At 63.4% G+C, this 56,644-nt stretch carries 54 protein-coding genes, 1 tRNA gene and 1 other annotated feature (3 of these 56 only partly in view); of the genes, 32 read left to right on the top strand and 23 right to left on the bottom strand.

Going from position 1 to position 56,644, the window contains the following annotated elements:
* Positions 1-2, top strand: partial view of a fluoride efflux transporter CrcB gene (crcB, locus tag QUV21_RS14990; RefSeq protein WP_300856016.1) — a 2-nt sliver only. It extends 349 nt beyond the left edge of the window; only 2 of the gene's 351 nt are visible here; its start codon lies beyond the left edge, outside the window; the stop codon is cut by the window's left edge — 2 of its three bases fall inside, at positions 1-2.
* Positions 1-1,042, top strand: the 3' portion of a protein-coding gene (locus tag QUV21_RS14985) for an RluA family pseudouridine synthase (RefSeq protein ID WP_300856015.1). It extends 2 nt beyond the left edge of the window; the window shows 1,042 of its 1,044 coding nt (coding positions 3-1,044); its start codon straddles the left edge of the window (only 1 of its three bases is visible, at position 1); it ends in the stop codon at positions 1,040-1,042. The genes crcB and QUV21_RS14985 overlap by 4 nt, the downstream gene beginning before the upstream one ends.
* Positions 1,043-1,052: 10 nt before the next feature.
* Positions 1,053-1,760, top strand: coding sequence for an ATP12 family protein (locus tag QUV21_RS14980; RefSeq protein ID WP_300856013.1), 708 nt, complete (start codon positions 1,053-1,055; stop codon positions 1,758-1,760).
* A gap of 236 nt (positions 1,761-1,996) precedes the next feature.
* Positions 1,997-3,013: an amino acid ABC transporter substrate-binding protein gene (locus QUV21_RS14975; RefSeq protein WP_300856011.1), complete on the top strand. Its 1,017-nt coding sequence runs from the start codon at positions 1,997-1,999 to the stop codon at positions 3,011-3,013.
* A gap of 137 nt (positions 3,014-3,150) precedes the next feature.
* The gene (locus QUV21_RS14970; RefSeq protein ID WP_300856010.1) at positions 3,151-4,428 is read left to right on the top strand and encodes an ABC transporter permease subunit; all 1,278 of its coding nucleotides are present in this window, start codon (positions 3,151-3,153) and stop codon (positions 4,426-4,428) included.
* 1 nt (position 4,429) lies between these two features.
* Positions 4,430-5,869 (top strand): amino acid ABC transporter permease, encoded by a 1,440-nt coding sequence (locus QUV21_RS14965; RefSeq protein WP_300856009.1) that lies wholly within the window; start codon positions 4,430-4,432, stop codon positions 5,867-5,869.
* Positions 5,870-5,878: 9 nt separating this feature from the next.
* The gene (locus QUV21_RS14960) at positions 5,879-6,646 is read left to right on the top strand and encodes an amino acid ABC transporter ATP-binding protein (protein ID WP_300856008.1); all 768 of its coding nucleotides are present in this window, start codon (positions 5,879-5,881) and stop codon (positions 6,644-6,646) included.
* Positions 6,647-6,735: 89 nt separating this feature from the next.
* Here the strand turns inward: QUV21_RS14960 and QUV21_RS14955 are convergent, their stop codons facing one another.
* A complete protein-coding gene (locus tag QUV21_RS14955; RefSeq protein ID WP_300856087.1) occupies positions 6,736-7,380 on the bottom strand; it encodes an arylesterase in 645 nt (214 codons plus the stop codon).
* 52 nt (positions 7,381-7,432) lie between these two features.
* Here QUV21_RS14955 and QUV21_RS14950 point away from each other — a divergent pair, with 52 nt between their 5' ends.
* Positions 7,433-8,128, top strand: a complete 696-nt coding sequence (locus tag QUV21_RS14950; RefSeq protein ID WP_300856007.1) for an ATP-binding cassette domain-containing protein — start codon at positions 7,433-7,435, stop codon at positions 8,126-8,128.
* A complete protein-coding gene (locus QUV21_RS14945) occupies positions 8,125-10,635 on the top strand; it encodes an FtsX-like permease family protein (RefSeq protein WP_300856005.1) in 2,511 nt (836 codons plus the stop codon). The genes QUV21_RS14950 and QUV21_RS14945 overlap by 4 nt, the downstream gene beginning before the upstream one ends.
* Positions 10,636-10,677: 42 nt before the next feature.
* Here the strand turns inward: QUV21_RS14945 and QUV21_RS14940 are convergent, their stop codons facing one another.
* Positions 10,678-11,403, bottom strand: coding sequence for a serine/threonine protein phosphatase (locus QUV21_RS14940; RefSeq protein ID WP_300856004.1), 726 nt, complete (start codon positions 11,401-11,403; stop codon positions 10,678-10,680).
* 90 nt (positions 11,404-11,493) lie between these two features.
* A complete protein-coding gene (gene hemC, locus QUV21_RS14935) occupies positions 11,494-12,432 on the bottom strand; it encodes a hydroxymethylbilane synthase (protein WP_300856003.1) in 939 nt (312 codons plus the stop codon).
* Between the two features lie 92 nt (positions 12,433-12,524).
* Between hemC and hemE the strand changes: the two genes are divergently transcribed.
* The gene (gene hemE / locus QUV21_RS14930) at positions 12,525-13,553 is read left to right on the top strand and encodes a uroporphyrinogen decarboxylase (RefSeq protein ID WP_300856001.1); all 1,029 of its coding nucleotides are present in this window, start codon (positions 12,525-12,527) and stop codon (positions 13,551-13,553) included.
* Complete coding sequence (locus QUV21_RS14925) at positions 13,554-14,456, top strand: DMT family transporter (RefSeq protein WP_300856000.1); 903 nt, start codon at positions 13,554-13,556, stop codon at positions 14,454-14,456.
* 8 nt (positions 14,457-14,464) lie between these two features.
* On the opposite strand, the gene QUV21_RS14920 is transcribed toward QUV21_RS14925, so the two are convergent.
* Positions 14,465-15,613 (bottom strand): acyl-CoA dehydrogenase family protein, encoded by a 1,149-nt coding sequence (locus tag QUV21_RS14920; protein WP_300855998.1) that lies wholly within the window; start codon positions 15,611-15,613, stop codon positions 14,465-14,467.
* A gap of 130 nt (positions 15,614-15,743) precedes the next feature.
* Between QUV21_RS14920 and QUV21_RS14915 the strand changes: the two genes are divergently transcribed.
* A complete protein-coding gene (locus QUV21_RS14915; protein WP_300855996.1) occupies positions 15,744-16,436 on the top strand; it encodes a helix-turn-helix domain-containing protein in 693 nt (230 codons plus the stop codon).
* A 141-nt stretch (positions 16,437-16,577) separates the two neighbouring features.
* Here the strand turns inward: QUV21_RS14915 and QUV21_RS14910 are convergent, their stop codons facing one another.
* The 4 genes from QUV21_RS14910 to argB all read right to left on the bottom strand — a co-directional run bounded on the left by QUV21_RS14910 (position 16,578) and on the right by argB (position 19,514).
* On the bottom strand, positions 16,578-17,081 hold the full coding sequence (locus tag QUV21_RS14910; RefSeq protein ID WP_300855994.1) for a histidine phosphatase family protein: 504 nt from the start codon (positions 17,079-17,081) through the stop codon (positions 16,578-16,580).
* On the bottom strand, positions 17,078-17,728 hold the full coding sequence (locus QUV21_RS14905) for a ferredoxin (RefSeq protein WP_300855992.1): 651 nt from the start codon (positions 17,726-17,728) through the stop codon (positions 17,078-17,080). Before QUV21_RS14905 ends, QUV21_RS14910 begins: the two co-directional genes overlap by 4 nt.
* Complete coding sequence (locus tag QUV21_RS14900; RefSeq protein WP_300855990.1) at positions 17,707-18,498, bottom strand: sterol desaturase family protein; 792 nt, start codon at positions 18,496-18,498, stop codon at positions 17,707-17,709. Before QUV21_RS14900 ends, QUV21_RS14905 begins: the two co-directional genes overlap by 22 nt.
* 116 nt (positions 18,499-18,614) lie before the next feature.
* A complete protein-coding gene (argB, locus tag QUV21_RS14895) occupies positions 18,615-19,514 on the bottom strand; it encodes an acetylglutamate kinase (RefSeq protein ID WP_300855988.1) in 900 nt (299 codons plus the stop codon).
* Positions 19,515-19,640: 126 nt separating this feature from the next.
* Here argB and QUV21_RS14890 point away from each other — a divergent pair, with 126 nt between their 5' ends.
* Positions 19,641-20,372 carry an SDR family oxidoreductase gene (locus QUV21_RS14890; protein WP_300855986.1) on the top strand — a complete coding sequence of 244 codons (732 nt, stop codon included), beginning with the start codon at positions 19,641-19,643 and terminating at the stop codon, positions 20,370-20,372.
* 2 nt (positions 20,373-20,374) lie between these two features.
* Here QUV21_RS14890 and QUV21_RS14885 read toward each other — a convergent pair whose 3' ends face one another.
* Positions 20,375-20,914: a DUF3833 domain-containing protein gene (locus tag QUV21_RS14885; RefSeq protein ID WP_300855984.1), complete on the bottom strand. Its 540-nt coding sequence runs from the start codon at positions 20,912-20,914 to the stop codon at positions 20,375-20,377.
* 115 nt (positions 20,915-21,029) lie between these two features.
* On the opposite strand from QUV21_RS14885, the gene ttcA reads away from it, so the two are divergent.
* The 5 genes from ttcA to yihA all read left to right on the top strand — a co-directional run bounded on the left by ttcA (position 21,030) and on the right by yihA (position 27,051).
* Positions 21,030-21,911, top strand: a complete 882-nt coding sequence (ttcA, locus tag QUV21_RS14880; protein WP_300855982.1) for a tRNA 2-thiocytidine(32) synthetase TtcA — start codon at positions 21,030-21,032, stop codon at positions 21,909-21,911.
* Positions 21,912-22,008: 97 nt separating this feature from the next.
* Positions 22,009-23,472 (top strand): EAL domain-containing protein, encoded by a 1,464-nt coding sequence (locus QUV21_RS14875; protein WP_300855980.1) that lies wholly within the window; start codon positions 22,009-22,011, stop codon positions 23,470-23,472.
* 350 nt (positions 23,473-23,822) lie between these two features.
* Positions 23,823-25,643 (top strand): membrane protein insertase YidC, encoded by a 1,821-nt coding sequence (gene yidC / locus QUV21_RS14870; protein WP_300855979.1) that lies wholly within the window; start codon positions 23,823-23,825, stop codon positions 25,641-25,643.
* Positions 25,640-26,404, top strand: coding sequence for an MOSC domain-containing protein (locus tag QUV21_RS14865; RefSeq protein WP_300855977.1), 765 nt, complete (start codon positions 25,640-25,642; stop codon positions 26,402-26,404). The genes yidC and QUV21_RS14865 overlap by 4 nt, the downstream gene beginning before the upstream one ends.
* The gene (gene yihA / locus QUV21_RS14860; RefSeq protein ID WP_300855975.1) at positions 26,401-27,051 is read left to right on the top strand and encodes a ribosome biogenesis GTP-binding protein YihA/YsxC; all 651 of its coding nucleotides are present in this window, start codon (positions 26,401-26,403) and stop codon (positions 27,049-27,051) included. The genes QUV21_RS14865 and yihA overlap by 4 nt, the downstream gene beginning before the upstream one ends.
* Positions 27,052-27,086: 35 nt before the next feature.
* On the opposite strand, the gene yidD is transcribed toward yihA, so the two are convergent.
* The 3 genes from yidD to rpmH are packed head-to-tail and all read right to left on the bottom strand — an operon-like array spanning position 27,087 to position 27,907.
* A complete protein-coding gene (yidD, locus tag QUV21_RS14855; RefSeq protein ID WP_300855974.1) occupies positions 27,087-27,335 on the bottom strand; it encodes a membrane protein insertion efficiency factor YidD in 249 nt (82 codons plus the stop codon).
* Positions 27,332-27,739, bottom strand: a complete 408-nt coding sequence (rnpA, locus tag QUV21_RS14850; RefSeq protein WP_300855972.1) for a ribonuclease P protein component — start codon at positions 27,737-27,739, stop codon at positions 27,332-27,334. Before rnpA ends, yidD begins: the two co-directional genes overlap by 4 nt.
* Before the next feature lie 33 nt (positions 27,740-27,772).
* Positions 27,773-27,907 carry a 50S ribosomal protein L34 gene (rpmH, locus tag QUV21_RS14845; protein WP_125324946.1) on the bottom strand — a complete coding sequence of 45 codons (135 nt, stop codon included), beginning with the start codon at positions 27,905-27,907 and terminating at the stop codon, positions 27,773-27,775.
* A gap of 250 nt (positions 27,908-28,157) precedes the next feature.
* On the opposite strand from rpmH, the gene QUV21_RS14840 reads away from it, so the two are divergent.
* From QUV21_RS14840 to QUV21_RS14825, 4 genes are all read left to right on the top strand, one after another.
* Positions 28,158-28,892 (top strand): VTT domain-containing protein, encoded by a 735-nt coding sequence (locus tag QUV21_RS14840; RefSeq protein ID WP_300855971.1) that lies wholly within the window; start codon positions 28,158-28,160, stop codon positions 28,890-28,892.
* 1 nt (position 28,893) lies between these two features.
* Positions 28,894-30,309 carry an FAD-dependent oxidoreductase gene (locus QUV21_RS14835; protein ID WP_300855969.1) on the top strand — a complete coding sequence of 472 codons (1,416 nt, stop codon included), beginning with the start codon at positions 28,894-28,896 and terminating at the stop codon, positions 30,307-30,309.
* 93 nt (positions 30,310-30,402) lie between these two features.
* Complete coding sequence (locus tag QUV21_RS14830; protein ID WP_300856085.1) at positions 30,403-31,743, top strand: HAMP domain-containing sensor histidine kinase; 1,341 nt, start codon at positions 30,403-30,405, stop codon at positions 31,741-31,743.
* Positions 31,744-31,792: 49 nt separating this feature from the next.
* Positions 31,793-31,869, top strand: a tRNA-Arg gene (locus tag QUV21_RS14825).
* A gap of 176 nt (positions 31,870-32,045) precedes the next feature.
* Here QUV21_RS14825 and QUV21_RS14820 read toward each other — a convergent pair.
* From QUV21_RS14820 to QUV21_RS14810, 3 genes are all read right to left on the bottom strand, one after another.
* Positions 32,046-32,900, bottom strand: coding sequence for a universal stress protein (locus QUV21_RS14820; protein WP_300855967.1), 855 nt, complete (start codon positions 32,898-32,900; stop codon positions 32,046-32,048).
* 11 nt (positions 32,901-32,911) lie between these two features.
* A complete protein-coding gene (locus QUV21_RS14815) occupies positions 32,912-34,402 on the bottom strand; it encodes a SulP family inorganic anion transporter (protein ID WP_300855965.1) in 1,491 nt (496 codons plus the stop codon).
* Positions 34,403-34,472: 70 nt separating this feature from the next.
* Positions 34,473-34,530 (bottom strand) — a sequence feature (sul1 is cis-regulatory element that is thought to sense ions involved in sulfur or methionine metabolism; They are found in Alphaproteobacteria).
* Between the two features lie 79 nt (positions 34,531-34,609).
* A complete protein-coding gene (locus tag QUV21_RS14810) occupies positions 34,610-35,824 on the bottom strand; it encodes a Xaa-Pro peptidase family protein (RefSeq protein ID WP_300855964.1) in 1,215 nt (404 codons plus the stop codon).
* 50 nt (positions 35,825-35,874) lie between these two features.
* Between QUV21_RS14810 and QUV21_RS14805 the strand changes: the two genes are divergently transcribed.
* Together QUV21_RS14805 and QUV21_RS14800 are read left to right on the top strand one after the other, a co-directional pair.
* Complete coding sequence (locus tag QUV21_RS14805; protein WP_300855963.1) at positions 35,875-39,450, top strand: hydantoinase B/oxoprolinase family protein; 3,576 nt, start codon at positions 35,875-35,877, stop codon at positions 39,448-39,450.
* Positions 39,451-39,514: 64 nt separating this feature from the next.
* Positions 39,515-40,216, top strand: a complete 702-nt coding sequence (locus QUV21_RS14800; protein WP_300855961.1) for a tellurite resistance TerB family protein — start codon at positions 39,515-39,517, stop codon at positions 40,214-40,216.
* Here the strand turns inward: QUV21_RS14800 and bhcR are convergent.
* Complete coding sequence (gene bhcR, locus QUV21_RS14795; protein ID WP_300855959.1) at positions 40,213-41,022, bottom strand: HTH-type transcriptional regulator BhcR; 810 nt, start codon at positions 41,020-41,022, stop codon at positions 40,213-40,215. The two genes, QUV21_RS14800 and bhcR, sit on opposite strands and share 4 nt — an antisense overlap.
* A gap of 150 nt (positions 41,023-41,172) precedes the next feature.
* On the opposite strand from bhcR, the gene bhcA reads away from it, so the two are divergent.
* The 5 genes from bhcA to QUV21_RS14770 all read left to right on the top strand — a co-directional run bounded on the left by bhcA (position 41,173) and on the right by QUV21_RS14770 (position 46,669).
* Entirely contained in the window at positions 41,173-42,363 is a 1,191-nt protein-coding gene (gene bhcA, locus QUV21_RS14790) for an L-aspartate--glyoxylate aminotransferase BhcA (RefSeq protein ID WP_300855958.1), read from the top strand.
* Positions 42,360-43,328, top strand: coding sequence for a beta-hydroxyaspartate dehydratase BhcB (gene bhcB, locus QUV21_RS14785; protein WP_300855956.1), 969 nt, complete (start codon positions 42,360-42,362; stop codon positions 43,326-43,328). Before bhcA ends, bhcB begins: the two co-directional genes overlap by 4 nt.
* Before the next feature lie 4 nt (positions 43,329-43,332).
* A complete protein-coding gene (gene bhcC, locus QUV21_RS14780) occupies positions 43,333-44,496 on the top strand; it encodes a 3-hydroxy-D-aspartate aldolase BhcC (RefSeq protein ID WP_300855954.1) in 1,164 nt (387 codons plus the stop codon).
* A gap of 118 nt (positions 44,497-44,614) precedes the next feature.
* Positions 44,615-45,574: an iminosuccinate reductase BhcD gene (gene bhcD, locus QUV21_RS14775; protein ID WP_300855952.1), complete on the top strand. Its 960-nt coding sequence runs from the start codon at positions 44,615-44,617 to the stop codon at positions 45,572-45,574.
* 126 nt (positions 45,575-45,700) lie between these two features.
* Positions 45,701-46,669 (top strand): glyceraldehyde 3-phosphate dehydrogenase NAD-binding domain-containing protein, encoded by a 969-nt coding sequence (locus QUV21_RS14770; RefSeq protein WP_300855951.1) that lies wholly within the window; start codon positions 45,701-45,703, stop codon positions 46,667-46,669.
* A gap of 48 nt (positions 46,670-46,717) precedes the next feature.
* On the opposite strand, the gene QUV21_RS14765 is transcribed toward QUV21_RS14770, so the two are convergent.
* The 4 genes from QUV21_RS14765 to puuE form a co-directional block, all read right to left on the bottom strand.
* Positions 46,718-48,133, bottom strand: a complete 1,416-nt coding sequence (locus QUV21_RS14765) for a nucleobase:cation symporter-2 family protein (RefSeq protein ID WP_300855950.1) — start codon at positions 48,131-48,133, stop codon at positions 46,718-46,720.
* A gap of 81 nt (positions 48,134-48,214) precedes the next feature.
* Complete coding sequence (locus QUV21_RS14760) at positions 48,215-48,688, bottom strand: ureidoglycolate lyase (protein WP_300855949.1); 474 nt, start codon at positions 48,686-48,688, stop codon at positions 48,215-48,217.
* An 83-nt stretch (positions 48,689-48,771) separates the two neighbouring features.
* On the bottom strand, positions 48,772-49,608 hold the full coding sequence (locus QUV21_RS14755) for a bifunctional allantoicase/(S)-ureidoglycine aminohydrolase (RefSeq protein WP_300855947.1): 837 nt from the start codon (positions 49,606-49,608) through the stop codon (positions 48,772-48,774).
* Positions 49,605-51,020, bottom strand: a complete 1,416-nt coding sequence (gene puuE, locus QUV21_RS14750; protein ID WP_300855946.1) for an allantoinase PuuE — start codon at positions 51,018-51,020, stop codon at positions 49,605-49,607. Before puuE ends, QUV21_RS14755 begins: the two co-directional genes overlap by 4 nt.
* 142 nt (positions 51,021-51,162) lie before the next feature.
* Between puuE and uraH the strand changes: the two genes are divergently transcribed.
* Both uraH and QUV21_RS14740 read left to right on the top strand, forming a co-directional pair.
* Positions 51,163-51,516, top strand: coding sequence for a hydroxyisourate hydrolase (uraH, locus tag QUV21_RS14745; protein ID WP_300855945.1), 354 nt, complete (start codon positions 51,163-51,165; stop codon positions 51,514-51,516).
* A gap of 84 nt (positions 51,517-51,600) precedes the next feature.
* On the top strand, positions 51,601-53,103 hold the full coding sequence (locus tag QUV21_RS14740; protein ID WP_300855943.1) for a DUF2125 domain-containing protein: 1,503 nt from the start codon (positions 51,601-51,603) through the stop codon (positions 53,101-53,103).
* Between the two features lie 76 nt (positions 53,104-53,179).
* Here QUV21_RS14740 and QUV21_RS14735 read toward each other — a convergent pair whose 3' ends face one another.
* A complete protein-coding gene (locus tag QUV21_RS14735) occupies positions 53,180-54,100 on the bottom strand; it encodes a LysR family transcriptional regulator (protein WP_300855942.1) in 921 nt (306 codons plus the stop codon).
* 108 nt (positions 54,101-54,208) lie between these two features.
* On the opposite strand from QUV21_RS14735, the gene QUV21_RS14730 reads away from it, so the two are divergent.
* The gene (locus QUV21_RS14730; protein WP_300855941.1) at positions 54,209-55,441 is read left to right on the top strand and encodes a urate hydroxylase PuuD; all 1,233 of its coding nucleotides are present in this window, start codon (positions 54,209-54,211) and stop codon (positions 55,439-55,441) included.
* 26 nt (positions 55,442-55,467) lie between these two features.
* On the opposite strand, the gene QUV21_RS14725 is transcribed toward QUV21_RS14730, so the two are convergent.
* Both QUV21_RS14725 and QUV21_RS14720 read right to left on the bottom strand, forming a co-directional pair.
* The gene (locus tag QUV21_RS14725; protein ID WP_300856083.1) at positions 55,468-55,857 is read right to left on the bottom strand and encodes a GFA family protein; all 390 of its coding nucleotides are present in this window, start codon (positions 55,855-55,857) and stop codon (positions 55,468-55,470) included.
* Positions 55,858-55,862: 5 nt separating this feature from the next.
* A protein-coding gene (locus QUV21_RS14720) for a sulfotransferase family protein (protein ID WP_300855940.1) crosses the window boundary here: on the bottom strand, positions 55,863-56,644 show its 3' portion. The gene runs 37 nt beyond the window's last position; only the last 782 of its 819 coding nucleotides appear in the window; the start codon falls outside the window, past its right edge; the stop codon is at positions 55,863-55,865.

Here is a 56,644-nt window from a genome sequence, read left to right as displayed (position 1 = left end):
GACCGTCCAGCTTTTGACCGTGACTGAAGATGAGGGCGAACAGCGTCTCGACAAGTGGTTGCGCCGCCGCTTTCCGCATGTCACCCAAGGTGCCGTGGAAAAGCTGTGCCGCACCGGGCAGGTTCGCGTGGACAGCGCGCGGGTCAAGGCGTCTGACCGTGTGGCACCGGGCATGCTGGTCCGTGTGCCGCCCCTGCCGGATGCGGCGGCCCCCGCCGGGCCGCGGCCCAGCGGGATCTCGGCCGCCGATGAAAAGATGATCCAGTCGGCAGTGCTGTGGAAGGATGAGCACATCATCATCCTGAACAAACCGCCGGGTCTGCCGTCGCAAGGTGGGTCGGGTCAGGGTGACCGCCATGTCGATGGCCTGACCGAAGCGCTGAAGTTCGGCTACAAGGACAAGCCAAAACTTGTTCACCGGCTGGACAAGGATACCTCTGGCCTGCTGATGCTGGCCCGCACGGACCGCATCGCCCGCGCGCTGTCCGAAGCGCTGCGCCACCGCGCCGCGCGCAAGATCTACTGGGCCGTTGTCGCTGGCGTTCCGCACCCCCGGCAAGGCTCTATCAAGTTCGGCCTGATGAAGGCGCCGGGCCGGGGTCGGGGCGGCGAAGGTGAAAAGATGCTTTGCGTTCACCCCGCAAAGATGGCCGACCACCCCGAGGCAAAGCGGGCGCAGACCGATTATTTCACCCTTTGGTTCCTTGGTGCCCGCCTGTCATGGATGGCGCTGGAACCGGTGACGGGGCGTACACACCAGCTTCGCGCCCATATGGCGGAAATCGGTCATCCGATCCTGGGGGACGGAAAGTATGGCGGATCCGAACAGGATAACCTTGGCGATGGCTGGGGGGCAGCCGTGGGGGGTGATCTGTCCAGAAAGCTGCATCTGCACGCCCGCAGCCTGACGATCGAACACCCGATCACCAAGAAGCAGATGACCTTTACCGCACCTTTGCCCGAACACATGGCCCGGACGTGGAAGCTGCTTGACTGGAAGGAAACCGACGTTCCCGCCGACCCCTTCGAGGCGATACGGTGAGGCTGGGCTGATGAGCGTCTGGTCTGCACGACGTTTCTGGACGGATGCGACGGTTCACCCCGAGGCGGGGGGCTTTGCCGTCCACCTTGATGCCCGCCCGCTGCGCACGCCCCGTAAGGCGCCGCTTATCCTGCCGACCAAGGCTTTGGCCCAAGCCGTCGCCGCCGAGTGGCAGGCGCAAGAGGGCAAGGTGAACCCCGCGACCATGCCCTTCACGCGCACTGCGAATTCGGCCATCGACAAGGTCGCCCCGCAGTTCGCCGAAGTCGTTGCCATGCTGGCGGAATATGGCGGGTCTGATCTGCTCTGCTACCGTGCCACTGGCCCCGCAAAGCTCATCGACCGTCAGGCTGCCGCATGGGATCCGTTGCTGGATTGGGCTGCACGCGAACTTCAGGCACCACTGATTGCCACTGCGGGTGTCATGCACATTCGCCAGCCCGAAGCCAGCCTCGCCACGCTTCACGGCGCGGTGCAGGCGATGTCGCCCTTCCAGCTTTCCGCCTTTCACGACCTTGTGGCCATGTCCGGCTCTCTGGTTCTGGCGCTTGCCGTCACCCGCGGGCGGCTGACTGTGGAGCAGGCCTGGGAGTTGAGCCGCGTTGACGAGAACTGGCAGATCGAAGCCTGGGGCGCAGACGAAGAAGCGGCCGAAATCACCGCCCTGAAACACGCCGCATTTGTTCAGGCAAACCGATTCTATGCATTGTGTGGGTAACAAGTTTGCCCAAACTCTGTGCAGAAGGGTGCCTAAAAGACGATCATCCTGCCCAAGCTGCCGAAAACAAGCGATTTTCCTGTTTGTGACCAGACTGGCTTGACCTTTCAAACCGCTTTAGTCGAAACTGTCCAACACTGGGAGAGGTAAACCTCCAACAGTTGCGCCGCCGTGAGTGACACGGGGCTCCAAAAAACGCGGTCCGCGAAGGGCCGCTTACTCAGGAAGAGGTAGTAATGAAAAAATCCGTATTCTTCGGCACGCTTGCTGCCACAACGCTCGTCTCGGGTCTGGCAATGGCCGGAACGCTTGACGACGTAAAGGCGCGCGGGGAGCTGATCTGCGGTTCGAACACCGGTCTGACGGGCTTCGGCGCGCCGGATGCAAGCGGCACCTGGGCCGGCTTTGACGTTGACCTGTGCCGTGCCGTCGCGGCCGCGGTCCTGGGTGACGCGACCAAGGTGAAGTTCGTCCCGACCACCGGTGAAACCCGGTTCACCGCACTTCAGTCCGGCGAAGTTGACCTTCTGGTCCGCAACTCGACCTGGACCTTCTCACGCGACAGCGAACTCGCGCTCGATTTCGTGGCCGTCAACTACTACGACGGTCAGGGCTTCATGGTTAAGAAAGACCTCGGCGTTTCGTCCGCCAAGGAACTTGATGGCGCCACTGTCTGCATCCAGACCGGCACCACGACCGAACTGAACCTGGCTGACTTCTTCAAGCAGAACAACATCAACTACCAGCCGGTCACCGTGGCCGACGACAGCGAAGCACAGCGCCAGTATCTGGCCGGTGCCTGCGACACCTACACCACGGATGCTTCGGGTCTGGCCGCCAGCCGCGCGACCATGCCGGATGCCGACAACCATGTGATCCTTCCCGAGATCATCTCGAAGGAGCCGCTTGGCCCGGTTGTCCGCCATGGCGATTCGGCTTGGGGCGATGTGGTCCGCTGGACCTACTACGCGCTTTTGGTCGCTGAAGAAAAAGGCGTGACTTCGGCCAACGTCAGTGAAGTCGCGACGTCGACTGCGGATGAAGAAGTCAAGCGTCTGCTCGGCATTTCGGGCGACATGGGTGCGAAGATCGGCCTCGACAACGAAGCCTTCAAGAATGCCATTGCCGCTGTTGGCAACTATGGCGAGATCTTCTCGCGCAATATCGGCGAAGGCACCTCGATCAACCTCGCCCGCGGCCTGAACGCGCTGTGGACGCAGGGTGGCCTGCAATACGCACCGCCCTTCCGTTGAGGAAGTGATCCCGGGGGGGCGCCACAACGGCGCCCCCCGATTTTGACGTTCACACGATAACCTGACAGTCCAGGGGCATAGACCCCGCCGCCACCGGGCCAACCCGGGGCCGTCTGTCCGGCAAACAGGGGGAAGCCATGGCAATGGCCGCGGACGTGCCGAAAGACAGCTTTCGGCTTTCGATGCTTATCTACGATACGCGCTACCGGTCCTACACGATTCAGATCGTGGTGCTGGTGCTGTTTGCTCTGGCTGTGGCGTGGTTGTTGAACAATACAGTTCAGAACCTTGAAGCGCGCGGCAAGCAGTTCAACTTTGCGTTTCTGTGGCAACGTGCCGGTTACGACATCGGCCAGCAACTTGTCCCCTACACCAACGACAGCACGCATTTCCGCGCCCTGCTGGTCGGGCTGATGAACACGCTTGTCGTGGCCTTCTTCGGTTGTATCCTTGCCACGATCCTTGGTGTGCTGATCGGGGTGCTGCGGCTGTCGAAGAACTGGCTCGTTAGCCGGCTGATGACGGTCTACGTCGAGATGTTTCGTAACGTTCCGCTGCTGCTGTGGATCTTGCTGTCCTATGTTCTGCTGTCCGAGACGACCCCCGCACCCAACGCCTTTCGCATCACCGACGAAATGGCCGCAGCCGGAGAGGCGCCCGCCGCCTCGATGATCCTGTGGGACAGTCTGGCCATCACCAACCGCGGCACGAATATCCCGTCGCCACTGTTTGAGCGGGGCCTTGGGTCGGCCGACCTTGGCTTCATGACGCTGAACCTGACCTTCCTTGCCCTTGTCCTGGTCATTGCCGCTTCGGTCTTCGTCAACCGCCGCATCCTTGTCAGCGCCCGCGCAACACAAGAGGACACCGGCGTACGCCCGGTGACCTGGTGGAAATCGCTGCTGGTGCTGTTCGCCCCCACGATCGCGCTGCTGATCGCGATGGGGTTCCATCTTGAGGTGCCGGAACTGAGGGGCTTCAACTTTCAGGGCGGCATCCTTGTGGCCCACAGCTTCACGGCCCTGCTGCTTGCGCTGACGCTTTACACTGCCGCCTTCATTGCCGAAATCGTTCGCGCCGGGATCCAGGCCATCAGTCGCGGCCAGTCCGAGGCGGCCTTTGCACTCGGGCTGCGGCCGGGCCGCACGATGAACCTGATCATCCTGCCACAAGCGCTGCGGGTGATCATCCCGCCGCTGATCTCGCAGTTCCTGAACCTGACCAAGAACACCTCGCTTGGCATCGCGGTCAGCTACCTTGACCTGCGCGGCACGCTGGGCGGCATCACGCTGAACCAGACCGGGCGGGAACTTGAGTGCATGCTCTTGATGATGCTGATCTATCTTTCGATCAGTCTGATCATCTCGGCGGTGATGAACATGTATAATTCCTCCGTCCAGCTGAAGGCGCGCTAAGATGGATCAGCACTTTGCCCGAACCGACATGCTGCCCCCCATGCCGCCGCCCGTCACCGAACGCGGGGCAATCAAATGGGGGCGAGAGAACCTGTTCTCGACCCCGCTCAACATCGCGCTGACCGTTCTTGGGGTTGGCATCATCTGGTGGGTTATTACCGCATCGCTGCCATGGTGGCTGAACTCGGTCTGGACCGCGTCTTCCCTGGGCGAGTGTCGTGACATTGTTGCGGCAAGCGCTGGGGAAGGGGCGACAGGCGCCTGCTGGGCGATGATCCGGCAATGGTGGGGGGCCTTCATCTTCGGCTTCTACCCGCCGACGGAATGGTGGCGTCCGATCCTTGCTTTCGGCCTGCTGTTCGCAGCCCTTTCGCCGGTGCTGTTCTCGGGGCAGACGCGGAACCTGACGCTCATCCTTGGCGTGGTTCTCGTTTTCCTTGTGGGGACGCTCTGGCTGGCCGAGGCACCGGCTCTGGCCTTTGCGCTGTCCGTGGCACTGGTTGTCGGGCTGCTGGCGCTTGCGCAGGTGCGGCCCGGTCTTACACTGTGGTTCACCGTCGCCTATCCGGCGCTTTGCTTCTGGCTGCTCTGGGGCGGGTCGGTCTGGGGTCCGCTGGTGGCAATGGCCGGTTTTGCGATCCTTTACGGGGTTTTCCGCTTTGGCTCGCCCTTCATCGGTCTCGCTCCGGCTGCGGGGGCGGGCGTGGTCGCGGCGGTTCTTTGGTGGCTTTATCTTGATGTGCCGGTGGTCAACTCGCTGCAATCCATGCTGCCGTTCAGCCTTCGGTCGATCAATTCCGACCAGTTCGGGGGCTTCCTTCTGGCCATCGTGATCGGGGTCACCGGGATCAGCTTTTCCCTGCCGATCGGCATTCTGCTGGCGCTGGGACGTCAATCCGACATGCTGATCGTGAAGTCGCTGTCTGTCGGCTTCATCGAGTTCATCCGGGGCGTGCCGCTGATCACCCTTCTGTTCACCGCATCGCTTCTGCTGCAATACTTCCTGCCGCCGGGGACGAATTTCGACATCATCCTGCGGGTCATCATCCTGGTGACATTCTTCGCCGCCGCCTATCTGGCCGAGGTGATCCGGGGGGGCCTTGCCGCCCTGCCGCGCGGCCAATATGAGGCCGCCGATGCGCTTGGCCTTGACTATTGGCGCGCGCAGCGGCTGATCATCCTGCCGCAAGCGCTGAAGATTTCGATCCCCTCGATCGTCTCCACCTTCATCGGCCTGTTCAAGGATACCACGCTGGTGGCCTTTGTCGGCCTCATGGACCCGCTGAAAGGCGTCACCCAGATCGTCCGTGCCGACATCAACTGGAAGGGCATCTACTGGGAGCCCTACATCTTTGTCGGCGCCATCTTCTTCGTCATCTGCTTCGGGATGTCCCGATACTCCATGTATCTGGAAAAGAAGCTCAAGACCGACCACCGGTAAGGATAAATCATGGCAGAAGCTTCCAAAATGCAGATCTCGGACGAGATCGCCATCCAGATCACTGGCATGAACAAGTGGTATGGTCAGTTCCACGTTCTGCGCGACATCAACATGACGGTGCAGCGCGGCGAAAGGATCGTGATCTGCGGCCCGTCCGGGTCTGGCAAGTCCACCCTGATCCGCTGCATCAACCGGCTGGAGGAACACCAGCAGGGGCATATCATCGTTGATGGCACCGAGCTGACCAACGACCTGAAGAACATCGACAAGGTCCGGTCAGAGGTTGGCATGGTGTTCCAGCACTTCAACCTGTTTCCACACCTGACCATCCTTGAAAATCTGACGCTCGCGCCGATCTGGGTCCGCAAGGTTCCCAAGCGTGAGGCGGAAGAAACCGCGATGTATTTCCTTGAAAAGGTGAAGATCCCGGAACAGGCCCACAAATATCCCGGTCAGCTTTCGGGCGGCCAGCAACAGCGCGTCGCCATCGCGCGCAGCCTTTGCATGCGCCCCCGGATCATGCTGTTTGACGAGCCGACCTCGGCGCTTGACCCCGAAATGATCAAGGAAGTGCTGGATACGATGATCCAGCTTGCCGAAGAAGGCATGACCATGATCTGCGTGACCCACGAGATGGGCTTTGCCCAAGCCGTTGCGAACCGGGTGATCTTCATGGATCAGGGCCAGATCGTCGAGCAGAACGAACCGAAAGAGTTCTTCTCGAACCCGAAATCTGACCGGACCAAACTGTTCCTCAGCCAGATCCTGGGTCACTGACGGCACGGTCACGGGGACCGGAGTTTTCGAAGGCTCTGCGCCGGGGTTCTGAAAGGCTCCGGCGCGATTCATTCGAAGAATTCGCTATGCTAGCTGCCGACCCGCGCGATCAGTTCTTCCACCTTCGGTCCCAGCCCCTCGACGATCAGGCGCACACCCTCCGGGTTGGGGTGGATGCCGTCAGTCTGCATGAAGGCGGCCAAAGACGCCGGGTCCGCAGGGTCTGCGCCGGCCGTTCGCAGGCCCGCAAAGAAATCTTCCGCAAGGACGGCATTGTACTGCGCTGCAAGTTCCACATACATCGCGTCAAAGGCCGCCTTGTATTCCGGTCCGAAATTGGTTGGCGCGGCCATTGCCACCAGCAGAACGGGCAGGCCCCGGGCTGTCGCCTCTTTCAGGATGCCTTCCAGATTGGCTCGGCTGCCCGCAGGATCAAGCCCGCGCAACAGGTCATTGCCCCCCAGCGTCACAATCAGCGCATCAACCTCTGGCCCCAAGGCCCAGGCCAACCTCGACAGGCCCCCCGCAGTCGTATCACCGGAAACGCCGGCGTTCTGAAGCGCGACATCCGCACCCTTGGCCTGCAACCAGCCCTCCAGTTGCGGCACCAACCCGTCAGTCTGATCAGCCAGCCCATAGCCCGCCGTCAGACTGTCGCCCAGTGCCACGATCGTGACCGGCTCGGCCAAAACCGAACTTGACAGTGACAAGACTGCAATTGCAGCATTGCGCATTCGCCGCAGCGCGCCATATCCCCCTAAGGCCACCACCCAAAGGACCATTTGCATGACCGATCCCGTTCTTGCGCTAAGCGATGCGCGCCTGACCCTTGCCGGCAATGCCGGTCCGGTCGAGATCCTGAAGGGCATCTCGCTGGACATCGTAAAGGGCGAAACGGTGGGGCTGGTCGGTCCGTCCGGGTCTGGCAAATCTTCTCTCCTGATGCTCATGGGCGGGTTGGAGCGTGCCACCGGCGGCAAGGTTCTGGCACTGGGCCAGGATCTGACGACGATGGACGAAGACGCGCTTGCACGCTTCCGCAGGGGGAATATGGGGGTTGTGTTCCAATCCTTCCACCTCATTCCGACAATGACCGCGCTGGAGAACGTAGCCTTGCCGATGGAACTGGCTGGGGTGGCCGACGCCTTTGCCCGCGCGCAGGAAGAATTGGCAAGCGTTGGCCTTGGTCACCGCGTCGATCACTACCCCGCGCAATTGTCCGGCGGCGAACAGCAGCGCGTGGCATTGGCCCGCGCCGCCGCCCCACGCCCTGCGATCCTGCTGGCCGATGAACCTACCGGCAACCTTGACGGTGTGAACGGGCAGGCGATCATGGACATGCTTTTTGGCCTGCGTGACCGGCACGGCGCGACGCTTGTTCTTGTGACCCACGCGCCCGAACTTGCCGCGCGCTGCGACCGGGTTGTCCGGCTTGCCGATGGCCGACTTGCCCCCGAAGAACTTGCGAAGGCCGCCGAATGAGCCTGTCACTCACCATCGCCCGCCGGGAACTGCGCGGCGGGTTGCGCGGGTTCCGTGTCTTCCTTGCCTGTCTGGCCCTTGGCGTCGCAGCCATTGCCGCCGTTGGCACGCTCCGCAGCGGCATCCAGCAGGGGCTGACCGATCAGGGCGCTGTGATCCTTGGAGGTGACGCCGAGATGCGGTTCACCTACCGCGCGGCCGACCCCGACGAACGCGCCTGGATGGACAGCATCGCCATCCGCGTCTCCGAGGTTTATGATTTCCGGTCGATGGCCCTGACCGAGGGCGATCAGGCCCTGACGCAAGTCAAGGCGGTTGATGGCGGCTGGCCCCTGATTGGTGCCGCGACGCTAGACCCAGCCATTCCGGTGGCCGAGGCATTGGCCACGCAAGACGGCCTGCCCGGCGCGGTGATGGACCCGGTTCTGATCGACCGCCTTGATCTGAGCCTTGGCGACTCCTTCCGGCTTGGGACACAGGACTTTCGCCTGACGGCGGCGATGGTTCGTGAACCCGACAACGCCTCCACCGGCTTTGCCCTTGGCCCGCGCACCGTGGTGCGGACCGATGCGTTGGAGGATTCCGGCCTTTTGACCGCAGGGTCGCTTTATGAAACCCGCTACCGGCTTACCCTTCCCCCCGGCACGGATATGCAAGCCTTGAAAGCCCGGGCCGAGGCGCAGTTCCGCGACAAGGGCATGCGCTGGACCGATAGCCGCAACGCCGCCCCGGGGATCGAATCCTTCGTGGACCGGATCGGAAGCTTTCTGGTGCTGGTCGGCCTTGCCGGGCTGGCCGTGGGCGGTGTCGGCATATCGGCCGCGATCCGCAGTTATCTTGACGGCAAGACCGAAACCATCGCCACGTTGAAAACCCTTGGGGCCGAAGGTGGGCTGATATTCCGCGTCTACCTGTGGCAAACCGCCCTCCTCTCGGGGCTTGGCATCGCAATCGGCGTTGTCCTCGGGGCGATCATCCCTGTCCTTGCCGCCCCGCTGATCGAGGCGTCGCTCCCGTTCCCCGCCACCATCCGCCTGTCACCCATGGCGCTGGTCGAGGCAGCGTTCTACGGCGCGCTCTCCGCGCTGATCTTCACGCTCTTGCCCTTGGCCCGCACCGAACGCATTCGCCCTGCGGCGCTGTACCGCGGCGGGTCTGGCACGCGTGGTTGGCCTCGTTGGCCCTATCTTGCAGCACTTCTGGTTCTGTCGGTCACCCTGATTGCCAGCGCCACATGGCTTTCCGGCATCCCCGAACTGGCCCTTGGGGCCGCGGGTGGCATCCTTGGCGCGCTTGTGATCCTGTCACTTGCGGCTATCGCCCTGCGCCGCGCCGCCCGCCGCATCGCCCGCACCCCGGCTACCCGGGGCCGTCCGGCCCTTCGAGCGGCCCTTGCCGCCATCGGCGCGCCCCGGTCTGACACCACCTCGGTGATCCTGTCGCTTGGCCTTGGCCTGTCGGTCCTTGCGGCGGTGGGTCAGATCGACTGGAACCTCCGTTCGGCCATCGCCACTGACCTGCCAACCCGCGCGCCCGCCTTCTTCTTCGTGGACATCCAGCCCGACCAGATCCAGCCGTTTCTTGCCCGTATCACGGAGGACCCGGCGGTGACCGATGTGGAAAGCGCCCCGATGCTGCGCGGCGTCGTCAACCAGATCAACGGTCGTCCCGCGCGTGAGGTCGTGGATCACTGGGTCGTGCGGGGTGACCGGGGCATCACGTACGCCGCGACCCCTGGTGAAAAGACCCGCATCACCGCTGGCACCTTCTGGGCCGAAGATTACGCAGGCGAGCCCCAGATCAGCTTTGCGGCAGAAGAAGCCGAGGAGATGGGCCTTTCCCTTGGCGACACCTTGACCGTCAACATCCTGGGCCGGGACATCACCGGCACTATCACCTCGTTCCGCGAGGTAGATTTCTCCAACGCCGGGATCGGCTTCATCATGACGATGAACCCGGCCGCGCTTTCCGGGGCGCCCCATACCCATATCGCCACCGTCTATGCCCCCCCCGAGGCTGAGGCCGCGATCTTGAAGGATGTGACCAAGACCTGGCCGAACATCACCGCAATCCGCATCCGCGAGGCGGTGGACCGCGTGGCCGAAGCCCTTTCGGCCATCGCCACCGCAACCGCATGGGCGGCGGGCGGCACGCTTCTGACCGGCTTCATGGTGCTGATCGGTGCGGCAGCGGCAGGTGAACGCGCCCGGATCTACGAATCCGCGATCCTGAAGACGCTTGGCGCGACGCGGGGCAAGATCCTGTCCAGCTTCGCCCTCCGCTCGGCGTTGATGGGGGCTGCAGCGGGGGCTGTGGCCGTCGCGGCGGGGGGAATTGCGGGATGGGCGGTGATGACCTTCGTTATGGACAGCAGCTACCGTTTTGAACCGCTCTCGGCCCTTGGAATCGTTCTTGGCGGTATTCTGGCAACCTTGCTGGCCGGTCTTGCCTTTGCGCTTCGCCCGCTTGCGGTCCGTCCCGCCCGCACACTGCGCGCGCAGGACTGACCATGAGCTTGTTCATTTCCGCAATGCTCCCCGCTTGCCCGGTCATCCCGCGCGCAGCCGGGCCAAGGTCAGGCCCACGGCCCGCAACTCGCGGCTTTGCGGCTTGGCCCGCGCAAGGCCTGATGCCAGCCAGCCAAGCGGGGTCAGCCAACCTGCCAGCCGCTGCACCTGCGCCATAGCCCGTTCCGGCGCGTTCACGGCGTAAGACGCCAGCGCCGCATCCAGCCAGCGTGGTTCATCGGGCCACAGTGTAAAGGCGGTTTGCGCCAAGATCACCACATCCGCCGCCTGCTGGATGCCGCCGCGACGCCCGTAGCGGAACCGTTCCAGATCAATGAACCGCGCCTGCTTGCCGTCCCAACAGATGTCGCGCACCGCAGGCCGGCCATGCACCATCCCGGCCCAATGGATTTGACCAAGCGCCCGTCCGGCCTGCGCGAAGGGAACGAGTCTTTCGGCTGTTGTAAGGTTCCGATTGGCCACCACCTCTGGCAACACCGGGCCTGCGTCCGGCATGACCACCCAGTCCGGCCCTTCAAGCGCGACAGCGGCAACCGGAAGACCTTCAGCCGCCATGGCCTTCAACCCGGCCCGTTCGGCTTCGAATGCCCGGGCAGGATCGCCCTTTTGCAGCCGCAGCCGCCCGGAGAGCCGCTCCACGCGTTTCAGCCAGAACCGCCGCCCGTCGGTCAGGACCAGCCGCCGCACCCGTTGGGGCGGTTCGGCCAAGGCAGCTTTCACGCTGGCTTCAAGTTCGGTCTCTGGCACCCGCAACGCCCTATCTCGGATCGCTCGGATGTAACCGTTCTGTCCCGGATTTGTAAGAGCGTCAGCCCAATAGTCGGCTCGATGGCCGACCTAGTCAAAGAATCCCGGCCCGGCCCGGCCCAGAAGTTCGGCTGCAAGCGTTCGGCCAAGTTCGGCCCCATCCGCCACTGGTCCGCGCAAATCACCCGTGACCGAGGCTGATCCATCAGGCCGCAGGATCTCGCCCCGGAGCCACAGCGTGTCCGCCTCGATCAGCGCCAGCCCAGCGATCGGGGTTTCGCAAGACCCGTCCAGCCGCGCCAGAAACGCGCGTTCGGCCGCCAGTCGTTCGCCGGTTTCGCGGTGATGGATCGCCGCAAGAAGCCCGGCCATCCGCGCATCGCGTTCCCGCCGTTCGATCCCGATGGCACCTTGGGCGACAGCGGGCAGCATTTCCTCCACCGCGATCGGCCCGCGCGCAACGCTGGCCATGCCCAGCCTGTTCAGGCCCGCCATGGCAAGGAAGGTCGCCTGTGCCACTCCGTCTTCCAGCTTGCGCATCCGGGTCTGCACGTTGCCGCGAAACTCTACCAGCTTCAGGTCTGGCCGCCTTAGCGCAAGTTGCGCCCTGCGCCGTAATGACGAAGACCCCACCACCGCGCCGTGCGGCAGGTCCGCCAGGGATGGCACGCCCGGCGATACGAAAGCATCCCGCACATCTTCGCGCGGCAGATAGCAGTCAAGGATCAGACCCTCGGGCTGAACCGTCGGCATGTCCTTCATCGAATGGACCGCGATGTCGATTCCGCCATCCAGCAGCGCCTCTTCGATCTCGCGGGTGAACAGACCCTTCCCCCCGATCTCGCGCAGCGCCTTGTCCTGAATCTGGTCACCTGTGACCTTGATCACGACGATTTCGAACGCCGCTTCCGGCAGGCTGAACGCCTCGCGCAGACAACGCCGCACTTCATGCGCCTGCCACAGCGCAAGCGGCGAACCACGGGTTCCGATCTTCAGCGGGCGGGCGGGGGAGGGCAGATTATCGCTCATGCCCCAAGCCATAACGCTGTCAATCAAGCCTGACAACTCTTGACAACCACACTCCCCCGTCGGACCCATGGGGAAATGATGATGAGGCTTACATGACCAAGACAATCCTGCGCGCGCTCGGCGGTGAAACGCTTCCCACCCCGCCGATCTGGATGATGCGCCAGGCGGGCCGCTATCTGCCGGAATACCGGGCGACACGGGCCAAGGCGGGGGATTTCCTGTCGCTTTGCTACAATCCCGAACTTGCCGCCGAAGTGACGTTGCAACCGATCCGCCGTTACGGATTTGATGCCGCGATCCTGTTTGCCGACATCTTGCTGCTTCCGCAGGCCCTTGGCCCGAAGCTGTGGTTTGAAACCGGCGAAGGCCCACGGATGGAGACCACCACCACCATGGGCCAGGTGAACGCCCTCAAGCCGACCGAGGCGATCCACGACACCCTCTCGCCTATCTATGAGACCGTCCGCATCCTTGCGCGTGAACTGCCAAGGGAAACCACGCTGATCGGTTTTGCCGGCGCGCCATGGACTGTGGCCACCTACATGGTCGCCGGAAAAGGCTCCAAGGATCAGGCCGCCGCGCATGCGCTGAAAGATACCGATCGCCCCACCTTTCAGGCCCTGATCGACCGGATCACCGAAGCGACGGTGGAATACCTTTCTGCCCAGATCGAAGCAGGTGCCGAGGTGGTAAAGCTCTTCGACAGCTGGGCCGGGTCACTCAAGGGTCAAGACTTCCGCGATTTCGCCGAAGCCCCCACCGCGAAGATCATCGCCGCGCTGAAGGTCCGCCACCCTGCCACCCCGATCATCGCCTTCCCGCGAGAGGCGGGGCAGGGCTACATCGGCTTTGCCCACCGCACCGGGGCCGATTGCGTGGCAATCGACAATTCGGTCAGCCCGGAATGGGCCGCGGCGAATGTGCAGATTGATGGTTGCGTGCAGGGCAACCTTGCGCCCGAACACATGGTCACCGGCGGTCAGGCATTGGTCACGGCGACGCGGCATGTGGTGAAGGCGTTTTCGGGTGGCCCGCACATCTTCAACCTTGGCCATGGCATCACGCCGGACGCCAACCCCGACAACGTGCAACTGATGATCGACACGGTGCGGGGGGCGTAAGTGGCGGGCAGCCTCTGGGTTCTGGCGACGCTGATCGCCGCCGCTGCCCAGACTGCCCGCAATGCCGCGCAGTCCGGCCTGACCGCCCGGATCGGCACCCTTGGCGCCACGCAGGTCCGCTTTGTCTTTGGCCTGCCCTTCGCGGCGGTATTCCTCTGGCTAGCCAGCATTGGCACGGGCGAAGGCATCCCCGGCGTCAATGCCGCAAGCCTCGCCTACACCACGCTTGGCGCCGTAGCCCAGATCGCTGCCACCGCGCTGATGCTGGTCACGATGAAATCGCGCTCCTTCGCCGTCACCACCGCATGGATCAAGACCGAACCCGTCATGGTCGCCCTGATCGCCGCCGCCACCATCGGCGACCCGCTGACATTGCCGGTCCTTGTCGCAGTCGTGGTGGCAACGTCTGGCGTCGTGATTCTGTCAACCAAGCCCGAGACGACGTGCATGATGCTGCGCGACCTTGGCCCGGCCGCCACCGGCCTGATCGCAGGGCTCATGTTCGGCCTCGCCGCCATCGGCTTTCGCGGCGGTATCCTGAGCCTGGTCGAGGGTGGCTTCCTGATCCGCGCCTCCACCATCCTTGTCCTCAGCCTTGCCCTGCAAAGCGCAATGCTGCTGGCCTGGCTTGCGGTCTTCAACCGGGGTGCGCTGATCGCCTCCTTCGGCGTCTGGCGCACCTCGCTGCTGGCAGGTTTCCTTGGCGCCTTCGCCTCGCAGTTCTGGTTCATCGGCTTTTCGCTGACCACCGCCGCAAACGTCCGGACGCTGGCGCTGGTCGAGGTGCTGATGGCGCTGGCCGTCTCACGCTTTGTGTTCGGCCAGCGGCTTGGCGCGCGCCAGTTGCTTGGCATGGCGATCATCACCGCCGGTGTCACCCTTTTGCTGCGCAGTCAGGTCTGAGCGAAGGCTTAAAACACCGTCGCCACCGACTCGCCCAACGCCATCGCGCCGGTGTATTGCGCCTGTGCGCCCCGCTGCATGGCATGGTAGCGCGCGCCCTGTATGTCGCGGAACCGGCGCTCCAGCCCGGCGGCGCGGTAGAACCCGGCCCCGCTGGCCAGCTCCATCGCCAGTTCCACCGCCCGGATCGCATGATCCGCCCCAAGGCTCTTGCCGATCATCACGTCGTTGACGGTCTCGGCCGACGGCGCATTGCGTTCCACCGCCGCCAGCATCGACGCATGCGCCACCTCTGCCCCGCGAAGTTCCGTCATCATCCGCCCGGCCAGCGCCCGCATGTCATGCGTCATCGGCCGCTTCCGCGCCAGATCCAGCGCAATGCGGCAGGCACTGTCAGCAACCCCAAGATAGGCCGCATAGATCAGCGGGAAGGCAATGGTTGATATGGTGTGAAAGAGCGGGTGCCACTCACCCGACTTGCGCTTCAAGGCCACGCTCGCGTCCGGCACGAACAATTCGTCCAGCATCACGTCATGCGACCCGGTCCCCCGCATGCCCAGCGTATGCCAGGTGTCCAGCACCCGCACTTCCGCCGCCTTCATCGGTGCGCCGAAATGCAGCACATGACGCTCGCCGTCCTCCTCCAGGACGGCGCCGGTCATGAACACATCCCCCGCCGCCGCGCCCGAGGTAAAGATCTTGCGCCCCGATACCCGGTAGCCGCCTTCCACCTTGCGCGCCACGCCGGATCCGTTGATCCAGTCTGACCCGCCGCTGGAGAGAAGCACGATCCGCTCTGCCGCTATTCGCTTCAGCAACGGCTCAACCGCCTGAACCTTCTGATGCCGCCAGCGCCATGCCGGAATCGCCACCTGATGCGTGTGCATCGAAAACGCCAGGGCCGTCGATCCGCAGGCCCGGCCCAGAACGCGCAGCATCGTGGCCAGTTCGCGCACGTCCGCCCCGCCGCCGCCCAGTTCGAGTGGAACGCCCGCCTCGATCAGACCTGCGTCCTTCAAGATGGCATAGTTCTCGGCGACAAACCGGTCTTCCTCATCCGCCCGTTCCGCCCCTTCCGCAAAGGTGGGCGCCAGCCTTTCGGCAATCGCCACCACATCGCGGGTCTTGGTGTCCTGTATTTCCTGGATCAAAGTCATGGCTGCACTCCCTTGCATTGAATGCCCCATCCTCACCCTGTCGGCCCGCCCCGGCCAGTCCACGAACTGTACTAGGGGATGGGGCCGCCGGGTGTTACCCTGCACCAAACTGTCACGAGGGAGGAAGCCCATGTCCGAGACAGCCAGCTACGGCCAGTTCTGCCCGGTCTCGATGGCAGCCGAGATCCTCTGTTCACGCTGGACGGTCGTCCTCTTGCGCGAAATGCTGTGTGGCAGCACCCGCTTCAACGACCTGCGCCGCGGCCTGCCGCGCATGTCCCCCACGCTTCTGTCCAAACGCCTGAAGGAACTGGAACTTGCTGGCGTCGTGCGCACCGCCCCCACCGCGTCCGGCGCTTTCGACTATCACCTGACCGAGGCGGGCGAGGAGCTTCGCCCCCTCGTCCTCGGCATCGGCAGCTGGGGTCAGCGCTGGGTCGAATCCCGGCTATCCCTGCGCAATCTCGACCCGTCGCTCTTGATGTGGGACATGCGCCGCAACCTCAACCCTGAACCCCTGCCGCCGCGCCGCTGCACGATCCAGTTCCTGTTCCCCGAACTTGCGCCAACCCAGCGCAACTACTGGCTGGTGGTCGAATCCGACAACGTCGACCTTTGCAGCTTCGATCCGGGGTTTGAGGTTGATCTTCTGGTCACCAGTTCGCTCAAGACCATGACCTCGATCTGGATGGGCCTGACCCGACTTGGGTCCGAGGTGGATGCTGGCCGCGTCCAGCTGGACGGCGATCCAGCCGTCAGCCATTCGATGCAGCTTTGGCTGAAGCTCAGCCCCTTCGCGCCCGTCGCCCGCCGCGTCGCCTGACGACAGGCGTTGGGCGGGATCGGGCGGGCAGGGCTTTCCCACGCCTGAAATGATGCAGGCAAACCTTTACATTTCCCTGATGCCCACAGACAACCCTTTGAAATAACTCAGGGTGATCAGGAGGCCCACTGTGGGAAAGTGTCAGGCAACAATCTCTCGCGGGATGACGAAATCCACCGTCACCCCCGTTCCGTAGCTGACCTTGGACCAGTCATCCACATCGAACTCCGCCACCAGCGTGGCCCCGGTCGGATAGCGGGCGAATTCGGCGTTCGCCGGCGGATGCGCCACCAGCCGTGCCGCAAATTCCGCGATGCCGGGGTTGTGGCCGATCATCATCACCGTGTCCGCCGACGCATGGCGCAGCACCGCCATCATCACATCCGGCCCGGCATGGTAGAGGGCCGGCTTCAACTCCAGAACCGGTGTGCCGGGTAGCGCCGGGGCAATTCCGGAAAAGGTCTTCCGGGTCCGCAGCGCGTCGGAACACAAGACCTCGCCCGGAATATGCCCTCGGCTGGCCAGCCATTGCCCCAGATCCGCCGCCGCGGCCTTGCCGCGGTCGTTCAAGGGGCGGTCATGGTCCGGGGTCAGCGGATCGTCCCATGAAGATTTCGCGTGCCGCGTCAGGATCAACCGCTTCATTTGTGGAACCGCCTCATGTGATAGGCCGACTGTTCAGGCAGTCTTGCATAGCTTTGCGATACCGGGCAAGCGCGGCGAACCAGACAGCCGCCGGTCATGCAGTCCTTCCCCTCGGGCCGGTCAAGGAAGCCGTGGCAGGCGGGAAGGTCGTAGCCCGTGCCGGAAAGGGCGCCAACCGGGCAGGCGGTCAGGCAGGGCGCAGGGCAGTTGTCACAAGGGCGGGAGGCGGGGGCAGGCACCGCAACCGGCTCTTTCAACGCCAATGCGCCGCGAAAGCTGACCATCAGGCCTTGGCGGGCGTGGACCAGAAGCCGGACCGGGCTTTCCCAGACCTGCACGCTGCGCAGCGCCCATCGGTAGAACGGATGATACGGAGGCCCGCCAAAGGGAAACAGCGCCTTGGCCCCAAGGTCGCAGGCCAGCCGCCCGATCACCCGGCGCGACCAGCGGTCAACCGGGTCTGGCGTGCCGTCCCATTCCGGCTGCGAGGTCAGATGCAGCCAGAAGCCGGGTTCAGCCGGGCCGATCAGCAGAAGGGTGCGGGTTCCGGCGGGCAGGCCGTCTTCGTCCTGATTGATGGCGAAACCGCCCAGCACCTCCAGCCATTCCGCCGCCAGCCGCGCCGTCAGCGTCTGAACGGCAACCATAGCGCCCAGCCCAGCTTCATCGGTCGGTCGTCCTGCCATTCCAGCCCCACGGTCATGTCATCGTGTCCTGCCGCAGGTTGCGGCACATAGGTGCGAAAGATGCGGTCCCAGACCGACAATGAAAAGCCGTAGTTGCTGTCATGTTCGTGGCGATGCACCGAATGGTGAACGCGGTGCATGTCCGGGGTGACCAGCACCAGCCGGACCACCCGGTCCAACCCAAGCGGCAGGCGCAGGTTGGCGTGATTGAACATCGCGGTCGCGTTCAGCAGGATCTCGAAGACAATCACCGCAAGCGCCGATGGGCCGATCACATAGACCAGCCCCACTTTCAACAGGGCCGAGGCGGCGATCTCGACCGGATGAAACCGCAAGGCGGTGGTCACGTCGAAATCGCGGTCAGCGTGGTGCACGCAGTGGAACCGCCAGAAGAGTGGCACCTTGTGGGTGATCAGATGCTGAAGCCAGATCGCAAAGTCAAAGATCAGGACGGCAAGAAGCAGTTCCAGCCAGAGCGGCCATTGCAGAGAGTTGAACAGCCCAAGGCCCAGTTGTCCGGCATCCACCGCAGCGGCAACGGCAAGGATCGGCAGGGCGAAGGCCAGCGCGCGGACGGTCAGCGTGTCAATCACCACCAGCGCAAGGTTGGTAAACCAGCGGCGCGCGCGTGGCTGCACCATGGCACGGCGCGGGGCCAGCCGCTCAAGGGCGGCCAGCGCGGCTAGGACGCAGAAGAAGACGGCAACACGAATGAAGATCTCGTTTTCCAAGGGATCAGACCTTTCTGCGCCCTTGCCAACTTAGGGATAGCCGCGCCCGGTTTCCAGCGCGGAAAAATTCTCGAAAAGATATGCATAAGCCTTCAAAGGCTTTTGGCGCGCCGGGGTCAACTGCGGGCGTGGGGCTTGACGCGAGGCGCGGTGGCCCGGATCTGGCTGCCCGCCCCGTGGTCGGTGAACAGTTCCAGCAGGCAGGCATTGGGGATACGGCCATCAAGAATCGTGACCGCCCGGGTTCCCTTTTCAATCGCCATCAGCGCGGTCTCGGTCTTCGGGATCATCCCGCCCGAGATGACGCCGTCTGCCGTCATCTGCCGGATTTCCTCGGGGGTGATCTGGGTCATGACATTGCCATTGGCGTCCTTCACCCCCGGCACGTCGGTCAGCAAGAGCAGACGGTCGGCCTGCAAGGCCCCAGCGATGGCCCCGGCCGCGGTGTCGCCGTTCACGTTGAAGGTTTCGTTATCGGCCATGCCTGTGCCGACCGGGGCGATGACCGGGATGATCCCCGCGCCGTATAGGTCACGCAGAACCTGCACGTTCATCTCTATCGGGCGGCCGACAAAGCCCAGTTCGGGATCGTCTGCCTCACAGACCATCAGGTCATCATCCTTGCCGGAAATGCCAACGGCGCGGCCCCCCGCATCCATGATCGCCTGCACGATGCGCTTGTTCACAAGGCCCGACAGGATCATCTCGACCACCTGGACGGTGGCCTTGTCCGTCACCCGCTTGCCGCGCACGAATTCGGACTTGATGCCCAGCTTGTTCAGCATGTCGTTGATCATCGGCCCGCCGCCGTGAACGACCACCGGGTTCACCCCTACCTGCCGCATCAGCACGATATCGCGGGCGAATTCCGCCATAGCGTCATCATCGCCCATGGCATTGCCGCCAAATTTCACCACCACCACCGCGCCAGTAAAACGCTGAAGGTAGGGCAGGGCCTCGGACAGCATCTTGGCGGTATTCAGGGCGTCTTGCATGGTCAGGGTCTGCTGTTTCATGGGCGGCCTCCGGGACTTGGCCCCCAATAGGACTTTTGGTCGCCCCTGCCAAGCGGCGGATCATGCAAGAGGCAACCTTGCCTTTCCCGACAGGAAGAGTAGGGTTTCGGCAGCAAGTGAGGCCGCATGACCGAACAGAAGACCATCGTCCTGACCGGGGCCAGCCGCGGTATCGGCCATGCCACGGTAAAGCGGTTCTCGGCGGAAGGTTGGCGGGTGCTGACCTGTTCGCGCCAGCCGTTCGACCCGCGTTGCCCTTGGCCGGGGGGCGAAGACAACCATATCCAGCTTGACCTTGCCGATCCGAACAAGACGATTGCCGCCATCGAGACGATCAAATCCAAGGTCGGCGGGCGCATCCATGCGCTGGTCAACAATGCCGGGATCAGCCCGAAAGGGCCTGAGGGTGGCAGGCTGAACACCTTGACGACCGATCTGCGGACATGGGGGCATGTGTTCCATGTGAACTTCTTCGCCCCGGTCATTCTGGCGCGCGGGTTGAAGGACGAATTGGCGGCAACCAAGGGGGCGATCGTCAATGTCACCTCGATCGCGGGGGTCAAGGTGCATCCCTTCGCGGGGGCGGCTTATGCCACGTCAAAGGCTGCCTTGGCGGCGCTTACGCGGGAAATGGCCCATGACTTCGGCCCTTTGGGCGTGCGGGTCAACGCCATCGCGCCGGGAGAGGTGGAAACGACAATCCTGTCACCCGGTACCGACAAGATCGTGGAAAAGCTGCCGATGCAGCGGCTGGGCCAGCCGAAGGAAGTGGCCGATGTGATCTGGTTTCTGTGCTCGGACCAGTCAAGCTACATCTCTGGCGCCGAGATCGAGGTCAACGGCGCCCAGCATGTCTAGGGTCAATCCAGCTTTTCAAAGCTGATCGTGACATCGCCCACATCGACGCCAAACCGCCGCATGTAGGCGCGGTTCAACAGCCGGTCATCCGACAGCAGCCACATCCAGTCATCAAAGGTCACGCGCACGGTATCAAGGCTGCCATCGGCGGCCGGAATCGGCAGGTCGATGGTATAGCGCCAGTTGAATCGGTCACCGTCTTCGGTGCCGGTCGCCTCGCCAATCACTCCCGGAGCGGTGCCGCGCCAACTGTCGGGGCCGGTCTTGACCAGCGTCCAGATGCGCTGTTCGGTCGATCCGTCCTCATAGACGAAATCCTCGACCAGCCGCAGCCGTTCACCGTCCCAGTCGCCCTTGATCGTCACGTCAAACCGGCGGCGGACGGTGCCGAAGATATCCTGAAACTGACCCTTCGCGACCAGATTGCCGTCAAAGAACTCCTCAAGGTTCAGCTTGCGGTCGCTGAGGGCGGGGTCATTGAACGACGGTTTGCCGGTGCAGGCGGCCAGAAGGGCGAGGGCGGAAAGGGCAAGGATGCGCATCTGTATCTCCGTTTCGACTGATACGCGGGCCGAGCGGTTTCGGATGACCGCCCCCGGGGCTTTGCCTTGGCCGACACCTCTGGCATAAGGGCGCATCCCTTGCCCCGGTGCCCGCATGCTTGACGAAACCGACGATATCCACCCGCTGTTCCACGGCGCCCCCAAGGGGCTGGAGTTTCGCAAGATGCGCAAACGGCTGGTCCAGCAGGTACGCGAGGCCGTGGAAACCTATGGCATGGCGCGTGAGGGGGACCGCTGGCTGGTCTGCCTGTCGGGGGGCAAGGACAGCTATACCCTGCTGGCCATCCTGCACGAGCTGAAATGGCGCGGGCTTCTGCCGGTGGACCTTCTGGCCTGCAATCTGGATCAGGGCCAGCCCGGCTTTCCGGCGACCGTTCTGCCAGACTTCCTGACCCGGATGGGTGTGCCGCACCGGATCGAATATCAGGACACTTATTCCATCGTCATGGACAAGATTCCGCAGGGGAAAACCTATTGCAGCCTCTGTTCACGGCTGCGGCGGGGGAACCTTTACCGGATCGCACGGGAAGAAGGCTGCTCGACCGTCATCCTTGGTCATCACCGCGACGATATCCTTGAGACCTTCTTCATGAACCTTTTCCACGGTGGCCGACTTGCCAGCATGCCGCCGCGCCTGTTGAACGAGGAAGGTGACCTTTACCTTGCCCGCCCCCTTGCCTTTGTGGCCGAGGCGGATTGCGAGAAGTTCGCGCGGGGAATGGGGTATCCTATCATTCCTTGCGATCTTTGCGGCAGTCAGGAGGGCTTGCAACGGATGCAGGTCAAGAAACTGCTCGACGAGTGGGAGGCGCGCACCCCCGGCCGCCGTCAGATCATGTTTCGCGCGCTGATGAACGTTCGTCCGTCGCACCTTGCCGATCCCGGACTGTTCGACTTTGCAGGGCTTGCTGCCGCACTTGGCACGAACGCTCTGGCAGATAGCGACAATTCTCTGCAACTTTCGGATGTGCGTTAAGGAACTGATCAGGAACATCCGCCTAGCCTGACCGCGATCCATCGGGCCTTTTGGCCCATCAGTCGCGGGGTGTCTAATGTTGTCGGGTTCCTGGCATATGGCTGTGCTGCTGCGGCGACAGGAGCTTGCCGTTTTTCTTCCTTGTGCTGTGCTGCTGGCCTTCTGGGTCGGCGGCGAGGCTGGGCTTCTGGCGCTGACGGTAGGGCTGCCGCTTGCGGTGGTTCTGGCGCGACAACTCTTGCCACTACCACAAACGGCGGCGGTGTCTGATCAGGTGATCGACCGGCTGGATGCGGTCTTGCGTGACCCTTCGCAACAGACGGGCTGCCTTGTGCTGCAATTTGATGATCCGTCGTGGCTTTGTGACCGGCATGGGCGCGCGCGCCAGTCGGAAATCCTGGCTGGCTGCATCGCGCGGATTCGGGGATCGTTGCGGCCGGGCGACATGCTTTTCCCGCTGGAGGATGGCAGTCTGGTCGTGGTTCTGGGGCCGACGCAGCGACTTGATCTGGAAGCCATTGTCCGCATCGCAGGCCGGTTGCAACTTGTCGCGCAGCAACCGATGCTGCTGGGTGACACCCCGGTTCAGGCGACCTGCTGCATCGGGTTCTGCCTTGCGCGGCAACTGGAAAGCAGGGCCGGAAAGGCGCTACTGGAGGCAGCCCAGGTCGCCGTCGATGAGGCGATGCGCCACCGGCCCGGGGCAATCCGGGCCTATTCCACTGATCTGGCACTGGCGCGTGCCGCACGCGACAGCCTGCGTGCGGGCTTTGCAACGGCCGTCGCGGCCGGGCAGATCCGTGCGCATTTTCAGCCGCAGCTTTCTACTGACAGCGGTGCGGTGTCGGGCATGGAAGCACTGGCGCGGTGGCATCACCCCGATCGAGGCTGTCTGACACCGGGGGAGTTCCTGCCCGCGATCGAAGGCACCGACCTGATGGAAATCCTTGGCCAGGAAATGCTGTCCCAATCCCTCGCCGCACTGGCTGATTGGGATCGTGCCGGGTTCAGGGTGCCGACAGTGGCCGTAAACTTCTCGGCACAGGATCTGCGCGATCCGCACCTGCCCGAACGGGTTGGCTGGGCTCTCGATCGGCAAGACATGGCGCCGGAGCGGTTGACGGTCGAAGTGCTGGAAACGGTCGTGGCCCTTCAGGCGGATGACATCATCGCCCGCAATATCGCCCGACTGTCCGACATGGGCTGTGGCGTCGATCTTGATGACTTCGGCACCGGCAATGCGTCCATCACCTCGATCCGCAACTTTGCGCTGCGCCGCCTGAAGATTGACCGCAGCTTTGTGCGGGCGGTAGACCGTGACCGACAAAAGCAGAAACTGGTGACGGCCATCCTGTCTCTGGCCGAAGATCTGGGTCTTGAAACGCTTGCAGAAGGGGTCGAAACGCAGGGCGAGCATGCGATGCTGGCACAGCTTGGCTGTGGTCATGTACAAGGTTATGTGATTGCCCGACCCTTGCCGCCAGAAGAGGTGGTGCAGTGGTTGTCCGGGTATCGTGACCAGTTGGCAAAAGCGCTGCGCATCAATGTGAAGGCGCGTTGAGGCCGACCGGATATCTTGCCGAATGGATCGTGCTTTCAGCGGGTATCCGTCAGAACGACGACAGGTTGATCAGAAGGCACTGGATTGGGTTGCAGCGAAAGCGGCAGCAGTGGACTGAAGATGACAGGTCTTTGATCGCGGCAAGCGCTCGTGCGGCACGATGAGGTCTTCTTGTGGCACAAGGCCAGACCGAACACCTCCTCCGGGCCGTGGATAGCCTGCTTGAAACCCGCCGACCCGACGGAATTTGACGGGTCGAGCCAGCGATGAAAGGGCGAAAGCCCTTGACCTTTGCCCGCCCCTGTCGTTGAAGCACCGCTGATCCCGACAAGCGGCATGGTGGTTGGCCTATGGAAGAGCAGAACAACAAGAACCTAATCCTCGCGATGGTGTTGAGCGCCGCGGTGATGATCGTCTGGTTTGTGCTGTTTCCCCCGCCTGAGCCGACGGTTGACCTGGCAGCCCCGACTGCGACTGACTTGGGTGTCCCGGTGGCCTCGACCGCCGATCCGGCCGCGGGTGCCGCAACCGATACCGCACCCGCCGTCCCCGAAGCGCCGCGCCTTGCGATTGACACCGCCAAGCTGTCAGGGACGATCTCGCTTCTGGGTGGCCGGATTGATGATCTGTCGCTGAAAACCTACCGCGAGACGATCGAACCGGGTTCGGACACGGTGCGCCTTCTTGCACCTGTCGGGGAGAATCTTGCGTATTATTCGGTCTTTGGCTGGCTGCCCGGCACTGGCCTTGCAGCGGGCGATGTGCCTGATGCCATGACGGAATGGACCATCGCAGGGGGTGGCACCCTTGCCCCCGGCAATCCGGTTTCGCTTCGCTGGGAAAATGGCAAGGGCCTGACCTTCCAGCGGGAAATCGTGATTGACGAAGACTTCATGTTTACCGTGACTGACCGGGTGGACAACAGCTCTGCCGCTGCCGTTACCTTGCAGCCCTATGGCATCATCGCCCGTCACGGCCTCCCGCAACTGCAAAACATCTTTGTGGTCCATGAAGGGGCCGTGCAGCGCAACGACGGCGAACTTCTGGAGACGGACTATTCCGACATCGTCGATCTCGCGGTCGATCCGCGCGAAGGTCTGCCGGCCGAAGTGACCGAGTCGGCCGTGGATGGCTGGATCGGCTTTACCGACCACTACTGGATGACATCGCTGATTCCCGAACAGGGCAAACCGTACAAGTCGGTGCTGAAATATGTCCCCGCCTCGGGGATCTATCAGGCCGAAGTGCGCCCGGCCGCTGTAAGCCTTGCGGCTGGTGCCAGCACAACATCCACCGTCCGCTTCTTTGCCGGCGCAAAGGAATGGGCCACGATCCGCGAATATGAGCGCGAGGGCGGTATACCGGGGTTCCTTGATTCAATCGACTGGGGCTGGTTCTTCTTCCTGACCAAGCCGATCTTTGCCGTTCTGCACTGGCTGAATGCCTTGATCGGCAACATGGGCCTCGCGATCATCGGGCTGACCTTTGTTTTGAAGATCATCGTGCTGCCGCTAGCCTACAAATCCTATGTCTCGATGGCGCGGATGAAAGAGCTTCAGCCCGAGATGGAGGCGCTGAAGGAACGCGCGGGCGAAGATCGTCAGAAGCTGCAACGCGAGATGATGCAGCTTTACAAGGACAAGAAGGTGAACCCCGCCGCAGGCTGCTTGCCGATCCTGATCCAGATCCCGATCTTCTTTGCGCTCTACAAGGTTATCTTCGTCACAATCGAATTGCGTCATGCCCCCTTCGTGGGCTGGCTCAACGATCTGTCCGCCCCCGATCCGTCATCGCTTTTCAACCTGTTCGGACTCTTGCCATGGGACGCGCCGGTCACAGGATCGCTGTTGCACCTCTTGTTCATCGGCGTGCTGCCGATCTTGCTGGGTGCCAGCATGTGGCTGCAAATGAAGCTGAACCCCGCGCCCACCGACCCGATTCAGGCCTCGATCTTTGCCTGGATGCCGTGGATCTTCATGTTCATGCTGGGCGGGTTTGCCAGCGGTCTTGTGGTCTACTGGATCACCAACAACACGATCACCTTCATGCAGCAATATGTGATCATGCGCAGCCACGGCCACAAGCCTGACCTGTTCGGCAACATCAAGTCGGGCTTCAAGAAGAAAGAGCCGGCACCGGTGGCCGACAAGTCGAAGGCAAAGAAGAAGTGACGGTTCCGGCAACCGGGCAGGTCGCGAAACTGGTCCGGCATCCGATCAAGTCTGCCGGGTATGAACTGGTTGACCGGGTCGCGCTGACCAGGGACACGGCTTTCCCGTTTGACCGGGTCTGGGCCGTTGCTCATGCGGCAGCCCGTCTGCCCTTGCCTTTGGCATGGGCGCCGAAGTTGCAGTTTCTGCGCGGCTGGGGGTCGGCTGATCTGATGGCGATCTCCTGTGTGTCCGATGTGGCGAATTCTGCTGTGACCCTGTCGCATCCGCGCTGCCCGACTGAAACCTTTCGCCCTGACGATCCTGCCGATGCCGCCCGCCTGATTGACTGGCTGCGCCCGCTTTGGCCAGAAAACCGGCCCGAGCCCGCGCAGGTGATCCATGTGCCGGGGCAGGCACTGACCGATCAGGATCAGCCCTTGGTGTCGATCAACAGCCTGTCGTCGCTTGCCGACCTGTCGGCACGGATGGGGCGCGATCTGTCGGTTCATCGCTGGCGCGGCAACATTTGGGTTGATGGCTGGGCACCCTGGGCCGAGCTTGACCTGATCGGTCGTGAAATCACGGTTGGGACCGCCCGGCTTGTGGTCGTGGAACCCATCGGCCGCTGCCGGGCCACCGGGGCAAACCCCGATACCGGCGTGCAGGATGCTGACACCATGGCGGCACTTGAGGCGGAATACGGCCATACCGACTTTGGCATCTTTGCCCGGGTCATCGCATCGGGCGACGTGGCCCTTGGTGACGAGGTGCGCATATGAGCATGACCTTCACCCTTGCCCCCGAGGCCGAGGAAGACGCCCGCGAAACCGGGCGGCTGATGTTCGCCGGGCCGGTGACTTTCGTCAAAGGCGTGGTCGCCATGTCAGGCCTGCCGCCGGCAGATCGGCTTGAGGTCTGTTTTGCTGGCCGGTCAAATGTCGGGAAATCCAGCCTGATCAATGCGCTGACCGGGCGCAAGACGCTGGCGCGGGCCTCGAACACGCCGGGCCGGACGCAAGAGATCAACTATTTCGCGCTGGGCGAAAGCCGCTATCTGGTAGACCTTCCCGGCTATGGCTATGCCGAAGCCCCGGTGGCCATCGTGGCCAAATGGCAGGCGCTTTTGAAGCAATACCTTGCCGGGCGACAGACCCTGCGCCGGGCCTTCGTGCTGGTTGACGCGCGGCATGGGATCAAGGCGGTCGATGCCGAGATCCTTGCGCTCCTTGACCGGTCAGCCGTCACCTTTCAGGTGGTTCTGACCAAGGTGGACAAGATCCTGCGGTCGGAACGTGAGGCGGTGATCGAGCAGGTCAAGACCGCCTTGGCCAAGCATCCCGCCGCCTACCCCGAGATCGTGGTCACCAGTTCCGAAAAGGGCGAGGGGATCGAAACCCTGCGCGCCATCATCGCCACGCTGGAGTGACGCCAAACCCAGCCGGAAATCCGCCGCCTTGGGGTTCAGTGCCTTGCGTCGTGGTCAGGGTCGGCCCCCGGCACCGGGTCATAGCCATGCCCGCCCCAAGGGTGGCAACGGCACAGCCGATGCACGGTCAGATAGCCCCCCTTCAGCCCGCCATGCCTGTCAAACGCCTCAAGCGCGTAGGCCGAACAGGTGGGTTGAAAGCGGCAGCCATGCCCGACCCAAGGCGACAGGATCAACCGGTAAGCCCGGACGGGCAGGGCCAGCACATGCGCAAGCGGGGTCATGCCTTGCCCCGGTGGACGCTGCGCAGGGCCAGTGCGAGGTCTTCGCAAAGGTCGGCGTAGGGGCGGGTCACGGTCGCCTCTGGACGGGCAACCAGAACGTAATCCCAACCGGGCAACGCCACCCCCGGCAAGCCTTCGCGGGCCAGCGCCCGCAGGCGGCGCTTGGCGCGGTTGCGCAGAACTGCATTGCCGATCTTCTTGGAGGCGGTAAAGCCGACGCGCACGCAGTCGGTTCCGTCGGCGCGGTTGCGCGCCTGCAAAAGGAACCCGCTGGTTCCCTGCCGCCGCGCAGAAGCGGCCTTCAGGAAATCGGCACGCTTGCGCATCACGCAAAGCGAAACCGCCGGGGAACCCGTGGGTGCCTCGGCATCACTGCCTTGGCCCTGGTTCTCCGGCGGTGTCATGTTGCAACCCCTGTCGCCCCGAAGGGCGCGTGATCAGGCGGACAGCTTGTGACGGCCCTTGGCGCGGCGTGCAGCAAGGACCAGACGGCCGTTCTTGGTGGCCATGCGCGCACGAAAGCCGTGGCGGCGCTTGCGAACCAGGTTCGACGGTTGAAATGTGCGCTTCATCGCGGCTCTCCATCAGACGGCACCCGAGCCCGGATTCGAGGGCTCAGAACTTGAAGCCCGTGCTTTACGGGCGGTCGCGCCCCAAGTCAACGCAGGCCGTGCGATTTTCCTGCAACAAATCGAGCGGCACCTGCTGCAAATGTTTCAGTTGACCGCCGCCGCCTGCCTTGCGGATCAATGCGGCGTGATGGCCCTGTCAAACGACAGTGTCGCAGGTCATGTTCACGCGATGCAAGAAAGAACCCATATCATGCCGGACGAAGACACTTCGAGTGCTGGCAAAAAGCCGGGGTGGCTGCGAAAGCTGCCATTCCTGATCATTCTGGCCGCAGCGGTGCTTGGTGCCTTTCTGCTTCGCGACCAGATCAGCTTCGAGGCGCTTGCCCGCCACCGAGAGGCGCTTATCGCCTATCGGGATGCAAACTATGGCCTGACCATTCTGGGCTTCATAGCGATCTATTTCGGCATCGTCGCGCTCAGCCTTCCTGGGGGGACAGTGGCCACGCTGACCGGCGGGTTCCTGTTTGGCCTTTTCCCCGGGGTGCTTTTCAACGTGATCGGGGCGGGAACCGGGGCTGTGGCGGTGTTTCTGGCTGCGAGGTCAGGCTTTGGGGCCAGCGTCTCTGCCCGGATCGCGGCGGCTGGCGGTGTGGCGGCACGGTTGCAGACCGGCTTGCGGGAGAACGAATGGTCGGTCCTGTTCCTGATGCGAATCGTTCCGGCGGTGCCTTTCGTTCTGGCCAACCTGATCCCGGCCTTTGTCGGGACCAGCCTGACGCGCTTTGCCGTATCGACCTTCCTTGGCATCATTCCCGGCGCGCTGGTCTTTACCTCTGTCGGGTCCGGTCTGGGCGAGGTCTTCGCGCGCGGCGAGACGCCGGATCTTGGCATCATCTTCACCCCGGCGGTGCTGGGGCCGATTCTGGGTCTGGCAGCCTTGGCGGCGCTGCCCATGGTCCTGCGCATCATCAAGAGGGCAAGGTAACATGGACCGGATCGAGACGGATATCTGCGTGATCGGTGCCGGGTCCGGCGGGCTGTCAGTGGCGGCGGGTGCCGTGCAGATGGGCGCGCGCGTCGTGCTGATCGAGGCAGGCGACATGGGCGGCGATTGCCTGAACACAGGCTGCGTCCCCTCCAAGGCGCTGATCGCTGCGGCGAAGGCGGCCGAGGTGCAGCGGCGGGGGTTTCCGGGGATAGGCGCTGGTGAACCGCAGGTGGATTTCGCGGCGGTCAAGGAACATGTCGCCGCCGTCATCGCCCAGATTGCCCCGGTGGACAGTCAGGAACGGTTTGAAGGTCTGGGCTGCACCGTGATCCGCGCATTCGCCCGCTTCACCGGTCCGCGCGAGGTGGAGGCTGGCGGCACCCTGATCCGCGCCCGCCGCTTTGTGATCGCCACCGGGTCGCATCCGTTTGTGCCGCCGATCCCGGGGGTGGAGACAACGCCCTACCTGACCAATGAGACGATCTTTGCCCTGCGCGAAAGGCCGGGGCATCTGATCGTGATCGGCGGTGGCCCTATCGGAATGGAGATGGCGCAGGCGCACCGGCGGCTGGGCTGCGAGGTGACCGTGATCGAAGGGGCCAAGGTGCTGGGCCGGGAAGATCCCGAACTGGCCGGGCTGGTGATCGAGGCTTTGCGGGCCGAGGGCATCAGCTTTGTCGAGGGCCAGCCCGTTGTGCGGCTTTCCGGCAGCGAAGGCGCAGTAGAGGTCACGCTGGGCGATGGCTCGCAGGTCACCGGCACGCATATCCTGATGGCCGTGGGCCGCAAGGTGGCGCTGGCGGGCATGAACCTTGAAGCGGCGGCCATCGCCCACACGGCAAAAGGCGTGACAGTTGATGCGCGCCTGCGCAGCACCAATCGGCGGATCTTTGCGATAGGCGACGCGGCGGGGGGCTTGCAGTTCACCCATGTCGCGGCATGGCATGCGGGTATCGTGATCCGGCAGGCGGTGCTGGGCCTGCCCGCCCGCGCCGACGCGCGTGCCATCCCCCGCGCGACCTTCACCGAACCGGAGCTTGCCCATATCGGCCTGACCGAAGCCGAAGCGCGCGCCGCCCATGGTGCCGCCCTGACGGTCGTGCGTGCCGATTTCCACCACAACGACCGTGCCATCGCCGAACGCAAGGCCAAGGGTCTGGTCAAGGTGATGGTGGTCAAGGGCCGCCCGGTCGGGGCCTCGATCGTCGGACCGCAGGCGGGAGAGTTGATCGGGTTCTGGTCGCTTGCCGTCTCCTCCAAGCTGAAGATGTCGGCCGTGGCGGGGATGGTCGCCCCTTATCCGACATTGGGCGAAGTATCGAAACGCGCCGCAGGAGCCTATTTTTCCCCGAAACTCTTTGATAATCCTGTGCTAAAGCGGGTTGTTCGGCTGGTGCAGCGCCTGATCCCCTGAAAACAGGCAAGGAAGAGGTCGGAGACGGTGAGACGGAGAAAGTTCCTAAACACCCTTTCCGGGCGCTTCCTGATCCTGACCGTCATCTTTGTGATGCTGGCCGAGATCCTGATCTTCGTCCCCTCCATCGCCCGCTACCGTGCCGATTACATGCTGACGCGGTTGAAGCAGGCCCAGATCGCGGCACTGACCCAGCTTGCTACCGAAGACATGATCATGCCGGAGCTTGAGGCCGAGCTTCTGGTCAACGCCGAGGTTTACAACGTTGTCCTGCGCCGCGATGACGTGCGGCAACTGATCCTGTCCTCTCCCGTTCCCGGAGAGATCCACAATACATTCGACCTGCGGATGGCCGGCCCGTGGGAATTGATCCGCGATGCCTTTGCCTGCCTGTTCGACGCTGAAAACCGGATCGTGCGCGTCATCGGCTACCCGGTGCAAGATGCCGGAACGCTGATCGAAGTGACCATGGAAACCAAACCGCTGCGCGATTCGATGGTCGATTACGGTCTGAGGATCCTTGTGCTGTCGGCGCTGATTTCCGTGGTGACAGCCTTCCTTCTGTTCCTTGCGGTGCAACGCCTGCTTGTCCTGCCGATCCGTCGTGTGGTGCGGCATATGCAAACCTATGCCGAAGCCCCCGAGGATGCGCGCCGGGTGATCGAACCGAACGCAGATGTCGAGGAACTGCGCGTGGCCGAAGAGGCGCTGAAGTCGATGCAGATGCAATTGACAGGGGCGCTGCGGCAAAAGGAGCGTCTGGCGCAGCTTGGCGGGGCGGTGGCCAAGATCAGCCACGATTTGCGCAATATCCTGACCACGGCCCAGCTTTTTGCCGACCGCATTGAAGGCAGCGCCGATCCAGTGGTGGCCCGCTCGGCGCCGAAGCTTGTCAATTCGATCAGCCGCGCGGTGTCCTTGTGCGAATCGACACTGGCCTTCGGCAAGGCCGAGGAACCGCCGCCGCAACTGCGCCGGCTCAATCTGGCACAGCTTGCTGGCGAAGTGGCCGAGGGTGAAGGGCTGGGGGCAGAAACCAGCATCACGGTTCTGATCGACGTGCCAGCCGGCCTTACGATCAGAGCCGATGGCGAGCAGCTCTATCGCGTCCTGTCCAATCTGGTACGCAATGCCCGGCAGGCGATAGAGCCAACAGGCCAGCCCGGCACCATCGAGATTGCGGCGGGTGAGGATGACAACGACTGGTGGATCAGCGTCGGTGACACCGGCCCCGGCCTGCCGCCCAAGGCACGCGAGCATCTGTTCTCGGCCTTTCAGGGTGGGGCGCGAAAGGGCGGCACAGGTCTTGGGCTTGCCATTGCCGCCGAATTGGTGCGCGGTCATGGCGGGCGGCTGGACCTTGCCCGCAGCGATGTCGAAGGGACCGAATTCATCATTCACCTGCCGAAGGCGACAACGGACAGCGAGGGGTGATTTGCCCCTTGCAAACCCTGCCGCGCTTCTCTACATCGCCCGGTATTGCGGACCCGTAGCTCAGCTGGATAGAGCATCAGACTACGAATCTGAGGGTCGGGCGTTCGAATCGCTCCGGGTCCGCCACTTCCCCTTGATCATGTTTGAAGCACCGTTTGGCGCCGGTTTGTGATGCATCTCGGTGCGAAGGTTGTGTCGCGCAACTGGTGCGGCTCGGGTCTTGATGCCCGTCATCCTGAGTGGGTGGCGGCAGAAATGGCGCACGGATCCGCCACGCAAGAGGGTCGGCCCGGATTGCCAGGTCAGCGGTAAAGGAGCACCGGGATCTTGCAGGCCCTGATCATCGCCGTGGTTGTTGATCCGATGATCAGGTTGCGGATCCGGGAGTGGCCGTAGGCCCCCATGACCAGAAGGTCAAACCCTTGGCTTGCGATCATGCGATCCAGCGCCACCTCGGGTTCGCCTGCGACGATCTCGGTTGTAACCTGCAACCCGCCTGCGGCCAAACGGGCCTGCGCGACCGCCATCCTTGCGCGGACCGCCGGGCTGTCGGTTCCGGCATGGACCAACACTGCCTGCAAGCCATCAAACACCGGGCTGGCTGCCATCCGGTCCACTGCGCGCTCGGCGCTGTCGCTGGCGTCGAAGGCGATCAAGACCTTGGTGATCGGCTTGAACGCCCGCGCAGCGACGAACACCGGAACCGTGGCGCTGCGGATGATCCGTTCAAGGTTCGACCCAAGATGTTCAAACGCCCCGCCGCTGCCTTCGCCCCGCTTGCCAACAACCAGCGCCCGCACCTCGGGCTGTAGTGCGGCAAGGGTTTCCACCAGATCGCCGTAGCGCAGCTTTTGGGTGACGGATGAGATGCCCTCTGCCTCGATCAGCGCCTTGGCATCGTCAAGGATGGCGTGGCCCTGCACTGTCACCAGCTTGGCCCGCTGCGCCTCCAGCGTGACCAGTTCTTCCATCAGCGCGGTCCGTGCGCCCAGCTTCAGCGCGCCGGACAGATCGCCCGTTCCCTTGGCGTGGATGTCGGGCAACAGGTGCAAGACATCCACCCCGCCGCCCAGCCGTTTCGCGATCCATGCCGCCGTATGACAGACGCTGGTCGCATAGGTCGACCCGTCAACGAGTGCGAGAATTTTCGTGTTCACAATCGACCCCCTCAATGCGCCATCAACTTGTCCAGCGCGCCCGGCTTGTCATGCAGGGCAAGCTGGTCAACGATGGTTTCCGACGCTTCGTTCATCCCTGCAATCTCGACCTCGGCACCGTCACGACGGAACTTCAGCACCGCCATGTCCAGCGCCTGCACCGATGAGATGTCCCAGATATGCGCCGCCGTCACGTCGATTACCACGCGGTCCAGCGCCTCCTTGAAGTCGAAGGCGGCCATGAAATCCTCGACCGAGCCGTAGAACAATTGTCCCTCGACCCGGTAGGTGCGCTGCCGCCCGTCGGCGCTGATCGTGCTGGTGACGCGGAACAGCTGCGCGATCTTGCCGGCAAAGAAGATGCCCGACAAGAGAACGCCCAAAAGCACCCCGATGGCAAGGTTATGCGTGTAGACCACGGCCACAACCGTCGCCAGCATCACCACGGAAGATGACCGGGGATGTGTGGTCAGGTTCTTGATCGACGACCATGAAAACGTGCCGATCGACACCATGATCATGATCGCCACCAGTGCGGGCATCGGAATCTGGCTGACCCACTCACCCAGCGCCACGCAGAAGATCAGCAGCATCACCCCGGCAAAGGCGCAGGAAAGCCGCCCCCGCCCACCCGATTTCACGTTGATCATGCTTTGCCCGATCATCGCACAGCCCGCCATGCCGCCGATGAAGCCGGTGGCTGTGTTGGCAAGGCCCTGACCGATACATTCCTGATTGCGGTCCGTTTTGGTGTCGGTCAGGTCATCGACAAGGCTTTGCGTCATCAGGCTTTCCAACAGGCCCACGACGGCTACTGCCAGCGCGTAAGGGAAGATGATCTGCAAGGTTTCCAGCGTCAGCGGGATGTCCGGGATCAGGAACACCGGCAAGGTATCGGGCAAGGCCCCCATGTCGCCCACCGTGCGCACGTCCCAGCCAAAGGCCATCACCAGTGCGGTCAGGACGATGATGGTAACCAGAGGCGACGGGATCGCCTTGGTGACATAGGGGAAAAGATAGATGATCGCCAAGCCCGCCGCGACCAGCACGAAGGTCAAAGAGGTGACCTTGGTCGGGTCCAGTTCCGGCAGTTGCGCCATGAAGATCAGGATCGCCAGAGCGTTCACAAACCCGGTCATCACCGATTTCGAGACGTAGCGCATGACAAAGCCCAGCCGCGCCACTCCCATCCCGATCTGCAACAACCCGGCCAGAACCGTGGTGGCCAGCAGGTATTGCAGCCCGTGGTCCCTGACGAGTGTCACCATCAGAACCGCCGTCGCCGCGGTCGCGGCCGAGATCATTCCGGGCCGCCCGCCTGCAATCGCAGTGATCACGGCAATGGAAAAGCTGGCGTAAAGACCGACCTTGGGGTCGACGCCCGCGATGATGGAAAAGGCAATCGCCTCGGGGATCAGGGCAAGGGCCACGACAAGGCCCGACAACAGGTCAGGCTTGATATTGCCGAACCATTGGTCGCGGTAAGCGTTCATCGAAATCATGTGCAATCCGTTCCAGACCGATGCGGCACAGGCGGGCCGTATCGAGGGTGTGTTCTAATGTCTGCAAGACGGTGGTCCGGCGGATCGGCGGCCGGAAGAGCCAGCCGGGAATTGCACCCGGCTCCATGTTCATTGCGTCGCCCATAACCCGATTTCGGCCGATTGCCAACCTCTGACGGCTTTCGGCCGTAGCGCAGGCAGGGAAAGCTAGTCGTTCAGGATCAGCCCCAGCCCGTGGCGCGACAAACGCTCGATCCCGGTTTCACCGACCAGCACCGAATGGCCAAGCGTCATCGCCTTGCCTGCGTCACTGTCCATCAGGATCATGTGCAGAAAGAACACCTGACCGGCCTTCATGATCAGGGGATTGCCCTGATAGAACATCGGGAAATCCACCCAGATCGGGTTATAGACCGCGCCCATCCCATATCCGCAGGCCCGCAAGCGTGCGTGCGACAGGCCGTGGGCGTCAAAGACCCGGGCATGGGCGTCATAGACATCGCCCATTGGCTGACCGGGGCGGATGGCAGCCTCGCAGGCCTCCAGCGCTTCGACGGCGGCGGCATGCATCCGGCGATGGTGGTCCGTCGCGCGGCCCACAAGGACGGTGCGCATCATCGCGGCATGATAGCGGGCATAAGCGCCCGACCATTCAAGGGTCAGCTGATCCTCGGCGTCCAGATGTCTTCGGCCGGAATAATACCGACACAGCAACGCGCCGGGGCCAGAGCCAAGGATGAACTCGTTTCCGGCATAATCGCCGCCGCCCTTGAAGACTGCGCCTTGCATGGCGGCAAGGATATCGCCCTCGAACGCGCCGGGGCGGGCCATCGCGATGGCCTGATCCAGCGCGTCGTCGGAAAGGGCGGCGGCGCGGCGGTGCATGGCAATTTCGGCCGGGGATTTTACCCTGCGCAGTGCGCGGATCAGGTCTGACGCGTCGATCAGGCCGGGCAGGGCGCGGTGCAGCATCCGGCCGTTGCGGTCTGTCAGCCCCGCCGTATCGCTTTCATAGCCGATGGGGCCGCTGACCCCAAGATCGGCCAGAAGCCGCGCAAGGTCCGTTGCGGGATAAGCGCCTTCGATGTCTTGCCAGATGTGGATTTCGCTGTCGCCAAGGGTCGAGGTCAGTTGCGCCTGCCTCAGGTCGGGCGTGCGGGTCAAAAGGTGCAGATCGCCCCGAGCGGTCAGCACCATGCACTGAAACATTGCAAAGCCGAAGGTGTCATAGCCCGAAATCCAGTAGTGGCTTTCCGGGGCAAACATCAGCAATGCCTCCAGCCCCGCCGCCTGTAGCGCGCTGCGAGCGAGGTCTTTGCGGGCGGCGTATTCCTGATCTGCAAAATGTAGCGGCATGTCGGCAACAAAGCCTGTCGCCGCGATTTGGTCAATCGGCAACTGCGTTGGTTGATTGGCTTGCATCCGGTTCGCCTCCGGGCGACCAAGGGGCGTTGAATGGACGAGGCAGGACGATGGGCGCTTGGGAATTCTGGATTGATCGCGGCGGCACCTTCACCGATGTCGTGGGCCGCGCCCCGGATGGCGGTCTTGTGACGGTAAAGCTCTTGTCGGAAAATCCCGAACGTTATGGCGATGCCGCCGTGCAGGGTATCCGCGATTGCCTTGGTCTTGCGCCCGGTCAACCGATCCCGGACGGGACGATAGCCGCCGTCAAGATGGGAACCACGGTCGCGACCAATGCCTTGCTGGAACGCAAGGGCGAACGGGTCTTTCTGCTGATCACCGAAGGCTTTGGCGATCTTCTGCGGATCGGCACCCAGTCCCGGCCCGCGCTGTTTGACCTGAACATCCGCCGCCCCGATCTTCTTTATGAACGCGTGGCCGAGGTTCCGGGCCGCCTTGACGCCGAAGGCCGCGAAGTGCGGCCGCTGGATGAAGGCGCGATCCGGGCCGCGCTGGCATCGGCGCGGGCCGAAGGCATCGGCGCAGTGGCCATCGCCTTGATGCATGGCCATGTGAACCCCGCGCATGAGGCGCGGGTGGGGGAACTGGCGGCCGAGGCAGGATTCACGCAGATCTCGCTTTCGCATCAGGTCAGCCGTCTGGCCAAGATCGTGCCGCGCGGCGATACGACAGTGGTCGATGCCTACCTGTCACCCATCCTTCGCCGCTATGTGGCACAGGTTGAAGGTGCTTTGGACATGGGCCGGGCGACAAGGCGGCTTTTGTTCATGCAGTCGAACGGCGGGCTGACCGAGGCCGGGCGCTTTCAGGGCAAGGACGCCATCCTGTCCGGCCCGGCAGGAGGGATCGTCGGCATGGTCCAGACCGCGCAGGCGGCTGGATTTGACCGGCTGATCGGCTTTGACATGGGCGGCACCTCGACCGATGTCAGCCATTTTGCAGGCGTATATGAACGGTCGTTCGAAACCGAAGTGGCAGGCGTTCGCATGCGCGCGCCGATGATGGATATCCACACCGTCGCGGCGGGCGGCGGGTCGGTCTGCACCTTTCGTGACGGGCGGTTTCAGGTTGGCCCGGAAAGTGCTGGCGCGAACCCTGGCCCGGCCAGCTATCGCCGGAGCGGGCCGCTGACGATCACTGATTGCAATGTGATGCTGGGCCGTTTGTCGCCCGACCACTTCCCCGCCGTCTTTGGCCCCGGGGGCGATCAGCCGCTGGACAGCGACGAGGTGGGGGCGAAGTTTCGGGCCTTGGCGCATGAGATTGCCGCCGTCACCGGGCGGCTTGATCCGCCCGAGGTGGTGGCCGAAGGCTTCCTGCGGATCGCCATCGACAACATGGCCAATGCGATCAAGAAGATAAGCGTTCAGCGCGGCCATGATGTGACCGGCTATGCGCTGCAATGTTTTGGCGGTGCGGGCGGGCAGCATGCCTGCGGTGTGGCCGATGCCTTGGGGATGCAGACCGTGTTCCTGCATCCGCATGCCGGGGTGCTTTCGGCCTTTGGCATGGGGCTGGCCGATCTGCGCAGCCTGCGAGAGGCGCAGTTTGACGCCCCCTTGTCCGCCGTGAGCGAAGCCCGCACCCGGATTGACGCGCTTGCCGCCGACGCCACGGCAGACCTTGCCGCGCAGGGCATCGCCGCCCCCAAGGTCAGCCGCACCGCGCATCTGCGCTATGACGGGTCGCATCAGTCCTTGCCGGTGCCTTTCGCGCCCGAAGCCGACATGCGTGCAGCCTTTGCGGCGGCCCATCAGGCGCGGTTCGGCTTCACCTCGCCCGAACGCGCGGTCCTGTTCGAAATGCTCGCCGTCGAGGCCGAAGGTGGCGGGGCAGGTTTGCCACCAATGGATCCGGGGCCAGAGCCCGGGGCCGCCTTCACGACGCTTCGGCTTTGGGTGGACGGGGGTTGGCAGGACGTGCCGCTTTACCAGCGCGAAACCTGCGGCAGCGCCACCCGCATCACCGGGCCTGCCGTGATCACCGAAGCCACTGGCACCACCATCGTCGAGCCGGGCTGGCAAGCGCGGGTAGATGCATCGGCCAACCTGATCCTGACCCGGACCGAAGCGATTGCCCGGCCGCCGGCGGCGGGGACAAAGGCCGATCCGGTCTTGCTGGAAGTGTTCAACAACCTGTTCATGTCGGTTGCCGACCAGATGGGGGCGACCTTGGCCAACACCGCATGGTCGGTCAACATCAAGGAACGCTTCGACTTTTCCTGCGCCATCTTCGATGCGTCCGGCGATCTGGTGGCCAATGCCCCCCATGTGCCGGTTCACCTTGGGTCGATGTCCCATGCTGTCAAGACGGTGATCGCAGCAGTTGGGGCGACTGCGCAGGAGGGGGACGCATGGATGCTGAACTCCCCCTGGAACGGTGGCACGCATCTGCCGGATGTGACGGTGATCACCCCGGTTTTCGTGGCAGGCCGCGCGGCCTTCTGGCTTGGCTCGCGCGGGCATCACGCCGACATTGGCGGGCGGACGCCCGGGTCAGGCCCGCCCGACAGCACGACGATCGAGGAAGAAGGTGTGGTCATCGACCTGTTCCCGCTGGTCGTTGAAGGTCACTTGCGCGAGACCGAGACCCGCGCGCTTCTGGCCTCGGGGCGCTGGCCCTGCCGGTCGCCGGATCAGAACATGGCCGACCTCAAGGCGCAGATCGCCGCGAATGAGACCGGACGTCGGGAGCTCCTGCGCGTTGTGGCCACCCATGGCGCTGAAGTGGTGGCCGCCTACATGGGCCATGTTCAGCAAAACGCCGAAGAATGTGTCCGCGCGGTGATCGACCGGCTGAAGGATGGTGAATTCAGCTATCCGATGGATATCGGCACGACGATCCGCGTCCGTGTTATGGTGGACCATGCAAAGCGCGCGGCGACGATCGACTTTACCGGGTCCAGCCCGCAACATTCGGGCAACTATAACGCCCCGCAGGCGGTGACGCGGGCGGTGGTGCTATATGTCTTCCGCACGCTGGTCGGAAAGGCCATCCCCTTGAACGAAGGCTGTCTTGCGCCGCTGACGATCATTGTGCCGGAAGGCTCACTTCTGAACCCGAAAGCCCCGGCGGCGGTGATCGCCGGGAATACCGAGGTCAGCCAGTCGGCCTGCAATGCGCTTTATGGCGCGCTTGGGGTGGTGGCGGCTGCGCAAGGCACGATGAACAACTTCATCTGGGGCAATGACGCCTTCCAGAACTACGAGACGATTGCCGGCGGCACTGGGGCTGGCCCCGGTTTTGCCGGTTGCGACGCCGTGCAAAGCCATATGACCAACACCCGCATGACTGATCCCGAGATCCTGGAAAAACGCTTTCCCGTAAGGCTGGAGGAGTTTTCGATCCGGCATGGTTCTGGTGGCAGCGGTCACTGGCGTGGGGGCAACGGCGCTGTGCGAAGCCTGCGGTTCCTTGCGCCGGTGACCGTGACCACCCTTTGTGGCAGCCGCCGGATCGCGCCATTCGGTGCGGCAGGTGGCGGGCCGGGGGCCACGGGCGAAAACCTTGTCCACTGGCCTGACGGGCGGACGGAAGCGCTGAAAGGCAACGACGAACGCGACCTTCCCGCCGGTGCTGTTTTCGAGATGCGGACCCCGGGCGGGGGCGGCTGGGAGACTTGAACCCGGCCATTGCATCGCTGTCCGCCGATGCACATATGTCGTCGGACAAAGACAGGAGCCAACGATGTTGAACGCGAAATCCCTGCTGGACAGCCTGACGGGCGGCCTTGGTCAGGCAACCGGTGGCCAAGGTGCCAAAGGCTTGACCGGCAAGGCGAAAGACACATGGAACAACCAGTCCGCGCTGGGCAAAGGCGCAATTGCCGGTGGCCTTCTGGGGGTCTTGCTGACCCGAGGCGGGCGCAGGCTGCTTGGCACAGGTGTCCGGGTGGGCGGCGCTGCGCTGATCGGTGGTCTGGCCTACAAGGCCTATGAGGATTGGAAGGCCGGCAAGGCGGCGGGCGCCGAAGGTGGCCCGGTCAGCCTGCCTGCACCCGAAGGAACCGAGTTCCTCCCCGCCGATCCCGTCGCCGCCGATGACCTTGCCACCCGTATCCTGCAAGCGATGATCGCCGCCGCGAAGGCTGATGGCCATGTCACCCCGGACGAACGCGCACGGATCGACGCGCAACTGCCCAACCTTGGGCTTGGGGCCGAGGCCACTGCGCTGATCGCCGCCGAACTGGACGCGCCGCTTGATGTGGGCCGCGTTGCAGCCCTTGCCCGCACCGAACGCGAGGCGACCGAACTTTACGCCGCCTCGCTTCTGGTGGTGGATGAGAATGCGCCCGCTGAAAAGGGCTATCTGGCAATGCTGGCCGCGCGGCTTGGTCTTGATCCGGCACTTGTAGACCATCTGCACGCCAAGGCCGCGCAACTGGCCTAAGGCCGCACGCCACCCGTCGCCTCGGTCACAAGGTCCGCCGCAGCGCGGACCAGCGCACCGAGGCGGCTGGCATCAGACAAACCCACCCGGAAAGCGGGGCCGGATACAGACAGACCCGCCACCGGCTCGGCATGGGAATTGAAGATCGGGGCAGCGATGCAGCGCATGCCCTCGGCGCGTTCCTGATCATCGATGGCAAAGCCGCGTTCCCGTGTGCGGGCCAGGTCGCGCAATAGCGCGGTGTCCGAGGTCAGCGTCAGTGTGGTGAACTTCTGCAACCCCTGCCGCGCGATGATTTCGCGCGCCCGGTCTTCCGGATACCACGCCAGCAAGGCCTTGCCGATTCCGCTGGAATGCATCGGGCCTTTGGTGCCGGGCGGAAAGAAGGCGCGGATCGCCTCATGCGTTTCGACCTGCGCCAGAAACAGCACCTCGCCCCGCACCTCGACCCCAAGGTTCGCGGTTTCCCCTGTCTCGCGCATCAGCGCATCCATCGGTTGCCGCGCGCGTTCCACCACTTTGGTCCGGCGCAGGAAGGCGGTGCCGATCCGGAAGGCCCCGGCCCCGATGTGCCAAAGCTGGCCGGGTTCTTCCACCTCGACCATGCCATGCCCTTGCAGGGTTTGCAGCGCGCGGAACGTAGTTGCGACGGCCTGACCGGTTTCCTCGGCCAGGTCGGAAAGCGTGCGACCCGGGCCTTGGGCCAGATGCTCCAGCAGGAAAAGCGCCCGGTCCAAAGCCTGCACGGTGTTCTGGTCGGTCTTGTCGTTGAACGCCTTCGGTCGCCCACGTGGTTTCTGAGCCATCGTTCCCCGTTCCTTCTGCTGAAAAAGAGCAAACCACTGTTATTGATTAATAACATCAGAAGAATCACAAAATGAAAAATCTTTTCGAAAAAATTGTGAATGGTGCGGTGGATGGGTAGGTTGCACCCATCCTCAAGGGAGAGAGCCCCGATGTCCTTCCAGAACTCCGTCTTCATCCCCGGCCCGACCAATATTCCCGACTCCGTCCGCAAGGCCTGTGACATGCCGACGCTTGACCACCGGTCCCCGGCGTTTGCGCGCCTGTTCAAGCCTGCGGTTGAAGGTGTGCGGCGGGTGCTGAAAATGGCGGATGGTGAAGTCATCCTGATCCCGGCCACCGGCACAGGCGGCTGGGAGGCGGCGGTCACAAACACCCTTTCGCCCGGTGATACCGTGCTTGCCGCCCGCTTCGGGATGTTCAGCCATCGCTGGATCGACCTTTGCCAGCGCCACGGGTTGAACGTCCAGATCATCGAGACGCCATGGGGCCAGGGCGCGCCCTTGGCAACCATCGAGGCCGCGCTGAAAGCTGACAAGACAGGCAGCATCAAGGCGGTTCTGGCCACCCATAACGAAACTGCGACCGGCGTGAAATCCGATATCGGCGGCATCCGCCGGGCAATGGACGCGGCGGGGCATGGCGCCATGCTGTTTGTTGATGGCGTGTCCTCCATCGGGTCGATGCCGTTCGAGTTCACGGGCTGGGGCGTCGATATCGCGGTTGCGGGCAGCCAGAAGGGTTTCATGCTGCCCGCGGGCCTTGCGATCCTTGGGGTGTCGCCAAAGGCCATCGCGGCGATGGAAACGGCCACCCTGCCGCGCACCTTCTTTGATTTCAATGACATGCTGGCAAGCTACGCCAAGGGCGGCTTTCCTTATACCCCGCCGGTCGGTCTGATTGCGGGTCTGGCACATGCCATCGACCTGCTTGAATCCGAGGGGCTGGAGAATGTCTACGCCCGCCACCACCGCCTTGCCGAAGGCGTGCGCCGTGCGATCACCGCATGGGGGATGACGCCCTATGCCGCCTCGCCCGAGCTTTATTCCGATACGGTGACGGCGGTGAAGGTTCCTGCGGGCTGTGATGGCACGGCCTTGGTGCAACTGGCCGCCAGCAAATACGGCGTGGCCTTTGGTGTGGGTCTTGGGGAAGTGGCCGGCAAGGTCTTCCGCATCGGCCATCTTGGCATGCTGACCGAAGTCATGGTGCTGTCGGGCCTTGCCACGGCCGAGATGTGCATGGCCGATCTTGGCTGGGGGGTCACCCTCGGCTCGGGCGTGGCAGCGGCGCAGGACTACTATCGCGGCACGGTTCCGGCCATGGCAATGGCCGCAGAATGAAGGACTTTCCCATGCTGATCCCGACTTTTGATGATGTGCTGGCCGCCCATGCCCGCATCGCGCCCCATATCCACCGCACGCCGGTCCTGACCTCCAGCTACCTCAATGACCTGACTGGGGCCGAGCTGTTCTTCAAATGCGAGAACTTCCAGAAGGCCGGTGCCTTCAAGGTGCGCGGTGCCTGCAATGCGGTCTTCGGCCTTGGCGATGCCATGGCGGCAAAGGGTGTCTGCACCCATTCATCAGGCAATCACGCGCTCAGCCTCAGCTATGCCGCTGGTCGCCGGGGCATCCCCTGCAACGTCGTGATGCCGCGCACCGCGCCGCAGGCCAAGAAAGACGCCGTGCGCGGTTATGGCGGCGCGATCACCGAATGTGAGCCTTCGACGACAAGCCGTGAAGCGATCTTTGCCGAGGTGCAGGCGCGGACCGGGGGGGAATTCGTCCACCCCTACAACGACCCGCGCGTGATTGCCGGGCAGGCGACATGCTCACGCGAACTGCTGGATCAGGTCGAAGGGCTGGATGCCATCATCGCCCCCATTGGCGGCGGCGGCATGATCAGCGGCACCTGCCTGACCGTGTCGAACATCGCGCCGGGGGTGGATGTCTACGCCGCCGAGCCAAAGAACGCCGACGACGCCTATCGCAGCTTCAAGGCCGGTCACATCATTGCCGACGACGCGCCGGAAACGGTGGCCGACGGGTTGAAGGTGCCGCTGAAAGACCTGACCTGGCATTTCGTGCAGAACCATGTCACCGACATCTTCACCGCCACCGAGGACGAAATCATCGAGGCGATGAAGCTGACCTGGAAACGGATGAAGATCGTGATGGAGCCAAGCTGCGCCGTGCCGCTGGCGACGATCCTGAAACACAAGGACGCCTTCCGCGGTCGCCGCGTCGGCGTCATCATCACCGGCGGCAACGTCGATCTGGACAACCTGCCTTGGATGAAAGGGTAAGCACATGAACACGCATCCGAAATTCGACGGCCTTGAAGTCGGCTATGACATCCCCGCCCTGCCGGGGATGGCCGAGGCGGATATCCAGACCCCCTGCCTTGTTCTCGACCTCGACGCGCTGGAACGCAATATCAAGAAGATGGGCGATTATGCCAAGGCCCACGGCATGCGCCACCGAGTGCATGGCAAGATGCACAAGTCGGTCGATGTCGCCCTCTTGCAGGAACGCCTCGGCGGGTCGGTCGGCGTCTGCTGCCAGAAGGTCAGCGAGGCCGAGGTCTTTGCCCGTGGCGGCATCAAGGATGTGCTGGTTTCCAACCAGGTCCGCGACCCGGCCAAGATCGACCGGCTGGCGCGGATCCCCAAGCTGGGAGCGCGGGCGATCTGCTGTGTGGATATGCTCGACAATGTGGCTGACCTGTCTGCGGCGGCTGTCAAGCATGGCACGACCATCGAGTGCCTCGTGGAAATCGACTGCGGCGCCGGGCGCTGCGGCGTGAAGACCACGCCGGAAGTGGTGGCACTGGCCAAGGCGATTGACGCGGCCCCGGGCCTGAAGTTCGCCGGTATCCAGGCCTATCAGGGCGCGATGCAGCACATGGACAGCTATGACGACCGCAAGGCCAAGATCGACCTTGCCGTGGCGCAGGTGAAGGATGCGGTGGATACGCTGGGCGCGATGGGTATCGCCTGCGACATCGTTGGCGGCGGCGGCACCGGCAGCTATTATTTCGAAAGCACCTCAGGCGTTTACAACGAACTTCAATGCGGCAGCTATGCCTTCATGGATGCCGACTATGGCCGTATCCTCGACAAGGATGGCCGCCGGATCGATCAGGGCGAATGGGAAAACGCGCTTTTCATCCTGACCTCGGTCATGTCCCACGCAAAGGCCGACAAGGCCATCGTCGATGCTGGGCTGAAGGCGCAGTCGGTCGACTCGGGCCTGCCGGTCATCTTTGGTCGGACGGACGTGAAATACGTCAAATGCAGCGATGAACATGGTGTTGTCGAAGACCCGGCGGGTGTTCTGAAGGTCAACGACAAGCTCAAGCTTGTCCCCGGCCATTGTGACCCGACCTGCAACGTGCATGACTGGTATGTCGGTGTCAGGAATGGCGTGGTGGAGGTCGTCTGGCCGGTCTCGGCCCGCGGCAAGGCCTACTAGGCTTCCTCTGTGCGATAGTATCCCACGTAGCCCAGCGGTTTTGCCACTGGTTCGAGAAACCGCTGGGCTGGCGGGGGTGGGAAACCCCCGCTCCGCCATTACCGCAAGGAACACCCACATGCTGATCGTCCCCGAGGCCCTTATCGCCGAACTCGTCTCGCCCGAAGATGCCTTCCAGGCGGTCGAGGCAACCTTTGCCGCCATGGCCCGGGGGGAGGCCTATAACTTCCCCGTCGTGCGTGAGGCGCTTGGCGAGGGGCGGCAGTATGGCTTCAAGTCCGGGCTTGATCGGTCGGGCGGGCAACTGGGCGTGAAGGCGGGCGGGTATTTCCCCGGCAACGCAGCGAAGGGGATCATCAATCACCAGTCAACCGTCTTCCTGTTCGATCCTGAAACGGGGCGGCCGACGGCCATGGTGGGCGGTGGGCTTCTGACCGCGCTGCGGACGGCGGCGGCCTCGGCCATTTCCATCGACCGGCTGGCACGGCGCGATGCGAAGATCCTTGGCATCGTGGGCGCGGGGCATCAGGCCGGGTTCCAGTTGCGGGCCGCGGCGCGGGTGCGGCGGTTCGAAAAGGTCATCGCCTGGAACCTGCACCCCGAGATGCTGCCAAAGCTTGGCGCGATTGCCGCCGAACTTGGCCTGCCCTTCGAGGCGGTCCCGCTGGGCCGGATGGTCGAGGCGGATGTGATCATCACCATAACCTCCAGCCCTGCGGCCAGCCTGATGTCGGCCCATGTGGCGGATGGCACGCATCTGGCCTGCATGGGGACAGATACGGTCGGCAAGCAAGAGGCGGAGCCCGCCTTGTTGGGCCGCGCCTGTGTCTTTGCCGACGAGGTCGCCCAATCTGTCAGTCTTGGCGAGGCGCAGCATGCCGTCGCGGCCGGACTTCTGGACGCGACCGCGATCACGCCGCTGGGCGATGTTCTGATCGGGGCGCATCCCGGGCGGCGGTCGTCGGATGAAGTGACCCTGTTCGATGGCACTGGCGTCGGATTGCAGGATCTTGCCGTCGCCGCGATGGCGGTGCGTCTGGCAAGAGAACGTGGGATGGGCGTCGAGGTGCAGGTCTAACCTATGAAGGCGTATCCGGTGACGCACCCGGTCAATTGTTCTGGGTACAAATTTTGATCAAACGCCTGTTGAAGCGGCGGCCCGCGCGTGCTGAGACTGCACCGATCAGGGCTGGAGGGGCAGGTCATGCGGGTGTTCGTCAACGGGTTCGGGCGGATCGGGCGATCCGTGCTGCGGGCCTGGGCCAAGGGAGCGGTGCCGGGGCTTGAGATCGTCGGGATCAACGACATCGCCACGGCCGAAATGTGCGCCTACCTGTTCCAGTTCGACTCGGTCTTCGGGCCGTGGCCGGGGCAGGCAACGCTGGAGGGCGGCGCTTTGGTGGTCGACGGCAGGGTGATCCCGCTGCACCGGGCGGCGGATCTGTCCACGCTGGATCTGTCAGGCGTCGATATCGTGATGGAATGCACCGGGCGGGCTGAAAGCCTTGAGATGGCAAAGCGCGGCCTGGTCGCCGGGGCAAAGCGGGTGCTGATCTCTGGGCCGTCGGCTGCGGCCGAGGTGACGGTGGTGCTGGGGGCCAATGAGGGGGCGCTGCGGGATCAGCGGATCGTGTCGAACGCCAGTTGCACCACCAATGCGCTGGCGCCGCTGGTCAAGCTCCTGGATCGGGAATGGGGGGTAGTCACCGGGTCGATGACCACTGTCCATTGCTACACCGGCAGTCAGCCGACCGTGGATGCCCCCGCCGCCGATTTCGCCCGCAGCCGCGCGGCTGCGCTGTCGATGGTGCCAACGACGACGAGCGCGCAACGCCTGCTCGATCAGGTCCTGCCCGAGGTGGCCGGACGGATCATGGGGTCAGCCGTTCGGGTGCCGGTGGCCAGCGTGTCCTGCGTTGACCTCAGCGTCATCACCGACCGCCCGGCGAATATCCCGGCGGTCAACGCGGCGTTCCAGGCGGCGGGTGGGGTGATCGGGGCGACAGACTTGCCGCTGGTGTCGTCAGACCTGCGGGCGCGTCCCGAGAGCATCGTCATGGCCTGCCCTGAAACGCGCATGACGCCGCAGGGATTGCTGCGCGTCTTTGGCTGGTATGACAACGAATGGGGCTTTTCCAACCGGATGCTGGAGATGGCCCGGGCAATGGCCTGAGCCGAAAGCCCGCGGGGCGCGAACTATACGCACCCCGCGGACATCTTCTCAGTCGCCCAGTTCTTCCGGCAGGGCGAGGTTCAGGATGATCGCGATGGCGGCTGCGGGCAGAAGGCCCGAAGTCAGCAGGATCTGTGCCGTGCGCCCCATGTGTTGCAGCGCCTCGGGGACCAGTTGCAGGCCAAGGCTGATCGACAGCGCGGTGGCGAAGATCACCATGTTGCGGCGGTTCCACTTTACCTCGGACAGCATGTTGACGCCCGCAGCGCAAACCATGCCGAACATCACCACCACGCCGCCGCCCAGCACGTTGATCGGGACGGTGTTGATGGCCGCACCCACCTTGGGGATCAGCCCGCAGACGATCAGGAACAGCGCGCCGATGGTCACGACATGGCGGCTCATCACTCCGGTCATCGCGATCAGGCCGACATTCTGGCTGAACGAGGTATTCGGCAGCCCGCCAAAGATGCCCGCGACGGCTGTGCCTGCACCATCAGCGAAGGTCGCGCCCTGAATTTCAGTGTCCGTCGCCTCGCGGCCTGCGCCGCCCTTGGCGATTCCCGAAACATCGCCCACGGTCTCGATCGCCGACACCACTGCCATGAAGCACATGCCGATGATGATGGCGAAGTTGATCTCGAACCCCCACATGAACGGGTTTGGCAAGGCGAAGTAGCCGGCACGCTCGACGGCGATAAAGCTGACCTGACCCATGGCAAGCGCGACCGCGTAACCGGCAAGGATGCCGATCAGCACGGCGGCAACAGCCATGAAACCGCGGGTAAAGAACTTGATCGCCAGCGTGACAAGGATCACGACCAGCGCCGGAAGCCACTGGCTGAAGCTGCCGAACTTTATCGTGGACCAGTCAACCGGGGTGCCGGCGGCCTTGGCATCGGCAATGGCGCGCATGCCTGCCTCCATGGCCGGAACGCCGCCCGCTGCATACTGGATACCGACCTTGACCAGTGCCAGACCGATCATCAGCACGATCAGGCCGGTGACCAGCGGCGGCAGGGCATAGCGGATGCGGCCGACGATGAAGCCAAGGAAGAAGTGGAAGATACCGCCAAGGACCACACCGGTCATCAGCCCGCCAAGCCCGGCGGTGCCAAGACCTGCGACGGCCGGAATCATGATCGGCACGAAGGCAAAGGACGTGCCTTGCACGATCGGCAATCTTGCCCCGACCGGACCCATGCCGACGGTTTGCAAAAGCGTGGCGATGCCTGCAAACAGCATGGACATCTGGATCATGTAGGTCATGTCGGGAAAACCGAGCGCGCCCTGATCTGACCCGAAACCGATCCCCGCTGCGCCACAGACGATGATCGCTGGCGTGACGTTCGAGACGAACATCGCAAGGACGTGTTGAATCCCCAAAGGCACGGCCTGCCCAAGGGGCGGCAAGTAATCTGGGTCTCGAAGTTGCTCTGGTGTCCCCAGAGATGCGCTGGTCATTGTGGTTACCTTTCCCTCGGGGCGTTTATGTTCTCGCCGTCTTCGCACTGCCCCTTGGGTGCGATCCGGTTAATACCCCGTTCAGGGGGCCAGCACCGTCCACGGTTGGGTGTAACGGTATTCTTCAAGGTTCGGCGTAGGGCCGATCCGGTCCACAACGGCAAAGATGCCGGGGGAATGAAGGGGTGTCAGCACACCGTGCCATGTGCCACGCAGCAGGTTTATCCCTTGCGCGCCATTTGTAAGGAATGCGCGCGGTTGTGCCTGCGGATCAGGCGCAACGATGACAAGGAACGGAGCTTGCGTCATCGGGATGAAGGCTTGTGAGCCTTCGGGATGACGCTCGATCAGGTCAAAGCGGTAGGGCAGGGCGCGGGGTTCGGCGTGGAAGATCGAGATGCCAGCGCGGGCGTCACCGAAATCCAGCCGGGCGCGGTCGTGGTGGCGGCGGCAGAGCCCGTCGTTGATAAGCCGGAAATCACCGGTAGCGTCCAGAACATCGCCGAAGGGGGCAAAGCCGGCGGCGGTGAGGGGTTCGGCGTGCAGGGTCTGCATCGGCTGGCTTTCTTGCGGGCGGCGGAAGCGAGGGGTTTCACACCCCTCGCGCTCCCCGTGGGATATTTCCGGACAGATGAATGTCAGCGCATAAGGCGCAGGTTGGCGTGGCGGTTGACATCCTTGTAAAGGAGGTAGCGGAACGGGTCGGGGCCTGCGGCGATGCAGGCCTGCGGGCAGAAGGCGCGCAGCCACATGAAATCACCGGCCTCGACCTCGACCCAGTCCTGGTTGAGCTTGTAGGCGGCGCGGCCTTCAAGGACGTAAAGGCCATGTTCCATCACATGGGTTTCTTCAAACGGGATGCGGCCGCCGGGCTGGAAGGTGACGATGTTGACATGGGCATCATGGGCAATGTCATCGGGGTCGACGAAGCGGGTGGTGCCCCAGCGGTTGTCGGTGCCCGGCATGAAGCGGACGGGGACGTCGCGTTCGTTGATGACGAAATGTGCGGGCGCGGGGTGGCCCGGGGCGGGTTCGTAAAGCTTGCGGAGCCAGTGGAAACGCGCGGGGCTGCCGCCCTCGGCAAGCAGGGTCCAGCGGCTGGCGGGGGGGATGTAGGCGTAGGAGCCTGCTTCCATCTCATAGCCGGTGCCGTCTATCGTCACCGTGGCAAGTCCGTCGGTGAAGAAAAGCCAGTGTTCGGCGCCGGTGTCAGTGTCGGGGGTGTCGGAGCCGCCGCCGGGGGCCACCTCCATCACATATTGGCTGAAGGTTTCGGAGAAGCCTGACATGGGCCGGGCGATCAGCCAGAGGCGGGTTTTCGTCCAGCCGGGCAGATTGCTGGTGACGATTTCGGAAAAGCAACCCTTGGGGATGAAGGCATAAGCCGGGGTAAAAACGGCGCGGGCGGTCATCAGGGTGGTCTGCGAGGGCAGGCCGCCCGGGGGATGGTAGTAGCCGGCGGGCTTTTCGGTCATGGCAACTGGTCCTTCAGGCGAAGTTCGGCGATGCGTTCGACTTGGGCGCAGGCCATCGTGAATTCCTGTTCGGTATTGTTCGCAAGGCGGGTCTGGAAGGCATTCAGGATGCTTGCCTTGGTGTTGTCGCGGACGGCGATAATGAAGGGAAAGCCGTGCTTGGCGACGTAGTCGGTGTTCAGGCGCTGAAACTCCGCCCGTTCGGCATCGGTCAGCGCATCAAGCGCGGCGCTGGCCTGTTCGGCGGTGCTTTCCGGGGTCAGGCGCTTTGCGGCGGCAAGTTTGCCGGCAAGATCGGGGTGCGCGTTCAGCACGCCAAGGCGTTCGGCGGGCGTGGCGCTGCGGAAGATGCGGGCAAGCGCGTTGTGGAGGCCCACCGCCGAGTCATGCGCGGGGCCGAGTTCAAGGTCAAAGGCGCGGTCTGCGATCCAGGGGGAGTGTTCGAAGATGCTGCCGAAGCGTTCGACAAAGCGGGTGCGGGTCATCTGGCTGGGGCGTTCGATGCGGGCGTGCGGGTGGGTTGCGGCCCAATGCGCGGCGATGTCGCTGCGGGTGGCGAACCAGACGCCTTCATGGCGCTGGACGTGGTCAAGAAAGCGGATCAGGCCGGCGATCTTGCCGGGACGCCCGATCAGGCGGCAGTGCAAGCCGATGGAGAACATCTTGGCCCGACCGTCAGCCCCTTCGGCATAGAGGGTGTCGAAGGTGTCTCGCAGGTAGGTGAAGAACTGTTCGCCTTCGATGTAGCCCGGCGCGGTGGCAAAGCGCATGTCGTTGGCTTCAAGGGTGTAGGGGATCACCAGCTGGTCACGGCCCCCCACCTCGGCCCAATAGGGCAGATCGTCGTCATAGGTATCTGAGATCCAGTCGAAAGCCCCGGCTTCCGCCGTCAGCCGGACCGTGTTCAAGGAGCAACGCCCGGTATACCAGCCACGCGGCGGGGTGCCGACAACTTCGGTGTGCAGGCGGATCGCCTCAGCTATCTGGGCGCGTTCCTGATCTTCGGCCATGTCGCGGTGATCGACCCATTTCAGCCCGTGGCTGGCGATGTCCCAGCCGGCGGATTTCATCGCGGCCACCTGTTCGGGGTTGCGCGCAAGGGCGGTGGCGACGCCGTAGATCGTGACGGGCAGGTTGCGCCCGGTGAACAGGCGATGGAGCCGCCAGAACCCGGCCCGCGCGCCGTAGTCGTATAGCGATTCCATGTTCCAGTGCCGCATCCCCGGCCAGGGTTGGGCGCCAGCGATGTCGGACAGAAAGGCCTCAGACTGGGCGTCGCCGTGAAGGATGCTGTTCTCGCCGCCTTCCTCATAGTTCAGGACCAGCGAGATGGCGATCTTCGCGCCACCCGGCCAGCGGGCATCGGGGGCGTCGGGGCCATGGCCACGGAAATCTCGGGGATAGCGGTTCACGGGCTTCTCCTTGGGCGTCGGGCGAGATTAGGCGAGAATGGCAGTAGATATTTTCAAGATTTCACGAAAGGTCATATGCGGGCAATGCGGGGTCGCAGGGGCAGGGGTTTCGTGGTCTGATGCCGGAAAACGGAGGTTTCAGATGGGACGGCTTTCCACGCATGTGCTGGATACGGCAAAGGGCAAACCCGCAGCGGGGGTGAAGATCACCTTGTACCGGATTTCAGGCGACAGCCACCTTCGGATCAAGGAGATGGTGACGAATGCGGACGGGCGGACCGATGGGCCGATGCTGGAAGGCGCGGATCTGACTGCTGGCGTTTATGAACTGGTCTTCGGCGCAGGGGACTATCTGCGCGCGACGGGTCAGGCGGGGGATGGGCTGCTGTTTCTGGACCAGGTGCCAATCCGCTTTGGCGTGCCGGATGCGGGACAGCATTACCATGTGCCGTTGCTGATTTCCCCGTTCAGCTATTCGACTTACCGGGGGTCATGACGGCTTGGGTCGCGAAACGATTACTTGCGGTTGCGGTCAATACAGGGTTTGATTTCGCCGTAAAATTTCGTTTGGGAGAATCGTATGTTTCGGATGACGTCTTGCTTTGCAGCGCCTGCATTTGTCCTATTGATGGGTGGAACGGCCCATGCCGCGCTGACGGCTGATCAGGTCTGGCAGTCCTGGAAGGACGCCGGCGCGATGATCGGGCTTGAGGTGACCGCCGCCACGGAAAACAATGACGGCGGCGCACTGACGCTGAACGGCGTTTCGATCGCTCCAGCCGGAATGGCGGGGATCAGGATTTCGGACATGCGGCTGACCGAAGAAACGGACGGCTCTGTCACAATCGCGCCGGGTGCGGATATCGGCCTCGATCTGACGGGCGATACCCAAGGTTCGGCCCGCATCGTGCATGACGGTCTGACCATGATCGTGCGTGAGGCGGATGGCGGCCTGGCCTATGATTTCGCTGCTGCGAAGCTGGATGTGGTCTATGATACCACCTATCCGTCCTATCCGTCTTTTGATGGCACCACCCCGCCTGAAACCAAGGCCGCTGGAACCGTTGGGCTGTCCAACCTGTCCGGCACCTATTCTGACACCCCCGGCACCAACCGGACCTTCGGGCTGGACATCAAGGCGGGCGCGCTTGCCTATAACACCACGCTTGATGATGCCGGTCTGGAAATGAAGCAGACAACGGCCAGTGACACCGCCGATGTCGAGGTGTCGTTTGACCTCGCCTTGCCGTCCAGCATGTCACTTGCCGATATGGCCGGGCCACAAGATTTTGGCGCTGCCCTTCAGGAAGGGTTGGCCATCAGCGTTTCCACCAAACAAGGCACTTCGGTCGGATCGATGACTCAGGAAAGCGCCTTTTTTCCCATGAGCATGGAAATTACGGCCGGCGGCGGTGACGGAACGGCGGTTTTCAACAAGGACACCTTCTCGATCCAGTCACAGGGGGCCGGTCTGGATGTTAAAGTGAACTCGGGCATGATGCCGGTGCCGGTGCAAGTGACCTCGGGTCCGATCATGTTCGGCATGACAGCGCCGGTGATCGCAAATGACGTGGCGGGTGATTTTGGTCTGATCATGAAGTTCAGCCAGTTCAGCGTCAACGAAGAGGCCTGGGCGATGATCGACCCCGGTGCTGTCTTCTCGCGCGATGCGGCGGATCTGGCGGTCGATATCTCGGGCAAGACGAAGATCGACGTTCCTGCAATGATCGCAGCGGACGAGATGGGCGGCATGCCCCCGATCCCGGCACCGGAAAACCTCGACATCACCGAGCTTTCGCTGAAGGTGGCGGGCGCGGCACTGGCGGGAACCGGCGCTTTCACCTTCGACAACTCCATGGGCATGCCGATGCCGATCGGAGAGGCCGACGTGTCGATCTCCGGGGCAAACGCGCTGATCGACGGGCTGATCGCAACCGGCATTCTGGCGCAGGAAGATGCAATGGGCGCGCGGATGATGATGGGCGCCTTCATGTCGCCCGGCGCGGGTCCGGACACGCTGACCTCCAAGATCGAGGCCAAGCCGGGGTTCGAGATCTATGTGAACGGCCAGCGCATCCAGTAAGGGGCGCTGCGGTGACGGGAAGGGCGGGGCTTCGGCTCCGCCCTTTTGCGTTTGCTGATCAGCAGGGTTGCCCGGCCTAGGCCCCCTGCGTTGCCCGGCGCAGGTCTTCGCGGATCTGCTGTGTCATGAAATCGGTGAAAAGCTGTACCTTGGGGTCTTTCAGCCTGCGGTGTTGGCTAAGCGTGGAAAGCTGGATCGGCAGCGGGGGCGTGGCGGTGGCCACCGGGACCAGCGCGCCGGACCGCAGGTGATCGGCGACCTCGAACAGCGGTTTCAGCACGATGCCGCGCCCGTCAAGCGCCCATCCGGTCAGCACATCGCCATCATCGCTTTCAAACGGGCCGGCAATTTCAAACCGGCGCGGGCCTTCGGGGGTGGCAAGCGTCCACTGAAACTCCTTCGCGCCGGGAAAGCGCAGGTTCAGGCAATCATGCTTGTCAGCCAGCAAGGCGGCGCCGTCAGCAGGCATCCCGCGACGTTCGACATAGGCGGGGGCGGCGCACAACAATCGAGGGCAATCGGCGATGGTGCGGACCTTGAGCGTCGAATCCTCCAGAAGCCCAAGATGAAAGGCCACGTCGATCCCTTCGGCCACCACGTCGATCCCCCGGTCCGACAGGCGCAGGCGCACGTCGATCTGCGGATAAAGATCCTTGAAGGCCGGCACGCGCGGGCCAATGAACCGCCGTCCGATGCCAAGCGGGGCGGCCACGAAGATCGTGCCGCGCGGATTTTGCGTGACATCCATCACCGCGGCTTCGGCCTCGTCTATCGCTTCCAGCACGCGGCGGGCGCCGTCATAGAAGATGCGGCCGTTTTCGGTCGGTTGCAGGCTCCGGGTGGTGCGGCTGAACAGGCGCACGCCAAGGTGTTTCTCCAGCTCCGAAATCCGGGCTGACGATACGGCCGGCGACGTGCGCTGATCCCGCGCCGCAGCGGACATGCTGCCCAATTCATAGACGCGGACGAACATGCGGATGTTGTTTACATAAGACATCTGGAGGCCATTGTTCGGCAGGGCTTGAAAGTGATGCGGTCTTTCTATGGATTAACAGAAAGGTCTGGGCCGGTATAGCGTTTCGACAAAACCCCGGGAGGTGCGGTGATGTATGACTGGGTCGTGTTGTGGGAATGGGTCGAAATCGCAGCCCGCTGGCTGCATGTGATCACGGCAATCGCCTGGATCGGATCAAGTTTTTATTTCATCGCGCTGGATCTTGGCCTGCACCGCGACCGCAACCTTGCCACTGGGGCGGATGGCGAGGAATGGCAGGTCCATGGTGGCGGGTTCTACCATATCCAGAAATATCTCGTGGCCCCGGCAGAGATGCCTGACCATCTGGTCTGGTTCAAATGGGAAAGCTACGCCACCTGGCTGTCGGGCTTTGCGATGCTGGTGCTGGTCTATTACCTTGGCGCCGAGATGTTCCTGATCGATCCCACGGTGATGGAGCTTTCGGTCTGGCAGGCGGTTGCAATTTCGGTGGCTTCGCTGGCCTTCGGCTGGGTCGCTTACAACACGCTGTGCAAGGTCTTCGTCAACGCCGATCAGAATGTGCTGATGCTGGCGCTGTTCGTGTTGCTGGTGGGGATGAGCTGGTTTTATGCGCAGATGTTCTCTGGCCGCGCGGCGCTGCTGCATCTGGGGGCGTTCACGGCTTCGATCATGTCGGGGAACGTGTTCTTCATCATCATGCCGAACCAGCGGGTCGTGGTGGCCGATCTGAAGGCGGGCCGCAAACCTGACCCCAAGTATGGCAAGATCGCCAAGCAGCGCAGCACGCATAACAACTATCTGACGCTGCCGGTCATCTTCCTGATGCTGTCGAACCATTACCCGCTGATCTTTGCAACGGAATGGAACTGGGTGATTGCGTCGCTGGTATTCCTGATGGGCGTCACGATCCGGCACTGGTTCAACACCAAGCACGCCCGCAAGGGCAACCCGCACTGGACATGGGGCGTGACGGCAATCCTTTTCCTGCTGATCGCCTGGCTGTCTTCCACCCCGATGAAACTGGCCGAAGGAGAGGCCGCGCTGCGGGGCGAGGCGTTGCGGCTGGCCTCGGCCGATGGGTTTGAGGATGTGGTCGGTATCGTTCAGGGCCGGTGCAGCATGTGCCATGCCGCCGAACCGGGATGGGAGGGGCTGCACTGGGCGCCAAAGGGCGTGGTGCTGGAGACGGAAGGGCAGATTGCGCAGGAGGCGCGGCGGATCTATCTGCAATCAGGGGTGACCCATGCGATGCCGCCGGGTAATCTGAGCTACATGGAACCGGAGGAACGCGCCGCTATCGTGCGCTGGTTCCGGGGCGTGGGCGCCGACGATCCGATCTGAGCGGGGCCAGAACTTCCTGAAGGAATTCAGCCCTCGGTTCGACCTTCGCCACGGTCCCGGTCGTGCTGCCGCATCCTGGGGAAGTCAGGCAGCCAGTCCTCGCGCCGGATCGTCCACAACTCGTAGGTCGGGCGAAAGCGCGAGGGTTCGTCGAGCGCGCCAAGGTTGATGCCGATTTCGTCGCCCATATGAGCAAAGACCGGCGAGCCGCAGGTCGGGCAAAAGCTGCGATCGCGGTAGCTTCGGGCCTCGCCGGTGATGGTCACGGCGGTTTCGGGGTAGATGGCAGAAGCGTGGAACAGCGCGCCGTGGCTCTTGCGGCAGTCAAGGCAGTGGCAAAGGCCGACCCGATAGGGTTGTCCCGTTGCGGTGAAGCGGAGCGCGCCACAAAGACAGCCACCGATCACGTTGTCCACCGCCGTCATTCCCCCAACTTTGCGTGAACCTCGTCCAGATCAACCAGGCCTTTCGGCATCTTGTTGGCGGGATTGTCGAAGTCATAGCGGAACAGCTGAAAGTCGCGTTTGTAGATTTCCCACATCAGATGCATCGACAGATCGTCGAAATAATCCTCGACCGGATGCGCCCGTGTCGGGCCGTGGCCCTCGCTTTCGTTGAACCGGGGGATTGTGGCCAGATCGACGGTGTGCGGCACAGTGATATTGTCCAGAACCGACTGCATCCCGGCATTGAAATCTTCGGTGAAGAAGATTTGGTCGTAGCGCCCGCCGTTGACGATGAACGTCGAGATATGCCCGGCCATCGCCGACCAGTGAATGTCCGGCTCCATCGGCTTTTTCCAGCGGATGGTGTCGCGGGCGAACAAGAGAAACCGGCGGAAGCTGGCGATCTGGTCAAACTCTTGCTTGCCGTCGTCTCCGCCGACCTGAACCCCGTATTTCTGCACCAGCAGAGGGACAAGATTACCCCGGTAGCGTTTTCCATTGCGCTGGATGCCGCAGATCTTGTCGAAGAACGAACTCAGGATCCGGGTGTACGGATTGCGAACGCAGGTGAAGGCATAGCTCTTGTGTTCGCGCACATTCGCTTCGATCTTCGGCTGGCTGGCTTCCATCGCCCATTTGTGCAGCCCTTCGCTGGCGTCATGAATGTCGCCATCGAAAAACCGGCCATGGTCGGAAAAGAACATGATCTGCCCGATGGTCGAGCAGGCACATTTTGGCACGACCCGGTAGACGACGC

The sequence above is a fragment of the Tabrizicola sp. genome (genome assembly GCF_030373185.1).
In the GTDB taxonomy this organism is placed as follows: domain Bacteria; phylum Pseudomonadota; class Alphaproteobacteria; order Rhodobacterales; family Rhodobacteraceae; genus Tabrizicola.
The sequence above is the reverse complement of the archived record's forward strand: the minus strand, read 5'-3'. Positions and strand labels throughout refer to the sequence as shown.

Coding starts and splice junctions, on each gene's coding strand:
- QUV21_RS14980 (WP_300856013.1), top strand. CDS start 1,053: ATGAGCGTCTGGTCTGCACGACGTTTCTGGACGGATGCGACGGTTCAC.
- QUV21_RS14975 (WP_300856011.1), top strand. CDS start 1,997: ATGAAAAAATCCGTATTCTTCGGCACGCTTGCTGCCACAACGCTCGTC.
- QUV21_RS14970 (WP_300856010.1), top strand. CDS start 3,151: ATGGCAATGGCCGCGGACGTGCCGAAAGACAGCTTTCGGCTTTCGATG.
- QUV21_RS14965 (WP_300856009.1), top strand. CDS start 4,430: ATGGATCAGCACTTTGCCCGAACCGACATGCTGCCCCCCATGCCGCCG.
- QUV21_RS14960 (WP_300856008.1), top strand. CDS start 5,879: ATGGCAGAAGCTTCCAAAATGCAGATCTCGGACGAGATCGCCATCCAG.
- QUV21_RS14955 (WP_300856087.1), bottom strand. CDS start 7,380: ATGCGCAATGCTGCAATTGCAGTCTTGTCACTGTCAAGTTCGGTTTTG.
- QUV21_RS14950 (WP_300856007.1), top strand. CDS start 7,433: ATGACCGATCCCGTTCTTGCGCTAAGCGATGCGCGCCTGACCCTTGCC.
- QUV21_RS14945 (WP_300856005.1), top strand. CDS start 8,125: ATGAGCCTGTCACTCACCATCGCCCGCCGGGAACTGCGCGGCGGGTTG.
- hemC (WP_300856003.1), bottom strand. CDS start 12,432: ATGAGCGATAATCTGCCCTCCCCCGCCCGCCCGCTGAAGATCGGAACC.
- hemE (WP_300856001.1), top strand. CDS start 12,525: ATGACCAAGACAATCCTGCGCGCGCTCGGCGGTGAAACGCTTCCCACC.
- QUV21_RS14920 (WP_300855998.1), bottom strand. CDS start 15,613: ATGACTTTGATCCAGGAAATACAGGACACCAAGACCCGCGATGTGGTG.
- QUV21_RS14915 (WP_300855996.1), top strand. CDS start 15,744: ATGTCCGAGACAGCCAGCTACGGCCAGTTCTGCCCGGTCTCGATGGCA.
- QUV21_RS14910 (WP_300855994.1), bottom strand. CDS start 17,081: ATGAAGCGGTTGATCCTGACGCGGCACGCGAAATCTTCATGGGACGAT.
- QUV21_RS14905 (WP_300855992.1), bottom strand. CDS start 17,728: ATGGTTGCCGTTCAGACGCTGACGGCGCGGCTGGCGGCGGAATGGCTG.
- argB (WP_300855988.1), bottom strand. CDS start 19,514: ATGAAACAGCAGACCCTGACCATGCAAGACGCCCTGAATACCGCCAAG.
- QUV21_RS14890 (WP_300855986.1), top strand. CDS start 19,641: ATGACCGAACAGAAGACCATCGTCCTGACCGGGGCCAGCCGCGGTATC.
- QUV21_RS14885 (WP_300855984.1), bottom strand. CDS start 20,914: ATGCGCATCCTTGCCCTTTCCGCCCTCGCCCTTCTGGCCGCCTGCACC.
- ttcA (WP_300855982.1), top strand. CDS start 21,030: ATGCTTGACGAAACCGACGATATCCACCCGCTGTTCCACGGCGCCCCC.
- QUV21_RS14875 (WP_300855980.1), top strand. CDS start 22,009: ATGGCTGTGCTGCTGCGGCGACAGGAGCTTGCCGTTTTTCTTCCTTGT.
- yidC (WP_300855979.1), top strand. CDS start 23,823: ATGGAAGAGCAGAACAACAAGAACCTAATCCTCGCGATGGTGTTGAGC.
- yihA (WP_300855975.1), top strand. CDS start 26,401: ATGAGCATGACCTTCACCCTTGCCCCCGAGGCCGAGGAAGACGCCCGC.
- yidD (WP_300855974.1), bottom strand. CDS start 27,335: ATGACCCCGCTTGCGCATGTGCTGGCCCTGCCCGTCCGGGCTTACCGG.
- rnpA (WP_300855972.1), bottom strand. CDS start 27,739: ATGACACCGCCGGAGAACCAGGGCCAAGGCAGTGATGCCGAGGCACCC.
- rpmH (WP_125324946.1), bottom strand. CDS start 27,907: ATGAAGCGCACATTTCAACCGTCGAACCTGGTTCGCAAGCGCCGCCAC.
- QUV21_RS14840 (WP_300855971.1), top strand. CDS start 28,158: ATGCCGGACGAAGACACTTCGAGTGCTGGCAAAAAGCCGGGGTGGCTG.
- QUV21_RS14835 (WP_300855969.1), top strand. CDS start 28,894: ATGGACCGGATCGAGACGGATATCTGCGTGATCGGTGCCGGGTCCGGC.
- QUV21_RS14830 (WP_300856085.1), top strand. CDS start 30,403: ATGCTGGCCGAGATCCTGATCTTCGTCCCCTCCATCGCCCGCTACCGT.
- QUV21_RS14815 (WP_300855965.1), bottom strand. CDS start 34,402: ATGATTTCGATGAACGCTTACCGCGACCAATGGTTCGGCAATATCAAG.
- QUV21_RS14810 (WP_300855964.1), bottom strand. CDS start 35,824: ATGCAAGCCAATCAACCAACGCAGTTGCCGATTGACCAAATCGCGGCG.
- QUV21_RS14805 (WP_300855963.1), top strand. CDS start 35,875: ATGGGCGCTTGGGAATTCTGGATTGATCGCGGCGGCACCTTCACCGAT.
- QUV21_RS14800 (WP_300855961.1), top strand. CDS start 39,515: ATGTTGAACGCGAAATCCCTGCTGGACAGCCTGACGGGCGGCCTTGGT.
- bhcR (WP_300855959.1), bottom strand. CDS start 41,022: ATGGCTCAGAAACCACGTGGGCGACCGAAGGCGTTCAACGACAAGACC.
- bhcA (WP_300855958.1), top strand. CDS start 41,173: ATGTCCTTCCAGAACTCCGTCTTCATCCCCGGCCCGACCAATATTCCC.
- bhcB (WP_300855956.1), top strand. CDS start 42,360: ATGAAGGACTTTCCCATGCTGATCCCGACTTTTGATGATGTGCTGGCC.
- bhcC (WP_300855954.1), top strand. CDS start 43,333: ATGAACACGCATCCGAAATTCGACGGCCTTGAAGTCGGCTATGACATC.
- bhcD (WP_300855952.1), top strand. CDS start 44,615: ATGCTGATCGTCCCCGAGGCCCTTATCGCCGAACTCGTCTCGCCCGAA.
- QUV21_RS14770 (WP_300855951.1), top strand. CDS start 45,701: ATGCGGGTGTTCGTCAACGGGTTCGGGCGGATCGGGCGATCCGTGCTG.
- QUV21_RS14765 (WP_300855950.1), bottom strand. CDS start 48,133: ATGACCAGCGCATCTCTGGGGACACCAGAGCAACTTCGAGACCCAGAT.
- QUV21_RS14760 (WP_300855949.1), bottom strand. CDS start 48,688: ATGCAGACCCTGCACGCCGAACCCCTCACCGCCGCCGGCTTTGCCCCC.
- QUV21_RS14755 (WP_300855947.1), bottom strand. CDS start 49,608: ATGACCGAAAAGCCCGCCGGCTACTACCATCCCCCGGGCGGCCTGCCC.
- uraH (WP_300855945.1), top strand. CDS start 51,163: ATGGGACGGCTTTCCACGCATGTGCTGGATACGGCAAAGGGCAAACCC.
- QUV21_RS14740 (WP_300855943.1), top strand. CDS start 51,601: ATGTTTCGGATGACGTCTTGCTTTGCAGCGCCTGCATTTGTCCTATTG.
- QUV21_RS14735 (WP_300855942.1), bottom strand. CDS start 54,100: ATGTCTTATGTAAACAACATCCGCATGTTCGTCCGCGTCTATGAATTG.
- QUV21_RS14730 (WP_300855941.1), top strand. CDS start 54,209: ATGTATGACTGGGTCGTGTTGTGGGAATGGGTCGAAATCGCAGCCCGC.